Source organism: Arenibacterium sp. CAU 1754 (genome assembly GCF_054482635.1).
Genome location: NZ_JBTLRG010000004.1, coordinates 115343 through 173013, shown reverse-complemented (window position 1 = coordinate 173013; position 57671 = coordinate 115343). Strand labels below are relative to the sequence as shown.

Sequence of the window (57671 nt, the reverse complement as noted above, 5' to 3'; positions counted from 1 at the left end):
TAATCGCGTAACAGCATGACGCGGTGAATACGTTCCCGGGCCTTGTACACACCGCCCGTCACACCATGGGAGTTGGGTTCACCCGAAGGCCGTGCGCCAACCTTTCGAGGGGGCAGCGGACCACGGTGAGCTCAGCGACTGGGGTGAAGTCGTAACAAGGTAGCCGTAGGGGAACCTGCGGCTGGATCACCTCCTTTCTAAGGATGTTTCTAGTAAGTTGGACTTGTCCAGCCTCGTGAAACACTTAGCAGAAGATCAGCAAACAAAGCTGATCAAACATCGGACCAGGCCGTCCTCATATCTCTTCAGTAGAAATCACAGACCTACCGGTCTGTCTGGGTCGGTAGCTCAGGTGGTTAGAGCGCACGCCTGATAAGCGTGAGGTCGGAGGTTCAAGTCCTCCTCGACCCACCACCAAATTGGCGTGATTGCCTTATGGGGCCTTAGCTCAGCTGGGAGAGCGCCTGATTTGCATTCAGGAGGTCAGGAGTTCGATCCTCCTAGGCTCCACCATTTCACGATTTGATCATCAAGCACTTCAATCAAGTGTTTGATCATCCAATCGGATGACTTTTACATCGTATAGAGAGATACAATATCAACACTGTTTGATCGCCCTAAGTAAGGGGATGATCTCAGTTTGGTGCCGATCCCTTCGGGGTGACGCGAGCGTATGACATGGTTGTTTCCTCGACCATCCATGCGTCTGCCGGATTGAAACGAACAGAGTTGTCCAAGTCAAGTACACTAACCCGCGTGACGTAAGTCACGCATTGTCCTTCCTAAACGACATCAGGAAGGGCGGGAAAGTATGCTTTTGGTTCAGAATAAGGGAACGGTTTCTTACCAGCTTCCGTTCTGTGATGGGTGCAAGCCTGTCTTTTTCTGGATCAAATCAAGCGCGAGAAGGGCGTTTGGTGAATGCCTTGGCAGTAAGAGGCGATGAAAGACGTGATACTCTGCGATAAGCCATGGGGAGCTGAGAATAAGCTTTGATCCATGGATTTCTGAATGGGGCAACCCACCTGATACTTTGTTATTGTTGGCCTTCGGGCCACTCAATAATGAGGTAAACCAGGTATTTATAACCTGAATACATAGGGTTATAAAGGCAAACCCGGGGAACTGAAACATCTAAGTACCCGGAGGAAAGGAAATCAATTGATACTCCCCTAGTAGCGGCGAGCGAACGGGGACCAGCCGAGCCTTGAATGTGATTAGAATGGTCTGGAATGGCCAACCATAGTGGGTGACAGTCCCGTATAAGAAGCACGATAGGACGTATTAAGTAGGGCGGAACACGTGAAATTCTGTCTGAAGATCGGAGGACCACCTTCGAAGGCTAAGTACTCCTTACTGACCGATAGTGAACCAGTACCGTGAGGGAAAGGTGAAAAGCACCCCGACGAGGGGAGTGAAACAGTACCTGAAACCGAACGCCTACAATCAGTTGGAGGGCCCTTGCGGCCTGACAGCGTACCTTTTGTATAATGGGTCATCGACTTGGTCTATCTAGCAAGCTTAAGCCGTTAGGTGTAGGCGCAGCGAAAGCGAGTCTTAATAGGGCGAATGAGTTAGGTGGATCAGACCCGAAACCGAGTGATCTAGGCATGGCCAGGTTGAAGGTAAGGTAACACTTACTGGAGGACCGAACCCACATCTGTTGAAAAAGATCGGGATGAGCTGTGCCTAGGGGTGAAAGGCCAATCAAACTCGGAGATAGCTGGTTCTCTGCGAAATCTATTTAGGTAGAGCGTCATCCGAATACCCCGGGGGGTAGAGCACTGGATGGGTAATGGGGCCCCACAGGCTTACTGATCCTAACCAAACTCCGAATACCCGGGAGTACTAGATGGCAGACACACTGCGGATGCTAACGTCCGTAGTGGAGAGGGAAACAACCCTGACCTACAGCTAAGGCCCCCAATTCATGGCTAAGTGGGAAAGCAGGTGGGACGACCAAAACAACCAGGAGGTTGGCTTAGAAGCAGCCATCCTTTAAAGATAGCGTAACAGCTCACTGGTCTAATTAAGTTATCCTGCGGCGAAGATGTAACGGGGCTCAAGCCATGAGCCGAAGCTTAGGATGCCGTAAGGCATGGTAGCAGAGCGTAGTGTGACATAATCTCATTCCTCCTTAGCGGGTTCGCCCGCATTGGAGGAGAGAGGTTTTCAGTGAAGCCGGCGCGTGAGCGATCCGGTGGAGAGATCACTAGTGAGAATGATGACATGAGTAGCGACAAAGAGTGTGAGAGACACTCTCGCCGAAAGTCCAAGGGTTCCTGCTTAAAGCTAATCTGAGCAGGGTAAGCCGACCCCTAAGGCGAGGCCGAAAGGCGTAGTCGATGGGAACCAGGTTAATATTCCTGGGCCAGAAGGATGTGACGGATTGCGAAGGTTGTTTGCCCTTAACGGATTGGGCAGGCCGCTTAGCAGTTCCTGGAAATAGCCCTTCATTAGATCGTACCCTAAACCGACACAGGTGGACTGGTAGAGAATACCAAGGCGCTTGAGAGAACTATGTTGAAGGAACTCGGCAAAATACCTCCGTAAGTTCGCGAGAAGGAGGCCCAGTTTCTACGCAAGTATTGGCTGGGGGCACAAACCAGGGGGTGGCGACTGTTTACTAAAAACACAGGGCTCTGCGAAGTCGCAAGACGACGTATAGGGTCTGACGCCTGCCCGGTGCCTGAAGGTTAAAAGGAGGGGTGAGAGCTCTGAATTGAAGCCCAGGTAAACGGCGGCCGTAACTATAACGGTCCTAAGGTAGCGAAATTCCTTGTCGGGTAAGTTCCGACCTGCACGAATGGCGTAACGACTTCCCCGCTGTCTCCAACATAGACTCAGCGAAATTGAATTACCTGTCAAGATGCAGGTTTCCCGCGGTTAGACGGAAAGACCCCGTGCACCTTTACTACAGCTTCGCACTGGCATCAGGATTGTGATGTGCAGGATAGGTGGTAGGCTTTGAAGCAGGAACGCTAGTTTCTGTGGAGCCTCCCTTGAGATACCACCCTTCGCACTCTTGATGTCTAACCGCGGTCCGTTATCCGGATCCGGGACCCTGCGTGGCGGGTAGTTTGACTGGGGCGGTCGCCTCCTAAAGCGTAACGGAGGCGCGCGAAGGTTGGCTCAGAGCGGTCGGAAATCGCTCGTTGAGTGCAATGGCAGAAGCCAGCCTGACTGCGAGACTGACAAGTCGAGCAGAGTCGAAAGACGGCCATAGTGATCCGGTGGTCCCAAGTGGGAGGGCCATCGCTCAACGGATAAAAGGTACGCCGGGGATAACAGGCTGATACTGCCCAAGAGTCCATATCGACGGCAGTGTTTGGCACCTCGATGTCGGCTCATCTCATCCTGGGGCTGGAGCAGGTCCCAAGGGTACGGCTGTTCGCCGTTTAAAGAGGTACGTGAGCTGGGTTTAGAACGTCGTGAGACAGTTCGGTCCCTATCTGCCGTGGGTGTAGGATACTTGAGAGGAGTTGCCCCTAGTACGAGAGGACCGGGGTGAACGATCCACTGGTGGACCTGTTGTTGCGCCAGCAGCAGTGCAGGGTAGCTATGATCGGACAGGATAACCGCTGAAGGCATCTAAGCGGGAAGCCCCCCTCAAAACAAGGTATCCCTGAGGGCCGTGGTAGACCACCACGTCGATAGGCCAGAGATGTAAGTGCAGCAATGCATTCAGTTGACTGGTACTAATTGCCCGATAGGCTTGATTTGATCCAGTAAAAGCCAGACTTTTACCAGATAAATCAAAAGCATACACTTATACAGTCGTACGAGACTTGGAATTCAGAGGATTTTTTCGGTTTGGTGGTCATAGCGCAAGTGAAACACCCGGTCCCATCCCGAACCCGGCAGTTAAGCACTGTAGCGCCGATGGTACTGCGTCTTAAGACGTGGGAGAGTAGGTCACTGCCAAACCTAAAAAATCCTGTGAATGTATCTCTCTTCGATGTGCCCCATACAATTCATTGCCTGGGGCAGCGCAATTGGCGCGGGATGGAGCAGCCCGGTAGCTCGTCAGGCTCATAACCTGAAGGTCGTAGGTTCAAATCCTACTCCCGCAACCAAATTTTACACAACAACTACAATCTACTAACGTCCCACGGGGCGTTTTTTGCGTTCGGATTCCCTGTCACGGTGTTGCACAGGTGCCTTATTTCCAGTGTCGACCCGGGAGGCCAATTTCAACCGAACCGTCTTTCGGTGATCTGACAATTTTTGTCTTAAGATATCGAATATAAACTTTTTTGATCGACAGTTCTGGGATCGCCGCGTTGATACATTCTTCTGGGGCATTGCACGACGTTCAGATGCTGAAAAATGTGTGCGGATGGTGAGCGTTTCAGCGGCCTTCGACCCGATTGGCGAGTTTTGCGTTCCAAGAAGATCAGTTATTTGTTACATTGTTTAGCATTAGTTCCTATCCGGCCCTTTTGTTGGCCGAGAAAATTTTACGAAACTACTATTGCTGGGAGTACCGTTTTGAGTTTGTCCAATGAGCAACTGTTTGAATTTCTGGAATATGATCTGGGGATCGACACATCCGATATTGACACGGAAACGCCACTCTTCAGCGGCGGCATCATCGACAGCTTTGCGCTCGTCAATCTTATGACCTTCATCGAGACCCAGGCAAAGATCCGGATCGCCCCGATGGATGTGACGTTGGAAAACCTTGATACCGTGCAGCGCGTTCTGAACTACGTGGATCGCGCGCACTGTATGTCATGAGGTCAGATGCACAATTGATCGAAGCGTCCCGTCAGTTTGGGACGCCATTGTACGTATACGACTTGGACGGTCTCAATCAGCGTTACGATACTCTGGAACGCGCTTTCGAGGGGCGGTTTTGCGTGAGCTTTGCTGTCAAATCCAACCCCAACGTTGCGCTTCTGACGGCGATGAAACATCGTGTGGTGACTTTCGACGTCAGTTCACTGGCCGAAGCCGAGCGCGCCCTGAAAGCTGGTGCTGATCCGCGAAAGATCACTTTTTCCGGACCGGTCAAAAGAACGATCGAGATTGAAACAGCCATATCTTTGCGCATCGGCGAATTGGTCGTCGAATCCGTTGAGGAGGCGAAACATGCATCGCGGATTGCGCGTGACCTGGGCGTCGTTCAGGATGTTCTTTTGCGCATCAACCCAATTAACACACCCCGGGGTTTCGGGGTCAACATGGCCGGAAAACCCAGTCAATTTGGGATAGACGAAGAAGACTTGGCGCCGGCAATTGATGCCGTTTCAAAATGTGACGGGCTGCGCATCAAAGGGTTTCACATCTATTCCGGGACCAACAGTCTCAGCGCCCGAGCAATAGCCGAAAACTTTGAGATTTTCATATCGGTTTTCCGCAAGGCGACGGACCTCTTGGGGGCTGCTCCTGAGAAGTTGATCTTTGGCTCTGGTTTTGGGCTGCCGTATCTGCCCGACGATGTGCCGCTGGACGTTGAATTGCTCGCTTCGTTGGTAAACCCGATCATTGACGCGTTTCAAACCGATCCGGACTTTGCAAAAGCCGAATTGGTTCTGGAAATGGGGCGGTGGTTGATCGGCCCCGTGGGGTGGTTGTTGTCCTCGGTGGTGGCCGAAAAATCCAGCCGGGGCACAAACTTGCGCCTTTGTGATGCTGGGTTCAATAATCATCTGGCGGCTTGCGGGATGATGGGCAGCGTCATTCGCCGCAATTGGCGCCTTTACAACATTTCCAACCCCGATGGCCCAGTGGAAACTTTCACGCTCACCGGTCCGCTGTGTACAACAATTGACGTTCTGGCGACCAACATCGAAATGCCCGCGCTCGGCGTTGGTGACATAATTGCGATCGAGAATTCCGGTGCATACGGTCTGACGGCCAGCCCTACAAGGTTTATCAGTCACCCGGAACCACGTGAAGTCATTGTCGAAAATGGTGTCTTTCGTGATGTTACCGAAAGCCTGTTGAATCATTGGGGCAGTTTAGGTCAGGGATCAGATGCTTCTACGGCCCCAGCGAGCACGCCTGTAGGGAAGTCATCTGACCTTTTGGATGCCAATAGTGTCTAGAAATCCGATGATGGCCGATGTTTGGTCCCGTTTTCGGGCGGTCGCGCGGCAATGGCCAGACCATCCCGCGGTTCTCAAAGGTGATGCCGGTCTGACCTTTGCCGAACTTGGCGCGCGTGCGGCACAGTTTTCGCTCCAATTGCGAAACCGTGGATTGCCCTATGGCGGTCGTTGCATCGTCTGGGCAAAAAACTCGCCGGAAATGGCCATTGCGATTTTAGGTGTGTTGGCCGCACGGATGATCCCCACGATCGTCAACGCACAGTCCCCAACAGCTCATATTTCACATGCTGCGGAACGCACCAAAGCCTGTGCATTGATCACAGATCAGGACCATGCATCGCGGCTGACATTTGACGGTGTTGTATTCGATCTGGAACAGTTGGGTCTCGGTGGTCCGGATGCTGTTTCAGGCACGGATGCACTGCCGGTCCTGTTTCATGATCCGGCATCCGTTCTTTTCACATCAGGATCCACCGGTCTACCCAAAGGGGCGGCGCAGTCGCACGCCAACCTGATCTGGGGAGCGGATGCGGTTGGTCGCGCATTGGGCTTGTCGCATAACGACAGGCTTCTGGGCACGGTGCCTTGGGCGTTTGACTATGGTTGGGGGCAACTTCTTTCGACCTTTCTGCTGGGGGTGACCCAAGTCCTTCCCGATGTGCCTGGGCCGATTGGCCTGTGTGCCGCCATCGAACGGCACAAACCAACCGTTCTGCCCGGGGTTCCGTCGCTATATGCGGAATTGATCCGTGGGATCTCCCCGATCAGGGATACCGATTTGGCGTCGCTGCGATTGATCACCAATACCGGGTCCAAGATTTCAAAGTCTCTTTTCGCAGATACCCTTGACCTGTTTCCGGATGTTGAAATTTCTCTGAACTATGGCCTGACGGAAACGTATCGGTCGGCGACACTGTCGCCGGACCTTGCGCGATCAAAACCCGGTTCAGTTGGGCGCGCACTGCCCGGGGCCGGGATTGCGGTAATCACCGAAGACGGAGGGATCGCCAAGCCCGGAGAACTGGGCGAAATTGTTCATCGCGGCGCTGGTGTGTTTTTGGGGTACTGGGGCGATCCGATCAAAACGGCCCAGGTTCGCCGGCCCGATCCGTTGCATTGCGAAACGGACCTGCCTGCGGCGCCTGCGGTCTATACTGGTGACATTGGCTGGATCGACGACGAAGGGCATCTGTTTGTCCAGGGGCGTCGGGATCGACAGATCAAATCGATGGGCGTTCGTGTCAGCCCGGATGAGGTCGAGGGCCTGATCGAAGCCACCGGGCTGGTTGACGAAGTCGCGATAATTGGCGTGCCTCATGAAATCGTGGGGCAACAGGTTGTGGCGGTTGTTGTGATCCGTGGGGATCCCAAATTGTCGCTCAGGGAACTGAAAAAATTGGCCCGTCAAAGCATGAGCCCGTTTATGCAGCCCATGGTTTGGCATGTTGTTGACGCATTGCCGAGGACCTCAAACGGAAAGATCGATTATCCGACGATCACTGCGACCTATGCTGGCCCATCCGGGGAAACAATGGTGCAGGCATGACACAGAAAACCTCAACACGCTGGGGGCGGGCAATGGAAATTTGGCAAGCATTTGTCGCCGGATTTGTCGAGAGTTCGCGAGCCGCCTTTGTCGCGATGCTGATCGGGTTCCTTGCGATTGCCAGCATTGCGCTATGGTACTTTAGTTATGCGACGCTTGGCTCACCTGTCGGGGTTTATCTAATGCGTTCGGAATTGGACGTGGACGGGTATGCAACATATCGTTCGCTCCATGCGGCGCAAACCCCGAATGACAGCCCTCTCGCTCTGATATTGGGGAGTTCTGTGATGGCCAGCGCGTTTGCTTTTGAAGAGCTGACCGCGCAGGAGATTTCTGAAAAAACCGGAGAGCAATGGCACGTCGCGATGCTGACAACAGCAAAGCAAAGCCCTTTGGACCAATTCGCACTTCTTGAGACCGTTTTGCAGTCAGCGGAAAGCAGAAAAAACCAGCGCATTGTTGTTGTTCTGGGCGTCGACGTCACCTTGAACGCGTGGACACCTGAAAAGATGCTGGAGATTGACCGGTTCGGCAGGCTTGGTATCCGATCGGACTGGGCCGACCAGGAAGTTTTGCGACTGGGCGGAACACCACGCCCAAGGTATTCATTTTACATCGCAGATAACTGGAATTTTTTTCGTCTGAACGGGGGCAAAACCCTGATGCGTCTCCTTGCCCGCACCCCTGCGCAGCCGCGTTTGGATATTTTTGCACCAAAAGTTAGCTGGCCCGAAGAAAAAAGGAACGGCCCGGCGATCGCAGCACAAATCCGCAGTTCTTTTGATCCGGAAAATCAATCTCTTCTGCACACTCTAAGGGAACTGGCCCAAAGATTGAGTGATTACGAAAATCTGGACCTCGTTCTCTTCCACGAAACGCCCAGCCCGGATTTTGTGGAAGCAAGACGACTGACCGAAATCGTTGCCGCCGAAAGCGCGCGCTATCGGGAGTTTTCCCGTGAAATCGGGGCACATTTCTGGTCGCCGATCATTGAAGCGGGCGTTTCTGCCGAGGCGTATCACGATCATTACCACATCGGAAAATCTGACACACAGGCGCGATTAAGATCAGCGCTTGCTGAAAAAATCTCTGAGTTGGAAGCAAAATGATCAACATGCAAAAACACGCACAAACGAACGACGACCCGGCGTTGCTCAGGGCGCGTCGTGCAGGGCAAATTTTAAAGGGTCTGATTGTCGGGTTTCTGTTCGGTGTCGCGATTATTGAATTGCTGGGTCAGATCGGAAACCTGAGCGCATTTCAGTACCAGGGGTTCTGAGGTGATTACGACTCCGCTCTGGTGGGCCTTTCTGGTTGTTTCGCCGATCTTTTATTGGCTCCTGCCCAAAGCCGTGCGAACGGCCGCATTGGCATTCATGAGCTTTGGCTTGTTGACGTACTTTGCACCGTTTGACATCGCGTCCCTTGCGGTGTTGGCGGCGATAGTTTTTTTTGCGCACAACGCCCCCGAAACTGGCGGCCCGGTTTCCAGGATGTTTTCAAAAGTCGGCCGTTCACGTTGGCCATTGGTGATCATTCTGGTCTATTTTTTCTGGACCAAGTATTTACCGTCGATCATGTTGGCGCTTGGCCATCAGGTAAGTTTTCTTGACCTCGCGATCCCGATTGGGATCAGCTATTTCACGTTCAAAATTCTGCATTATTCAATTGAAAGGGGGCGTGGCACGTTGCCCGCGCACGGGTTCTCGGATTTTGCGGCATTCATGTTTCTGGCACCAATTTTCACCGCCGGTCCGATTGAACGGTTTGATCATTTTCTTGCAAACAAGGCCGAGGATTTTCAGTGGGATTTCGTGTTTGAAGGTCTGTTGAGAATCGCACAGGGGCTGGTCAAGAAATTCGTTCTTGCGGTTGTTGCTCTTGAGCTTCTTGAACGCAGTACCGGGGGGGATTTCGGAACACTGGTTGAAAACCTTGAAAACGTGTCCGTGGTTCAGGTTTGGGCCTGCCTGTTCTTGGCGCTACTGTTTTCGTATCTGGATTTTTCCGCCTATTCCGACATTGCCATTGGATCGAGCCGGCTGTTTGGGCTGACCATTATGGAAAACTTCAACTTGCCGTTCCTGTCGCACAGTCTGCGCAATTTTTGGCAGCGTTGGCACATGACGTTGGCGTCATGGGTGTTGACCTATATTTACATGCCGCTGGTGGGGCACACGCGTAACCCATACCTGTCTATCATCATATGTTTTGGGGTTGTCGGTCTATGGCATGTGGCCTGGCCGCCGCATTGGCTTTTCTGGGGGCTATGGCACGGGTTTGGATTGGCGGCGCTGATCTGGTGGACACAGTTGTTTCAAAAACGCCGAAGCAAATTTCTCAGGCGCGGGTGGGTCCGGGTTGCCGGGTGGGCCATCACGATGTTTTATGTTGCCCTAAGCGAGGCATTTCCAACACTGTACGGGGTCGCACCGCTGTCTGATGCGTTCCGCATAGTCTTTGCCGCATTTGGGATTACATGACCTGACAACCTTGGGGCGCCACAAACTGTGGTAGCAACTCAACTGTTGCGGAGTGTTCGTTGGCGAAAACAAAACTACCTGTTGATACCAGCGAAAAGACAAGCCACTACTTTCGGCACCTTGGAAGCGTGTGATTTGTGGTCGATATCTTGAAAAGTTTCCCCCAGTTTTTGCCCGATACCCCCTTGGGGGTTCATCAGATTGTCGAATTTTATGGCGCGCGTGAATTGTTTGATGCGTCTGGCATTGCGCCCGTTCTGACTCGGGCGGCCAAGGCTGCAAATGCGCAGGTTCTCAAGATTGAGGCACATGATTTCGGCGATCGGGCAGGGTTTACGGCCGTGGCTCTTTTGGCGGAAAGCCATATTTCTCTGCACACCTGGCCCGAATATGACTATGCGGCGATCGACATTTTCATGTGCGGCGACGCAAAGCCCGAACGCGCGGTGGCGGTTCTGGAAGAATTCTTTGCCCCCGAAACCGTCCTCCAGCAAACCATCCAGCGCGGGTTGCCGGAACGGATGCAGACACGTTCCAAAATGACCGGGACGTGACGATAGTTGGACCGGTGGCCAATCACCACGTCTGTTCTATGCCTGGCCTGCATCGCTGTTTACGTGATCGAGGGGCGCTGGGTTTATAATCCTCATCCATCCTTGATCGAGGCCCTGACCATCGGGCCTTTTCGTCATGGCGGATCGACCCATTTGGGGATGAACCTTCTGTTGCTGTTCTGGGGCGGATCCATCGTCGAGCCCAAGATAGGGTGGCGCGGGCTGCTGACTTTGGCATTGGCCTGTATTCTGTTCGGGGGATTGGCGCAGGCCCTGCTAGTCGGGCCGAATTTCATCGGAATTTCGGGCGTGGTTCTGGGGATCGGCGGATATGCCATTGTCGATTCAATGCCGGATGAAAAGAAGTGGATGTTCTTTCTTCTGGGATTGGGTGGTTTCGGGCTCGAAGCGGTGTTGCCGGCGACCAATATTGCGGTATGGGTTCACGGAGTTTCATTTCTGATTGGCGGAGCAAGCGCGATGTTCTCAAAATTGTTCAATGCCGGGGGCAGTGGTCCCCAATTGAAACCCATGCAGCTGAACCATCTGAGTTCGGTTGTGAATATCATCAATCAAGTCGACGAAGATGATGCGCTGGACGCGGAAAACACCATTCTGGAGCGCGGCTGTGACGGCATGTTCGTACTTATGGAGCGGGGCACCGTTCTGGGCGTGACGGGCTTTTATCTTGAGCCGGACGATGTGGCGGAAAACGTCGCCTGGCTCAGTTGGACCTACCTGGATGAAAACCGGCGCGACGAGGGACTGGGCGGCCAGATGCTGAATGACCTACTGGGCAAGCTGAACCAGATCGGCATTCGCAAGATTTTCATGGCAACCTCCGATTATGCCGAAGACGGCGTTCCGATCTATGCCGATGCACACCGGATGTACGAAGATTTCGGGGCCAAGGTCGAACTGGTCGTGCCCGATTATCACGCGCCGGGCGAGGCCAAAATCGTCTATGGTCTGGACAATCCCGAGTACCAGCACCAACCCGAGCCCGACCGGCCAGAGATGGACGGTCTGCGCATCCTGGGCGCTGAAATGGCGCCCGAGGCGGACGGTACTCTGGCGCTTGTTTGGGAAGAGGGCGGAGCCGGGATTGCCGGGCTGGAGCAAGCCACCCAGAACGCGAAAGGGGCCCGCATGGCTGTTGTCGCGCTGCCCAGTGACATTTCAACAAATCTGAATCAGGAAATTGTTGCGGCCGGGTATACATCAGTCGGAAAATTGGCTGATTTTTACAGTTCTGGGTTGCATCAGGTTTGGTGGTGTCGCCAATTGACGTCGTAGAGATACGGGCAGGTATGCCCATTTTCGGTATGGAGAAAGTTATGTTGAGGAAAATTCAGGGATTGGTCGTGCTCGCGGTTATCGGATACGTCATCTACGGCGTAGTGTTGGGTGACCGTGGTGAGCAGACCGCCGATCTGGGTCAGGTTCTGGACCGCACGGAATACGCGCTGGTCAATTATCAGGGCTTCCTGAGCGAAAATGAAGTGACGGCCCCTTCAGACGATCAGATCAAGGAATTTACGCTGTTTTACACCGCTGTTCTGAACGCGGACCCCAAGTTTTATGACAAGCCGCTGGGCCTGAACGTGCAGCAGGACGCGTCCTTCCTGGGCTATGCCGACACCAACGGTAACGGCACGCAGGACAACGACGAAGGCAAGGTGTTCACCGTCGAAATCGACGAAGAGAACAACCGCCTGATCGCCACGGACGTGGCGGGCAATTCGACCGGCCTGCGGTTCTCTGGCACCGGCTTCCTTGCCGGCGCCTTGCTGGGCCACTTCATCGGCAAACAGCGCGCCGCTGGCGTTTCGCGTGGCTCATTCGCCAACCGCAACGTGACCAGCCGCTCGGCATACAAAGCACCGTCCAGTGCACGTTCGCGTGCCCGCTCGGGCGGTATTCGCGCGGGCAAATAAGCCAGCCTGAATTCGAAAAGCCCCGCGCCAGCCACGGCGGCGGGGCTTTTTTTGTGACCCAGACCAAGGAAAACCCATGTCCACCGGTACCCGCGACGACGATTATCGCGACCTGCCCCGGCATCAGTCGCTGATCCTTCTTGCCTCGATCCTGATCGTCGCCCTGTGCGGCATTGTTTACGAACTGATCATCGGCACCGTGTCCAGCTATCTGATGGGCAACTCTGTCTATCAGTTTTCGCTGACGATCGGGTTTTTCATGTTCGCCATGGGTATCGGGTCCTATGTATCGCGGTTCATCATGGGCCGCCTTATTCAGGCGTTCATCTACGTCGAACTGTTGCTGGGGCTGATCGGGGGTGTGTGTTCCATATCCCTGTTCATGCTGTTTCCGGCGGCCCCCTGGCTGTACCTAGTGGGTCAGTTCTTTTTCATCTGCACGATCGGGTTCTTGGTCGGGCTTGAAATCCCGCTGCTGACCCGCGTTCTGGCGGAACGGTCGACCACGCGCGAAAGCATCGCCGATGTTCTGAGCCTCGATTATGTTGGGGCGCTGTTGGGGTCGGTGGCCTTTCCGATATTCCTGCTGCCGTCCCTTGGCCTGATCGCATCGTCCTTTGCCATCGGGTTGATCAACATGTCGGTCGCGATGCTAAACGTGATCTATCTGCGCGATCACCTTACCCATCCAAGGCGCACCCTGGTCCTGGTTGGCAGCATGGTTGCGGCCCTGTTCGCGCTGACCCTGTTGGCCAGTCGCATTACCGCCTATGCGCAGGACCATCTCTATTTCGATCAGGTGATCTGGAAGGCCCAGTCGCCGTACCAGTCGCTGACCGTCACCAACAATTGGCGCAAGAACGACATCCGTCTCTATATCGACGGCCATCTGCAATTTTCGGAAACGGACGAGTACCGCTATCACGAAGCGCTGGTGCATCCGGTGATGAGCCACTCTAACATACCGCAGAGCATTCTGATCCTTGGCGGCGGTGATGGATTGGCGGTGCGTGAGGTCCTGCGCCACGACGCCGTGCAGCACATCGACATCGTCGATCTGGACCCGGAAATGACCAAGCTGGGCCAGACCTTTGCCCCGGTCGTACGGTTGAACAATGGGGCGATGAACGATCCGCGGGTCAACGTGATAAATGCGGATGCCTTTAATTTCATCCGCAATCCGCCGCGCCGGTATGACCGTGTCATCATCGATTTCCCCGATCCCCACAACGAGGCACTGGCCAAGCTGTATTCGGTCGAATTCTACACCGGCGTGCGCAATATCATGACCGAGAACGGGGCGCTGGTCACCCAAAGCTCCTCGCCGTTCTTTGCGCCGCGCACCTATTGGACGGTGGCCGAAACGCTGGACACGGTGTTCGATCACGCCACCAGTTATCAGATCGCCATCCCCAGTTTTGGCCTCTGGGGCTTTCACATCGCGGCCCTGGAACCGCTTGATTTTCGCGCCTTGCCGGGTGATCTGAAATCATTCGACGAGGAAGTGTTCGCCGCGTCGCGGATTTTCCCCAAGGATATTAGCCGCCCAAGCGGTCTGACGCCGAATTCGATTTTCGATCCCAATATCTATCGCCTCTATGCACTGGATCTGAAGGGCGGCTAACCGCCCCTGTTTCAGTCCAGCGGCATCCCGTGAATGCCGCGCAAAAGGGCGCGCGCCTCGGCCTTGCGGCCATGCATCATCATCTGACCCGCCTTGGCCATGGCATACCCGTAAGCAACAGGAAGCATCCACCACCGGTGCCGGCGCATGAACATCATGCGCGCGCGGTATAGATAGTAGGTCGAAAAGGCCGATCCGCTGCGCTCCAGCGTGGGAGAGCCGATGGAACTTCCGGCGCGGTGATAGACAATCCCTTCGGAGCAATACCCCAGAGGCAGATCGCCCCGGCGCATGCACCAATCGACCTCTTCGTAATACAGAAAGAAATCTTCGTGCATCGGGCCTGCGGTTTCATAAAACTGGCGCGACGCAACCAGATTGGCCCCTGCGATGAACCCGATGTCGGACAGGTCGGGGGGACGCGTTGTTGCCACAGGGGCCCCAAGGTGAATATTGCCGGTGACGCCGGTTGTCATGTTCACGCGGCCGCCATCGCTTTGGATTTGATCCGGGGTTTCCAGATAGATGATCCGCCCACCCAAAAGGGAAAACCCGCCTTCGGGGGCTGGCCAGTTGGCAAAGGCGGCAGGGGCATCGGGCGTCACCACGCAATCCGGGTTCAGAACCCAGAACCGGTCAACCTCGGGGATTTCCGAAAGATGCGCCAACCCGACGTTGACGCCTGCGGCAAACCCTCCGTTGCGGCCTGACCGGATCAGGGTCAGGCCGGGGCCGGTTTGATTGAGCGGTATGGGTTTCGCGATGCTGCCGGTCGCAATCGGAATATCGGGGGCAGGGGTGTATTCGACATTGCCGGCTGCCCAGCGTTCGATGAACCCGGCCGTTCCATCGGGGGAGTCGTTGTCGACCACCACGACATAGAGATCAGTGCCTGTCGTGCTGAGCAGACTTTCCAGGCAATCAAGGATCACATCCGTTGAGTTGTAGGTCACAATCACAACGCCAAGCGTTTTCATCTGCGGGTTCATTTCCTGGGTCTTGAGCCTGTCTTTTTACCCGCGCCGGGGTTGGACGATTTGCGCGACGCCCGTGTTCTGGCCGGTGCAAACCGGGAAAACCGCACGGTTTCTTCGGTCTGGCCCGCATCATCATGCGCCACCGGTTGCTCTTGCGTGGAATGTGGCGTGTGATCCCGCGCCATCGCTGACGTGGTCTGACGGCTGTATCCGATATTCCGCGGGTTTGGCGCCGTTGTCTCAGGCGTGTCCTCCGTGTCTCCCGGCAGGTCGGACGTAAACAACCAGACACCAGCCCCGAACAGGAAGAACACAAAGGAATAAACCGACGACCACACATGCACCGTACACAGGGTGAATGTCAGACTGATGAATGTGATGACCCAGGCCAGCCGCAGCCGCGCCAGCATGATGTTGTGTTCCAGGTTGACGCGCATGACCTGGAACATGACCAGCGCATAACCGACCGCCAGCATCAGAAAGCCCGGAATGCCATTTCGCACCGCAATGACGAGCCAGAAATTATCCATGCTGCCGGAGTACATGTACCAGGGGCGTACCCAGTCATTCAGCCCCAGACCCACCCACGGGTTGGCCCAGACGTTTTTCATACCCCATTCAAAGATAATGCTGCGCCAATAGGCATTGTGGGCCGAAAACGTGGCATAGGTGAAAAACACCTTGAGAGGTGTCCGGTTCGACGCCAGGTCAATGGCCACATAGACCACGGCCACGATGCTGAGAAGGATGATCCACCGGCTGCGCAGGTTGCGGAAAATCCAGTACCACATCACCAGAAAGAACTGCATGAACACCGGCAACAGCGCGCCGCTGGACAGCGACAGAAACACCCCTGTCCCGATGATCAGGGCAAAAACCCAGCGCCCCATGTCGCTGATGATATCCTTGAGCCCGACAAGCGTGAGAGAAAAAGCCACCGAACAGAAAAGCCCATAGTGGATGGGCGTGCCAAAGGCGACCTGCGCGCGTTCAAGGCCCAGGCGGCCGTCGATGGTGACGATCTTTTCGGTCACAAAGAACGGCATTCTCCACAGCGCCTCGATCATTGCGGGTCTGCCGGTCAGGGATTCGTGCAGTGCCATGGGCACCGAGATACACACCAGGAACAGGAAGAATTTCGCCATTGCGATGAAATCCTCTGCCGTCCTGATATAGGCCCGTGCAAGGAAGTACCCGCCAATGAACTCCAACCCGACAGACCCGATCTGGCTGACCAGCAAGTCGCGGTTGTTGACCGACAGCGATACGGCCATCCACCCGATGTGAATGACGAACAGTATGTCGGTTGGGATCACGCGTCCGAACTTACCCTGAAACAGTTTGATCAGGATCGGAATCAGCGACAGCAACAGCACAAACCGGACGCTGGTCAGTAAAAGCCCGCCCGCATAGAAATGGGCCGGGATGATTACAGCGATCAGAAACAGGGCAACCGGCAGGGCAACACGACGTTTGCCAAGCACGTACTTGGCGCTGGGCACGTTGAACTTGCCGCTCACTGGTCTGGATATCTGTTCGCTTACTGCCAAGAATGTGTTCCGAAAAAAATGGGTTTGGGCCGAGATCAACTTATGTCGAAATGCCCGCCATGCGAAGCAACTTGTATCCAAATAGTCAATCGTAAGAGGGTCTTTATCCGCAAAATGTGACTGTATCGCGGCGAGTTTATACCATCCTTTAAACATGTGGTACGCAAAAGCCGGATGGCCGATGGACCGGACAGGGACGATGGATTATCTCTGAGGGTGAATTTCAGGGCGACAAAGGCCACCAGTATTATGACAAGCAATTCTCAAGGACATACCAAGGCCAAGGCCCGTGGGTTGAACCGCCTGTCGGGGCTGCGCAACCTGTTGGTCAATACGCGCCGCTGGATCGACACGCGTCTGTGGGGCATGGATATCCATCCCACCGTGCAATACTCCCTTTCGGCAAAGCTGGACCGGACCTTTCCGATCGGCGTTCACATCGGTGCGCACAGTTACATCGCGTTTGAGGCCCGTATCCTGACCCACGACAGGACCCGGGGCCTCTATGTGCATACACGGGTCGGCAAGAACTGTTTCATCGGCGGGCGCAGCATGATCCTCCCGGGGGTCGAGGTGGGCGACAATTGCGTTGTCGGTGCGGGATCGGTTGTGACCAAGTCGGTGCCGCCCAGATCGCTGGTGGCGGGCAATCCGGCCAAGGTGATCCGTTCGGATATCGATGTCATAGAATATGGCCGTTTTGTCGATGCCGATGAAACCGAACGCGCACTGGCCAGTCAGGGCCTGACTTGAGGGCGGGTGCCATTCTTCTTGCCCTGTTCGCAGGTGTTTTCTGCCTGTTGGTCGCGCGTGCCTATTGGGGTGTCCGCCCTGATATAAAGACCGTCGATATTCCTGTGCCGTCGATCCCGGCGGGCACCGGACCCATCAAAGTCGTTGTTCTGGGCACCAGTCTGACCGCAAATTACGATTGGGCGGATCAACTGGGCGACATGTTTGCAAATTGCCCGTCGCGCGACGTCGCGGTTTCGGTCGTCGCCCGGCCCGGCGCCACGTCGCATTGGGGGCTTGAGCAAGTGGACAAGGTGGTGGCGCTCGCCCCGGAAATCGTCCTGATCGAATTCGCGGTCAATGACGCAAACATTCGCCGCGGTATTCTGCCCGGGAGCAGCCGGACAAATCACCAGTCCATGCTGAATGCGCTAGCCGAAAAACGCCCCGAGGCCCGGATTGTCCTGATGACGATGAACCCGGTCAGCAGTGCGCGCGGTGTCCTGCGGCCCATGATCGGCCGGTATTACGCTCTCTATCCCGACCTTGCCGCACGCAATGCGGTCGGGTTTGTCAACTTGACACGACACTGGGCGGACCGCCCATCGCCAAGGGCCGATCTGCCCGACGGGTTGCATCCCGGGAAAGACGCGGCACGCGAGGTGATCCCAAAGGCGTTGCGGGGGTATTTCGCGACAACCTCTTGCGAGGACGTTTGAGGCATCAATAAACCCATGCGTTGCCTCATCCGGGTTGCGTGGCTAAGACTTTGACCATCACGAATTTCATGTGGCTAGATTTTTTGAATGAATTACAGACCGGAAATTGATGGGCTCAGGGCGGTTGCCGTCGTGCCAGTCATCCTTTTTCATGCCGGGTTTTCCACCTTTGCGGGCGGGTTCGTGGGCGTTGACGTTTTTTTCGTCATCAGCGGCTACCTGATCACAAGCATCATTCTGGGCGACTTGGCCAAGGGGCGGTTTTCCATCGTCACCTTTTACGAACGCCGCGCCCGGCGGATTTTGCCCGCCTTGTTCACCGTGATGCTGGCCTGCGTTCCGTTTGCGCTGATGTGGATGTCGCCCGCGCGGCTTGAGGACTTCGGCAAAAGCCTGGTGGCCGTCACCCTGTTCGTGTCCAACGTCCTGTTCTGGAAGCAGGATGATTACTTTGCCCCCGCTGCCGAACAGATACCCTTGCTGCATACCTGGAGCCTGGCGGTCGAAGAGCAATACTATCTTCTGTTCCCGCTTTTCCTGGCAGCACTCTGGCGGTTCGGGCGGGCGCCTGCGTTTTATGGCGTGCTTGTGATCGCGGTTCTCAGCCTTGCACTGAATGAATGGGCCTTGCGCGATACCCGGATTTCGTCCTCGGCAGTCTTCTATCTGTCCCCGACCCGCGCGTGGGAATTGATGATCGGATCGATCTGCGCGTTCTGGGGGGCGCAGAAAGCGCGCCCGACCCATGATCTGTTGGCCGCCCTTGGCGCAGGCCTGATCGTGATATCGGTTTTCGCCTATGATAAGACCATCCCGTTTCCGTCCGTTTACGCGCTGGCGCCGGTTCTGGGGACCGCCCTGATCGTGCTGTTCGCGACGTCCGGAACCCTGACCGCCCGGTTTCTGGCCAACCGCGTGTTCGTGGGCATCGGTCTGATCAGTTTCAGCGCTTATCTCTGGCATCAGCCGCTGTTTGCCTTTGCCCGCATTCGTACATTGGGCGAACCGTCCACAGGGCTGATGTTGTCGCTTGCGGCGCTGTCCATTGGCCTTGCTGTTCTTTCGTGGCGGTTCATCGAACAGCCGTTTCGCACGTCACCCGTGCCGCTGCTGCCGACGCGTCCACGGTTGTTCGGGGCCAGCGCGCTGGGCGGGTTGGTCTTTGTCGCGCTGGGCGCGGTTGCGATTTCTGGAAATGGGCTGCCCGGTCGGCTGACCCCGGCGCAGGCCAGTTACATCGCCAGCACGACGGCAAGCCCGATGCGCGCCAAATGCCATACCAGCGGACACAGCTATTTGCACCCGGACAAGGCCTGTTCATATCTGTCCGGTCCGGCCCGTGTTGCCGTGTTTGGCGACAGCCACGCGGTGGAACTGGCCTATGCCCTGGCCGAAGATTTGCAGAACGATGGCATCGCCGTCCGACACCTCAGCTTTTCGCTCTGCAGCCCGCAATATGAGAGCGAGCGGTTCTCGACCCCCTGTGCCGCCTGGACCCAGGACGCACTGACCTCGCTGGCTGAAGATGCGGACGTGACCCATGTCGTCGTGACCCACCGGATCACGAAATACCTGCGGGATGCGGATGCGAAGGGGCACGCCGACCTGGCCGATGGTCTGCGCCGGATTCTGGAACAGCTAAGCAAGACGAAGACCGTGGCCTATGTCGTTCAGGCGCCGGAATTGCCCGCGTCATTTGAAAACATCGCAATGAAGACCGCAGCGATACCTGATGCCGATCTCTCAGGTCCTGATCTGGTTGAGTGGTCCGAAATGCGCGCCGTTTTCGACCGATTGTTTCTGCCCGTCCTTGCCCCATATGCGGTAATCGACGCGGCCGATGCATTTTGTGTGGAGGACACCTGTGTGGCCGGGGCCGGTGGGGTGGCATATTATTTCGACCAGAACCATCCCAGCATGGCTGGCGCCGATCTGATCGCGCGTCTGGTTCTGGATCACCCGGCCTTTGCGAACCTGGCGCGCGACTGACCATGAGAAAACGGCGCCCAAGTGAGCGCCGTTAACGGATCATCAGGCTGCGGATCGGTTTACCAGAAGGTGTCCGTCTGCCCAGAAATGTTGATGTAGAGATAGTCGCGTTCCTTGCCATTGCTCTTCATCGCATTCACGCCGTGATACGAGTTGTTGCAGCAGGGAAAGAAGACGCCCATGTTTTCCTTGGGCGACAACGTGGCAATCACGGGGGCGTCCTCGGGCTTGGGGTGGCGTTCGTAATCCTGCGGGGCTTTCTTCTCGCGGTGTTTGTGCAGGGTCAGTGTGCCGCCTTCGATGCCTTCCTTTTCGGAATCCACGAAATACACAATCAGCGAACACAACCGGTTCGCGCGGTCACAATGCACGGCCTTGTTATACCCCTTGAGAGCCTTGTGGATATCAAGCCGCGTGAACAGATCGACCGCGCCCAGATTTCCCCGTTTCGGAATAAAGGAATCGCGCACGTTGCTCAGACGCTCGCGCAGGGTCGGTTTGGCCGTCATGCCCGAGCGGCCTTCGATCAGGCCGTGGTCGTAGCGATCCGGCAGGATCTCGGCGCGGCATCCGATATCTTCCAGGTGCGGCCCGAACAGTTCGAGAAATTTCTCGACGAAGGCGGGCGAGTTGACCCAGTTGTCGAACTCGGCCCAGGCTTCGGACCGGGCGATCAGGCTGTCGTAACTGGTGTCGCCGCGATAGATGTCAAACCCCTGACCGGTTCGGCTCCCGGTTACGCCGGTTTCGCTTTTCTGGTCTTCAAAGATGCTTGAATCGGGATAGTCGGCCCGCAGCGCGGCGTACATGGACGGATCCAGTATCTGGTCGGAAATCACATGAGGGAAAGGGTCGGCGACGACGTCTGAGGCGGAAATATTGAGCAATTCTGATACTCCAAAAAAATTGGTTCTTTCCAAAGAGTATTGGGGCACCTTTTTCAACGCAACAGATAACTGACAAGCCCGCGCAGTGGCCCTGAGGTTGGCCAGGACCGTTGATGAAATGATGATAATCGCGCCAAAACCGGCTGAATTGATCGCTGCCGACGTTGCATTTCTGCTGCGGTGCAACATGCAGGGAAATCTTTGGTAGCTGTGTGAATTGCGATCAAGTAAAGCATAAACAACGTCCCAGGATAAGAATTAACCCCAGGGGTCAGTTGGTTTGAATGATTTGAACGAAGCCGCGATCGAGCGCCGCACCCCGGTCAGCATCGCCGCCGAAGCGTTGGTATTGTGTGCCCTGGCGTTCGGCATTTCATGGTTCGGGTTTCGGGCCCTGCCGGCGGCGCTGACCGATTGGCAGTTCGTCGATGTGTGGTTCGACAGCGACCTGCCCCGCGTCGTGCAAAACCTGAGCGTCCGGGAGCACGGGCACGAGGGGCTGTTCAAGCACCCGATTTTTTCGATCCTGCTGTGGCCCCCGACGGTACTTCTGATCAAGATCACCGGCGACGTTTTGACCGCCGTCGCCCTTTTGCTGGCGTTGAATGCAAGCATCGGCACCTTTGCCTTCTGGGCCTTGCTGCGCCGGGGCGGTCTGGTGTTTCCGGACCGGGTCCTTGGCACCCTTCTCATGCTCAGCTCGGCGGGGTTCGTGTTCTGGATGACGGTGCCGTCGACCTATCCGTTTTCGATGACGACGATCCTTGTTGCCCTGCACATGGTCTATTGGATCGACATTCGTGACCCCCTGCGCCGCACCATTGCGATGATCTTTGGCGGCATCGCGGCCCTGTCGATCACGACCACGAATTTCCTGATCGCCGTATCCGGTGCCCTTGCGGCGACCGGGGTGCTCGATGCATTGCGCCCGGCGGCGATCTGGGCCGCGTTCCGACGCAACTTTGCCCGCGGTGTTTTGTATCTTGGCGGCGCCTTCGTTCTGACTGCGGTCATTGCCGTCATTCAGGACCGCATTTTCGGGGATGCGGGTCTGTTCTTTAACGTCCTGTCGCTGATGAATGAAAAACAGTTCATCGGCCAGGCGCAGGCCAACCCGATCCAGTGGCGCCCGGCCCTTGTGCTGATTGCCCCGGCCATCGCGCCAGTGCATGAAATCGTTGAATCGCTCAGCACGCCGGGAAAATTTGTTTTGCGGATGTATAACTATGGCTTTGGCGGCACGCTTCATATTGCGGCTGCCCTGAGTTGGGTCGCGCTTTTGGCAGCGGGGCTGATCCAGATTGTCCGCAGTTATGCAAATGGCCCCCTGACCCCGACATGGGAACGCAGCCTTGCTTGGCAGCGGCTGCAGGTATCGGCACTGGTTTCCCTGATCCTGTTCCTGGTGTTCTACCTTGTCTATGGCGCCGAGGTGTTTCTCTATGCGGCGCAGATCGGCCCGGTGCTGCTAGTGATCGCGGCAAACCCGCTGGCCCGGCGTGGGGCAACATTTGCAAGGCTTCTTGTGTGTACGGTGATCGTTCTGGCGGGCGCGCATAACGCGATGGAGTTCGCCCGTGCGATTCAATCCGTGGATACAATCGTGGCGCGCGGACAGTGACATGGTGCCAGAAATGCCAGATATTGGCCTTGAAGCTGAACAATTTGCATTGTGTATTTCGGTCACGCATTCGGCCTGTCGTAAAGGGGCGGGGAAATGATCGCCTCAGCCTTTGACCCAGTTGTTAGATGCATGGCCGAAAGGCGTGCGGAGAAATTTGATTAAATGACCATTGAACGCCCGGACACCGAACAAAACCGGCTGACGTTTGTCGACATCGATGGAACGCTGATCCGCTCGGACCTGTTTGTCGAATCCTCACTGCGCCTGATCAAAAAGAACCCTCTGGCCGTTTTCCGGTTGATGGGCTGGCTGATGAAGGGGCGCGCGCATGCCAAGCGGCGCGTGGCCGAAACCTGCGATCTTAAGGTCGAGGCCCTGCCTTATGAACGCGAGGTGGTGGAGTATCTGCGCGAAAGACACGCAAGCGGCGACCGGCTGGTTCTGGCCTCGGCAGCCAGCGAAACCCACGCTCGCCGGATTGCCGATCACCTTGAGATTTTTGATGATGAGATTCTGGCCAGTTCGGACTCGGTGAACATGAAGGCGTCCAGCAAGCGCGATCATATGAGCCGTTTTGCGGGCGAAGAGCCGTTTACCTATGTCGGGGACAGCAAGGCCGACGTTCCCATCTGGGAGCGCGCCACTGCCGCCGTCACGGTCAACGCCCCGTCCCGGCATGTCGAAGACCTGCGCAAGCAGGGCAAACTGGAAAAGGAATTTCAGACGCGGGGCAGCACATCTAAGGCGCTGCTGAGGGGGATGCGCCCCCAGCAATACGTCAAGAACGTGCTGGTGTTTGTCCCCCTTCTGATGAGCCACCAATATGGCGACCTGTCCAAGGTGCTGCTGGCGCTGCTGGCATTCTGTGCCTTCTCGGTCGTGGCGTCGGGTGCCTATTTCCTGAATGATCTTCTCGATCTCGAGGCGGACCGCCTGCACGACAAGAAACGGTTCCGCCCGCTGGCCTCGGGGGAACTGCCACTCAAGCTGGGTGTGGTCGGGGCGCTGGCCCTGCCGATGCTGGGGTTTGTCATCGCCGCCCTTGTGTCGCTGAAATTCAGCTTTGTCTTGCTGGTCTATTTCGTAGCGACGAACCTCTATTCCTTTTTCCTCAAGCGGTATCAGACGGTCGATGTGATGACCCTGGCCTTGCTCTATACCTTGCGGCTGTTTGCCGGGGCGGCCGCGATCAGCGTCGCCATTTCGCCCTGGCTGGCCGGGTTTTCGATCTTCTTCTTTGTCAGCCTGGCCTATCTCAAACGCTATACGGAACTGGCCAATCTCAAGGGCGACGGCGCCGTTGCCGCGGGGCGCGGATATGTGGCGTCGGACGTTGAAAGCATGTTCACGTTCGGTGTGTCAGCCTTTACCGCGTCGATCGTCGTCTTTGCCCTGTTCGTGAACGACACCCAGGTTACCGGAATCTACAAGACGCCCGATCTGCTTTGGGCGGTAAGTTTCGTTCTGCTCTACTGGGGCAACCGCATCTGGGTGCGCGCGCGGCGCGGAAAGATGAGCCATGATCCGGTGGAGTTTGCCGTCAAGGACAAGATCAGCCGCTATGTCGGGGTGACGGTCGTCTTGCTTGTCATCGCGGCCAAAACGCTGGAGTTGCCGCTGTGATGGGCCTTGCATCCCCCATCTCAAACGACGGGCCGTTTTGCGGGCCGCACATCGAAATCAGATATCAGGACCGTTAAAATGGGAACTTACGTCATCGCCTGGATGTTCATCGGACTTGCCATTTCGTGCAACGTCGGCGCGAACATCCTGTTCCGCAAGGCGATCCACAGCGTCGATGTCAGTTCGGGGTCGGTTGCACTGATCGCCCGGGGGATACTGTTGTCGCCTTGGTTCTGGATGGGCATGGTCTCAAGCGTCGTTTTGCTGGGGTCCTATCTTTTGGCCATCCGGTGGCTGCCGCTGGCAACCAGCTATGCCATCGTGACGGCCTCGGTGACGGCCTGCCTTTTCTACTATGGAATCGCGTCCGGAACGGAAGCGTTCAACGCCAAGGCCGCGGTGGGCCTGATTGCCATTCTGGGGGGCGTGTTTCTGATTGTCACCGCCTCCAAAACCTGAGGCGGATCATCATTCCATTCCTTTGGAGCATTTTTGATCAATGACGTTACCCGCAATGGACGCCTGGCAATACAGGCTGACGACAAACCCCGAACCCGGCGCGGTTGCTGCCGCGGGGTATCACCTGACGGTGGGTCCGGACATGGAGTGTGTGCCGGTCACTGATCAGACGGGGCAGTCTGTCGGCTGGTTGATCGGTTTTCCCATTGATCTGGCGGGCAACCGGATGATCGCTGCACCCCACCGCTTTGGGTTTGCATATAACAATGACCCGGATCGCTTTGCCCAAGCCGTCATAACCTCGCTTGCGGGGCGGTTCCTGTGGATTGCGGACCTGGGTGGCATTGGGCGCATCTATCCCGATTGCTCTGCGCTGGTGCCATGCGTGTTTGACGCCGCGGCGAAACGGGCGGGATGCAGTGCGAATTCAATCCTGAGCGATGCCGCGTATGAGGATCGGTTTCAGCACGCGCTCAGCAATGCCCTTGGTGTCGACAAAAGCGGCTGGTTCCCCGGTGGGCTGACCGCGCACCGGGGTGTCGATCGGTTGCTGCCCAATCATTACCTCGACCTGCAGACATGGACCGCTGTCCGATACTGGCCGACCTCTGATATTCCCGAGGCCAGCGACCCGCGCGAGAGCATTCAGGAAATCGTGCAATTGGTGCGCCAGCAATACGGCATTCTGACAAGCAGCGAAAAGAAGGTCGCCATTTCCCTGACCGGCGGGCGGGACACGCGGATGCTTCTGGCCTGTGCGCGGCCGTTTCTGGATCAGGCCAGCTTTGTCACCGTGACCGGCGCGGATGGTCATTCGATGGACACCGTCATGGCCCGGATGATCGCGCGGGGAGAGGGCCTTCACCATATGGAGTTGCCCCGACAGGTCGCATCCGATCAGCAGCGCGACCATTATCTGCGGTTGGGGGGGCACTGTGTGGCGGACGGTAATTCCTGGTACTATCCCAGTGTTGCGCCTTTGCGCGCCGAGCATGTTCTGCTGGGCGGCGCTGGCGGGGAGGTGAGCCGCGCGTTTTTCTGGCAGCCCTCGGACACCCCGGAGACGGCTGTGTCCGGCGCTACGCTGACCGGGCGCATGGGGTTCCGCAAGGAAGACGAGGTGGTTGCCCGTTTGTCCGACTGGATGGCGGCGGCACCGTTCGAAAACACCCTGCACAATCTGGATCTCGCCTATGTCGAGCAACGCATGGGGCCGTGGGGCGCGGCACAGTTCCCGTGTGATCCCACATTGGTGCGTTACGCACCTCTGGTGACACGCAGGGTGATCGAGCTGATGATCGGCTTGCCGGCTGAGTGGAAACGCAATGGCCGTGCCGCCGAGGAAACCGTGCGGCAGGCCTGGCCCGAGCTTGAAACCTATCGCTACAACAGTCTGGGTCCGGTACGTGACACGCTTTTGAAAATTCGCAGGGTGGCGTCTGACCCGGCATTGGTTGTCAAAAGACTTAGGAAGATGTCAAACCGGTAAGTCGCAATATGTCGCCAATGTGTCAGCAACTTTCGGCTGAGTGCATGATGCTGACACAATTTGAACCAGAAAAATTCCGAATCCATGTGTATTCACCTCCTAATCGGCAACGGTTTTGGTCTTGCTCGACCGTTTGTCGCGAAAACGAGGAGAGAATGAATGGCAATAGTTACAGTTGGCTCAACAGCTGAACTCTATACTGCTTTGGAAAACGCCACTGGGGGCGACCGGATCAAACTCGCCGCTGGGGATTACGGCGATCTGAACCTGTCCAACTATTCGTTTGACGCCGAAGTGACGATCATTTCCGCCGCACCATCCGACCCGGCCGTTATTGGTTCCTTGAATGTCTATCAGTGTGACAACCTGACTTTCGACAACCTGATTGTCGATTTCGTTCCAGATGAACAGACCCTGGAATGGAGCAGTGCGATCAAGATCAACCATTCGTCGTCGATCAAGGTCAAGAATTCGGTTCTGGAAGGCGGGGTCAGCATCGCAGGCGTTCCCGCAGACTCCGAACCAGGTACTCAGACCGAATATGGGATCATGGGCGAGCCTATCGGGCGAGGCATCACCGCCGAAAATTCCACCGACCTCGTATTTGCGAACAACGATATCTCGCAATTCACGCGCGGGATCGTTCTTGGGGCCAACGACGGTGTCGTTGTTCTTGGAAACGAAATTCACGATCTGCGGACGTCGCCGCTGGTGGGTGGTGACAACAGCAACGTGACCGTTGTCGAAAATCACTTCTACAATTTCAACCCGTGGAAACTGGGCGGGTTGGGCGACCATGGTGACATGATCCACTTCTGGACCACAACTTCGCAGACTGGGGCCAGCGGGAATTTCGTCATTCGCGACAACCTCTTCGAAGAAGGCGATGGGCAGTCTCTGCTGGGCATCTATTTCGAGGATAACTTCAGCAAAACATTCAAGAATGTCCAGATTGAAGATAACGTGATTCACTTGGGCGACTCGCAGGCGGTGCGCTTGGAAGGTGTGGTCAGCGGTTCGCTGTCGAACAACTCTCTTGTGCAAAGCAGTGGTGGCGTGACCGATCAGCCCATGATCAACCTGGCCAATGGCACACGTAACCTCGTGGTAGAAAACAATCTTTCGGCGGGTATCTATGGCAACGCGTATGACATTGCCGCGGCCAGCGGTATCCAGATGATCGGCAACCTGACGGTGAACTATGACGATCCGCAGGCCGTTAATTATGTCGGCAACCTGTTTGTCGAGGGTGTTCCCGCCACGGACGGCAGTACAAGTCTGTTGGTGACACCGGACAGCGCAGCCGACGGCGTTGGCGCAGCGATGACGCAGTTCGACGTTACGCCATCTTCGGTTCAGGCGGTTTTCCAGGTTACATCGCGTCAGAACAATGACAGTTCGGTGGTGTTCGATGCGAGCTTGTCGGCTGGCCCGGCAGGTTTGCTGGATCCAGCTGAGACCCAATACTTCTGGACCTTCGGCGACGGAACGTCATCAACCGGTCCGCTCGTACAGCGCACTTTTGACCAGCCCGGCAACTACAATGTCGCGCTCAAGGTCGTGGCCGCAGATGGGTCGGTGTCGACATCTTCATACGTTGTCGGCGTAGCCGGAGAACTGCTGGTTTCCTTTGATGGTGCCAGCGGATCGTTCATCAGCCACGGCTATGGTCTGGAAGAGGCCAACAATACGCCTGATCTGGATCTGAAGTCTGCAAACGGCGAAAAAAGTATCGTTTTGGGCGCCACCGGCGTTCAGGCGGAAATCGCCGCGACGGAACTGGATGCGTTGTTCGGAACTGACAAATTCGACCTGTCGATGACCCTCAAGTCAACTGGCGGTGCGGGAAACTGGGGAGAAATTTTCCGTATCCATGGCAGCATGATCGCCTCGGTCGACAAGTCGGGCAACTTCGTGTTCGACATGTTTGCGGACGATGGCAGCCGGATTACCGCAGTGACCAGCGGCGTGTCGATGACGGATGGTGCCAAGCATGACATTTCGATCGTGTTTGACAGCGCCAGCAATTCGCTGAAGATTCTTGTCGACGGTTCGGTGCGCGCCTCTGAGGCAGTTGCTGGCGATCTGAACGATTTCCCGCGTTCCCTGACCTTGGGCAACCCCTGGAACGAGACGAATTTCGCGGGTGAATTGAGCGATTTCTCACTGAGTAGTTCGCAGCCTGAATATACGCTGTTCGACGGGGCCGGATCGGCAATCAACAAGGTTGTCTCCGAAGACGACTCCGGATTGCCTCCTGCAGGCGGCGGAACTGGTGACACCGGCGATACGGCTGACACTGGCGGAACTGGTGACACCGGCGATACGGCTGACACTGGCGGAACTGGTGACACCGGCGATACGGCTGACACTGGCGGAACTGGTGGCACAGGCGATACGGCTGACACTGGCGGAACCGGTGGCACAGGCGATACGGCTGACACGGGTGGAACCGGTGGTACAGGTGATACAGCGGACTCTGGTGGTTCGTCGGGTGATCCTGGAGGAACACCTGTGACCGGTGTCGGTGAAATCGTGCTGGATATTGCGAGCCTGGACGGAAAGAAAAAGATCCTCAAAGACGATGCTCAGGTCCTGCAAACCAGCGATGGTGCCGTGCTTGATTTCGACGGCAACCGGGACTTTGCAAGGATCGGTCGTCAAGAAGAGTTCGAGGATTCTGACCGGCTTTCGGTTTCTGTCGATTTCTCCCGCGACGTAGCCGATGGGAGTGCATCCAAGATTTTCTGGAATGGCAAGAAACTCATGATGAAGGTCGTGGATGATGGTTTTGTCATCCGTGCGGCGACGGTGGACGAAGGGTTCAAGGCTTTCAAAATCAATGACATCGGCCTGAATGACACGGACATTCACAATGCATTCGTGCTGATCGACGATGTTGAAGACCGGATGCAGGTTATGATCGACGGTGTGCTTGTCCTTGATGAAAGCTCTACCGATTTCGAGATCAGCGGGGCCAGCGACTGGAAGCTGAGCGGAGGCGGAAAAAGTTCGCTGGACGGTCAGATCTCTGATTTCCGTCTGGACGACACGGATGTTTTCGTTTCGGAGGATGTGTCTCGCGCAGAAAGTTCGCTGCTCGTGTAACGGAACTCTGCCGACAATAATGAAAAGCGCCCGGCAGTCTAGCCGGGCGTTTTTCGTTTGTGGCACCCCGATACATTTTAAGCCATGGTCTGGCGATCAGTGTGACAGGCGGTGTTCGCCGTGGCGCGAATGCGCTATGACTGGTCCAACCGCTTGCAAGGCGGTGTCATTCCAAAGGATGCAGACATGGAAATTATCGCCGCCGGGTCCCGCGAAACGCTTAGGGCATCGTCAGATTATTTCACCGGAACGGTATGGCAGGACACGATTGCCAATGCCCCGGAACCGGCTCGAGTCCGGGCCTTGCGCGTTACATTTGAACCGGGGGCGCGGACCGCGTGGCACACCCACCCGCTGGGCCAGACATTGCACGTTCTGTCCGGTGTCGGCCTAGTCGCGCTGCGGAACGAAGCGCCGCGTATCATCCGGCCGGGGGATACGGTGTGGATTCCGCCGGGTGAAGAACACTGGCACGGCGCCACAGCCACGACGGGAATGGTGCATCTGGCGATACAAGAGGCTGTGGATGGGGCCACCGCCAATTGGCTGGATCATGTCTCGGATGAGGATTATTCGATACCGCCTGCATGAGCAGCGCCATTGGCGCGCTCGCTCATAGGGAGGGCGCGCCATGTGGGTGTTCATCCGCGCTATTGCAGAACGGACAAGGCGGTCGGAACGATGCGCTGCACCTGAATGGTTTCGCGGTTGATCAGTTCGCCCACTTTGGGTTGCAGGGTGGTTTTCCAGACGTCCGATCCATAGAACGCCTCGTTTGCCGTTCCCTTTGCTCTTCGCTCTCAAACCGGCGCAGCCAGACGTAAACACTGTCATCTTCTCCGCCCCGAAAGCTGCCGGCGATGATCATGCCGAGCGCAACCTGCCGCGGTATGATTTCTTCTTCCATCAGTTTCAGCCAGTCCGCCATGCATCCCGGCCGGATTTCGTATTGGCGCAGTTCGCAAAAAGCCATTTGGCCCTCCTTTGATCAGGGTTTCGCGCGCGCGGCCTGGATGCTTGGCTCGCGCTTGTCGAGCCACCAGCCATAGGGCTCGGGCCAGTCGGAATAGGCGTTGACGCCCATGTCATAGGCCTGATGGCGGGGCCAGAACGGATCAAACAGGGCTTGCCGCCCAATCGCGATCAGATCGGCCTGACCCGCCTGCAATGCTGCCTCGGCCTGTGCGCCGTCGAGGATCATGCCGACCGCCTGGGTCGCGATACCGGCCTTGGCGCGCACTTCGGCGGCATAGCCCAGCTGATAACCGGGCGGAACCGTGCGCCCGGCGCTGACCTTGGTGCGGCCCTGGTTGCCGCCCGAGGAACAGTCGATCACATCGACGCCCAGCAGTTTCAATTCGCGCGCCAGCGCCACGCTGTCGTCCAGTTGCCACCCGCCTTCAAAACCATCGACCGATGAAATCCTGACAAAAAGCGGTTTGCCGTCCGGCCAAACCGCGCGCACTGCTTCGGTAATTTCCAGCGGCAGCCGCATGCGCCCGGCCAGATCACCGCCATACCTGTCGCTCCGCAAGTTCGTGGCGGGGGAGAGGAACGTTTGCAACAGATACCCATGTGCGGCATGGATTTCGACAAAGGCACACCCCAGCGCATCGGCGCGACGTGCGGCGGCGACAAAGGCATCCGTCAGTTCGGAAATGTCGGCTTGGGTCATTTCCTGCGGCATCAGCCAGGTGTCATCAACGGGCAAGGCGCTGGGACCTTTGATCGGCCAGGGCGTGTCACCCAGTTCAAAATCGGTTTCAGTCAACGGTCCGTTCCCGCGCCACGGGCGCTGCATCGAGGCCTTGCGCCCGGCATGTGCCAGTTGGATCCCCGGAAGGGCCCCGGCTTTCGCCACGAAGTCGATCACCGGTTTCAGCGCCTGCGCATGGTCATCCGACCACAGCCCCAGGTCGCCATGGGTGATGCGGCCCTCGGGCAAAACGGCGGTTGCCTCGGTCATCACGGCACCAAATCCGCCATTGGCAAACCCGCCCAGATGGACAAGGTGCCAGGAATTGGCAAATCCGTCCGTGGCGGAATACTGGCACATCGGGGCCAGCGTGATGCGATTGGGAAAGGTCACATCGCGCAGCGTGAGCGGGGAAAAAAGCACCGGATCGGACATTGAAAGGGCTCCGTTTGGAATTTTCCCGACGCTGACAACTTGCCGCCCGATTGGCAAGTGGCCCCGCTCGATCAAGATTGCGCTCCATTTCTGAATTCCGCCCTACTGGGACGGCAGAGCCGGATGTGGCACGGCAGGATTGCATCGCCCCAAGGCATTTGGCAGGGTTCGCCCTACCGTCCATCCTGACTGCCGGAGCCCACGATGAAAACCGACCAAGAACCTGTGCGGATCGGTGGCGCGAGCGGGTTCTGGGGGGATGCGGCGCATGCAACCCGGCAATTGCTGGACGCGGGTAATCTGGACTTTGTCGTTTATGATTACCTTGCAGAAATCACCATGGCGATCCTTGCGCGCATGCGTGCCGGCGATGAAAGCCTGGGCTATGCGACCGACTTTGTTACCGGGGCGATGGCCCGCAACCTTGGGGAAATTGCCCGTCAGGGTGTGCGTATCGTTTCAAATGCCGGGGGCGTGAACCCGTTGGGATGTGCGGCCGCTCTCAGGGGAGAAATCGCGCGGCAAAGGCTGGATCTGCGGGTCGCCGTTGTGCGGGGCGATGACCTGATGGTGCAACGCGATGACATCGCCGCAAGGGCGCCAAGCGACATGTTTACCGGCGCGTCCTTTCCGGCGCCCGGCACGATCCAAAGCATCAATGCCTATCTTGGGGCTTTCCCCATCGCCCAAGCGCTGGATACCGGGGCGGACATCGTCATCACCGGTCGCTGCGTGGACAGTGCCGTGACACTGGGCGCCTGCATCCATGCGTTCGGCTGGGGCGCGGACCAACTGGATCAACTGGCCGGAGGCAGCCTTGCCGGGCATATCCTAGAATGCGGGCCGCAGGCCACGGGCGGCAATTTCACCGATTGGAAGGCCGTTCCGGGTGGCATGGCCGATATCGGGTATCCCATTGCCGAGATCAGCGCTGATGGCAGTTTCGAGGTTTCCAAGCCCGCCGAAACCGGTGGGTTGGTGTCGCCCGCGACGGTGGGTGAACAGATGCTCTATGAAATCGGCGACCCGCAATCCTATGTCCTGCCTGATGTTGTCTGCGATTTTTCCGACGTCACGCTGGTCCAAACCGCTGAGCACCGCGTCCGGGTTTGCGGGGCCAAGGGGCGGGGCGCGCCCGACAGCTACAAGACCTGCCTGATCTGGCAGAACGGATACCGTGGCGGCCACCTGTTCAGTTTTTACGGGATCGAAGCCGAGGAAAAAGCACGCGCCTTTGCCGAGGCGGCCATCAGCCGGGCGCGCAAAACCCTGCACCGCTGGAACGCACCGGATTTTTCCGAGGTGGACGTGGAATTGATTGGCGCGGAAACCCAGTTCGGCGCGCTGCGCCAAAGCGGCCCGGCACGCGAGGTTGCCGCCAAGATCGCCGTCAAACACCCCGATGCGCGCGCGGTTGCCCTGTTCCTGAAAGAGGCCACCGGACTGGGCCTTGCCACGCCGCCCGGGCTCAGCGGGTTTGCAGGGGCGCGGCCCAGGCCGTCGCCGGTGATGGCGCTGTTTTCCTTTCCAACGCCTAAGTCGGATGTCGAGATCGTCATCGAAGACGCGACCGGCGCGCGGCGGGCGTCCGTTGAAATCGCCGCTGCTCCGTCAAAGCCACCGCATCGGCCCGATCCACCGGCCCAGCCGGACCTGAGCGGTGAGGTGCTCGACGTTCCCCTCATCGACCTTGCCTGGGCGCGCAGCGGCGACAAGGGGGACATCGCCAATATCGGCGTGATTGCGCGGCATGAAACCCTGATGCCCTTCATCTGGCACGCCTTGTGCGATGACCATCTGCGCCGGGTGTTCGGTCATTTTCTGAAAGGGCGGATCGAACGGTTCTATTTACCCGGGAGCCTGTCCATGAACATTCTGTTGCATGATGCGCTGGGCGGGGGCGGCACCAGGTCGCTCAGGAACGACCCGCAGGCCAAGGGCTATGCCCAATTGCTGCTGGCCGCGCCGATCCCGGTGGACCGGCAGATATGGAAAGGGCTGAGATGAGCGTTTTTGAAAGCAAGGTCGATCCCGAATCCGACAGCTTTGCCCGGAACCGATCGGACATGTTGGCGCTGGTCGACAAGATGCGCGGGCTGGAGGCGCGCGCAACCGCCAAATCCGAACAACGCCGTGCCGTGTTCGACAAGCGTGGTCAGCTCAGCCCGCGTGAAAGGCTGGCCGCACTGCTGGACCCGGGGTTGCCGTTTCTTGAACTCTATAACATGGCGTCCTGCCTCGTGGATGACCCGGACCCGGAAACGACAATCCCCGGCGCAAGCGTCATCATGGGGATCGGGTATATCTCGGGCGTGCGCTGCCTTGTCTATATCGATGATGCCGGGATCAATGCCGGGGCGTCGACCACAAAGACGGTGGAAAAGGCGCTGGGCGGGCTGGATATCGCACTGAAACAGAAACTGCCGTTTGTGCATTGCGTGGAAAGCGCGGGCGCGAACCTGATGTCCTACACGGTCGAACTCTGGGCGCATGGCGGCGGGTTGTTTTCCGGACTGGCGTGCCTGTCGGCCGCGGGCATTCCGGTGGTGACCATCTTGCACGGGGCCTCGACCGCGGGCGGGGCGTATCAGCCGGGTTTGTCGGATTACGTGATCGGTGTGAAAGACAACGGGATGGCGATGCTGGCCGGGGCCGCCCTGTTGCAGGCGGCGACAGGCGAGATCGCCGATGATCAGGACCTTGGCGGCGCGGCGATGCACGCCCAGACCACGGGCCTCGTGGAATATCTGGCCGAAAATGATGCCCATGGTATCGAAATCGCGCGTGACGTGATTGCTGATCTCAACTGGAACGATGCGCTTTCCGGCGAAGATCAAGGGTTCGACGAACCGCGCCATGACCCGGACGAACTGGCCGGGGTGGTGCCGGTGGACTATCGCAAACCCTATGAGATGCGCGAGGTGGCCGCGCGGCTGGTGGACGGGTCCGACCTGCGTGAGTTCAAGCCGGAGTATGGTCCGGCGACTGTCTGTCTTCAGGCGCGTGTCTTTGGGCATCCCGTCGGCCTCATCGGCAACAACGGCCCGCTTGATCCGGATGGGGCCACCAAGGCGGTGCATTTCTTTCAGCTTCTCGATCAGTCCGGCACGCCTATCATCTTTCTCAACAACACCACCGGGTTCATGGTCGGGACGGAATACGAACAGGCCGGCATGATCAAACACGGCTCCAAGATGATTCAAGCGGTGACCAACATGCGGGTTCCCAAACTGTCGTTCTATATCGGGGCCAGCTTTGGCGCCGGAAATTACGGCATGTGCGGCTATGCCTTCGATCCTGATTTCCTGCTGACCTGGCCCAACGCCATGACGGGGGTCATGGGGGGCGAACAGGCCGCCACGACAATGGAACAGGTTGCCCGCCGCACGGCCGCGCGCAAGGGAGCCCCGGTGGATGAGGTGCAACTGGCCAGGCAACGCGCCCGCATAACCGCGCATTTCGATCAGCAATCGGATGCCTTTCACACCTCGGGCCGCATGCTGGATCACGGCATGATCGACCCGCGCGAGACGCGCAAGGTGATCGGGTTCTGCCTGCAAACCTGCCGCGAGGGGCGCGCGCGTGCCTTGCGCCCCAACACCTTCGGGGTCGCACGCCCATGAGTGAATTTACATCCCTTCTGGTTGCCAACCGGGGCGAGATCGCGTTGCGGATCATGAAGACCGCCCGCGACATGGGGATGCGGTGCATCGCGGTCTATACCGATGCTGACGCAGGCGCCCCCCACGTGGCCTTCGCCGATGAGGCCATCAATATCGGTCCCGGTCCGGTTTCTGACAGTTACCTGTGCGCAGATCGCATTCTGGAGGCGGCCCAAGCCTCGGGCGCACAGGCGATCCATCCAGGGTACGGGTTCCTGTCCGAAGATGCGTCCTTTGCCCGGGCCTGTGGGGCTGCGGGATTGGTCTTTGTCGGCCCGTTGCCCGTTGCGATTGACGTCATGGGAAACAAGGCGGCCGCAAAACGCCTGATGATCAAGGCCGGTGTCCCGGTTATCCCGGGGTACGAGGACCCGGATCAATCGGATGCGACCCTGATCGCGGCAGCAGACAAGATCGGCTATCCGGTGATGATCAAGGCCGCGGCAGGTGGGGGCGGGCGCGGCATGCGTCTGGTGCACCGGGCGCAGGAGTTTCCAGGCGCATTGGGGCTGGCCCGCGCCGAGGCGAAATCGGCCTTTGGCTCGGACGAGATCATCCTTGAAAAAGCCTTGACCAATGCCCGTCATATCGAGGTGCAGATCTTTGCCGACCGGCAGGGCACCACGGTGCATCTGGGCGAGCGGGATTGCTCGCTCCAACGGCGGCATCAGAAGGTGATCGAGGAATGCCCCGCGCCCGGTGTGTCACCCGATCTGCGGGATCGAATAGGGGCCGCCGCGGTCAATGCAGCGCGCGCCATCGGATATGAAGGGGCCGGTACGGTCGAATTTCTGATGTCCGGAAATGGCGATTTCCATTTTCTCGAAATGAACACCCGCCTTCAGGTCGAACATCCCGTGACCGAACTTGTCACCGGGCGTGACCTTGTGGCGCTGCAACTGGCCGTTGCGCAGGGCGCGCCGCTGGGTTTCGCCCAATCGGACGTGTCGCTGAACGGACACGCGATCGAGGCGCGTATATATGCCGAGGATCCGGCAAACGGGTTCCTGCCGGACACCGGCACGATCGCGCGGTGGCAGCCGCCGCAGGGCGACGGGGTACGCGTCGATGCCGGGGTTGTACAGGGAATGGCCGTTTCCCCCTTTTACGACCCGATGCTGGCCAAGATCATCGCCCATGGCGCGGATCGCGGGCAGGCGCGCAGGCGATTGATCGCGGCACTGGAGGACACCATCCTGTTGGGGGTCACGCAGAACCGCGTTTTCCTGCGCGCCCTTCTGACCCATGCCACCTTTGCCAGGGGGGAGGCGACAACCGGCTTCATCGACGACACCCTGGGCGATGATTTTGCCGCGCAGGAGGCCGTGCCGCCCGAGGACCTGGCGCTGGCGGCGGCGCTGATCTATCGCGCGCAGCAGGCCCGCCACGTCGCGCAAGCCAAACATATCCCCGCGCCGCTTTTGGGGTGGTCCAGCGCCGGGGGACTGTCCCGGCCGATGCTGGTGCGCCATACCGGGCAGGACCTGCATGTGACAGTCCACGACCGCGCTGCGGCCGGCCTTGTCGTCGGGTGGGAAGGCCACGAGTTCGAGGTTTCAGGCTCTGTGCCGGACCTGCGGATCAACGGCAGGCGGATCGACCTGCGCGGCCATCATTTTGATGGCAGGAACATTCATATCGCAACCGCCACCCGGACGTTCCTGGTGGGGCTGGTCGGTGCCTCGGCCAAGCGGGATGAACGGACCGGCGAAGGGCGGATCACCGCGCCGATGCACGGTCAGCTCTTGTCAGTTGACGTGGCGGTGGGCGACGCGGTCACGCCGGGCACCCGGTTGGCCGTTCTCGAGGCGATGAAGCTGCAGCATGAGATCACCGCAGACGTGTCCGGCACCATCCGCGCCATACCGGTTGCATCCGGCACGCAGGTCCGGCTGGGCGAGGTGCTGGTGGAAATCGATACCGAAAGCGCAGGCTAATCGCACCTAGCGTCAAAGCGTTCGAACGTTCTTTCGCAGCTGCCGCATCACACGCAGAAAAGCTTCGAGATCATCGGGATCGACGCCCTGGATCAGCTTTGCCTCACGTTCGAGGGCAGTGGCCAGTATGCGATCGTGCAGGGCATTGCCCTCGGCGTTCAGGGACAGCGATTTTCGCCGGGGATCGGTGGCTGACACATCGACGTCCAGAATGCCCATTTCGTCCAGTTTGACGATGGCGCGGCTGACCGCGCTTTTGTCCAGCGCGATGACATCGCAAATGCGTGCCGCAGGGATGCCGGGTTCGGCCGCCAGCATCGACAGCACGCGCCATTCGGTTACCCCTACGCCGAAATCGCCGAGATAACGCGCCGAGGCCCCGCGCGACAGGGCGTTGTTCACCGCCGCGAGGAAATAGGGAATATAGGTGTTTGTGTCGATCACCTGTCGGCCTTGCGCATTTTTGCAGGTGGGATGCGACAGGCGTCCTTCGGGGCAGGCGGGCAATTGGGTCTTTCGGTGCTGGTTCATTTCGGGACCAGACGGATGGGAAACCGGTCGAGCGCGTGAATGGCGTGGTTCGCCCGCCACACCGGCGTGCCGACAGGTTCGATGGCCGATACCTGCTCGGCCAGGGCGCGCAGAACGGCCTGCCCCTCGGCGCGGGCGATGTTCTGGCCGACGCACATATGCACTCCGACCCCCAGCGCCAGATGGCCAGCGGTCTTGCGCGTGATGTCGAACCTCTCGGCGTCGGGCCACTGGTCCGGGTCGAGGTTGGCAGCGCCTAGAACGCACAGGATTTTGCTGCCTTCTTCGATGGCAATGCTGGCCACTTCGGTGTCGCAACCGGCGGTGCGGCAGAAGGCCTGAACCGGTGACGTAAAGCGCAGCGTTTCTTCGAAGGCGGCCATGGCCAGCGACGGATCATCACGCAGCAACGCGAATTGATCCGGGTATTGGGCAAGGCACCACAACGCGTTGCCAATGCCGGTCACGGTCGTGTCCACCCCCGCCGACAGGAGCGACCGCACAAGCATTCCGGCCTCGTCCTCGGTAATGTCGCCTGCGTCGGCGCTGGCATAGATCGCCGCGCCGATGCCATCGCCGGTCAACTGGTCGCGTTGGCAGTGTTCGTTGATCCACGGCACGATTTCGGGGCCCATACCCATGATCTTTTGGCGCAGCGCATTGTCTGGCCCGATCGCATTGAACACCATCGCCCCATAATCGATGAGCTTGCGCGCATCCGGCGCCTTGATCCCAACCGCCTTGGGGAAAACAGATGTTGGAAAAGCCTCAGCCAAATCCGTCACGGCGTCGATCTCGCCCTTGCCGACCAGTTCACTGACCAGCCGGTCAGCCTCGGCCGCAAAGGCATCGCGCAGATCGGCCACCACCTTGGGCGACAGCGCGCGCGTCAGGACACGCCGCGTGCGGGTATGCGCCGGAGGGTCCACCTCAAGCACGATGGACGGGGGGCGCCAGGGTTCTTCCAGCAGGAAATCGGAAACGCCGATCCCGCGCGAGGACAAAAACCGCGTGTGGTCGGAAAAAACCTCTTTCGTCACCTCGTACCCACCGCAGGCAAGCATCTTGTACTGGCTGAGATAGGCAAAGGCCCCCTTGCCGCGCAGATCGGCGAAAAACCCGGTCGGGTCGGTCAGAACCTTGGGGTCATATGGATCAACATCCCATTCGGGCACGCCGGATGGCGCCGTGATGGGTTTATGTCCGTGTGCCAATTCCATGATTGCCCTCCCGCATGCGACCGGGTCAGTATGGCAGACCAACGTAGTTGCGCGCCAGTGTCGCCTGAGCGTCGTCGTTTTCGATCAGAAAGGCCAGTTCGGCCTGTTGCATCCTGAGGTCGAATTCGGACTGTCCCGGGAACCGGTGCAACAGCGATGTCATCCACCAGCTGAACCGCTCGACTTTCCAGACACGGGCCAGCGCCTTTTCCGAATACTGGTCGATGCCAGCGGAATCGCCCTCCTGAAAATGCTGCACCAGACCCCGATGCAGATAGAAAACATCCGATGCGGCCGAGTTCAGCCCCTTGGCGCCGGTTGGTGGCACGATATGCGCAGCGTCTCCGCACAGGAACAACCGGCCCCAGCGCATCGGTTCCGTCACGAACGACCGCAGCGGTGCGATCGACTTTTCGATCGACGGCCCCGTGACCATCGTTTCGGCAACGTCCTGGGGAATGCGGCGGCGCAGCTCATCCCAGAAGGCATCGTCAGACCATTTTTCGACCTTATCGCTCAGATCGCACTGGATGTAATAGCGGCTGAGGTTTTCGTTCCGCATCGAGCAGAGCGCAAACCCGCGCCCTGAGTTGGCATAAATCAATTCCCCGTGCGCGGGTGGGGTTTCAGACAGCACACCCAGCCAGCCAAAGGGGTACACCTTTTCGAACTCTTTGCGCACGGTGTCGGGAATGGTCTTGCGGCTGACGCCGTGGAACCCGTCACACCCGGCCACGAAGTCGCAATCAATGCGCTTGTCCTCTCCGTTGTGGCGGAATGTGACGTAAGGCGCGTCGGATTTCAGGTCGTGCAGTTCGACATTTTCGACCTGAAACAGGGTTTCGCCGCCTGTAGCCTCGCGGGCCTCATAAAGGTCGCGGGTCACTTCGGTCTGGCCATATACCGTCACCGGACGGCCCGCGTATTTGGTGAAATCGATTCTGACGCGGTCGTTGTCGTAGGACAGTACCGTGCCGTCATGCAGGATGCCTTCGCGATCCATTCGCTCGGCGACGCCCGCCTTGCGCATCAGATCGACAAAACCCATTTCAAGAACCCCGGCACGAATTCGGCTCAGAACGTGGTCTTTGGTCTGGCGTTCCAGGATGATGGCGTCGATACCATCCTTCATTAGCAACTGCGCCAGCAAAAGGCCCGATGGCCCACCGCCGATAATCGCGACCTGTGTTCGCATGAACTTGTCCCTCCCGTATGGGCCACTGCCGTGGCTGGTGTCATCGGGAAAATCTAGGGTGTGAGTTGAGTTGTCAACTCATATCGCGCAAGATTGCAGGGATGCTGACACATCGCGAAACGAAAAACGCCCTTACCGATGCCAATGAATGGCGGCGGTAAAGGCGCTTAAGGGACACCCGTGGCCACGCAGATTTCGCATCGCCCGTGATGTGCCGTTTGTGCGGGAAATCCCGCACCTGGTTCAGATGTACAGTCTGCCAGCAAAAATGCGGTGCAGAACCTGTTGGCGCGTCAGACCGCGTGCGGCCAGTTCGTCGTCGCTCATCGCGTTCAAGGCGTCGACCTGGCGCATGATCGTGCTGTTTTCGCCGATGCGGACAAGACCGTCCCACATTGCGGTCAGAAAACGCTTGAAAACGCCCGGCTCGATTGCCGCGCCGGCTGTGTGTGTTGCTGTGTAAGCCATTTGGAAACCATCCTAAACTTTCGTGGTCTCCTCCCTTGGCAACAAGGTAGGTCACTCTGACCTAAAGCAACAGCCCCCAGAGCGGTATATCCGCCTTGCGTTCGGCGCAATGCTGTCGAAGGGCTGCCCGCCCGTACGCACGCGGTGCTAGTGGGTGAGCCTTGCCGGTAACAGTCTTTTGCGTATCCCGGACATACGGGGGCGCGGGCTCATGCCGTTTCTTGCTTTTCCGGCGCTGAAACCACAGGATGTGCGCCAACACAGTCAAGATGAGGGACGCGGTAGTGCCCACCAAAACGACAGCAAAATCCAAGACGGCGAGCCGTAGGAAATCTTCGGCCTCATCGGCCAAATCCGCGCCGAAGACGCCCGCCAAAAAAGCGGTGGACCCCGCTGCGGTCTGTCTGGGCGTCAAGGTGCCCCCGTCCAAATTCCTGCACGAAGGCCGCATCGCGCGGATCAACGCGGCTGAATACGAAGGTCAGGAAATCGAGGGCGCGCTGCATGTTGTAACACCAGAGGATGTCGTTCTGGAAATCGGTGCTGGTATCGGCCTTGTCGGCGCGGTCATTGCAAAAAACGCAAAGCCAAAGTCGGTCCACAGTTTCGAAGCCAACCCCGAACTGATTCCGGCCATCGAGGAGCTGTACAGGGAAAACGACCTGGAAAAGAAAATTCAGGTCCGCAACACGGTTCTCATCAGCGCACCGGATCGTCCAAAGACCATCCCGTTTCATCTGCACAACAGTTATCTCGGATCGTCCCTGATTGACGAGGGGCGCGCACGCAAGACCGTTGACGTGGACACGGCCGATTTCGCCGCCACCTGCGCCGAGATCAAACCGACCGTTCTGGTGATGGACATCGAAGGGGGTGAACTTGACCTTTTGCGCCACGCCGACCTGAGCGGGTTCCGCGCCGTTGTGCTGGAATTTCATCCCAAGGCCTACGGTGTGCCGGGGATGCGGGAATGTAAAACCATCCTGCGTGACGCCGGTTTCGCGCGGGTCGAGGAAAAATCGACCCGAACGGTTTGGGCCTGCGTGCGTCGCTGAACGACCGGCCGGATTATCCGGCCCTAATCATCCAATATGGCAACCGCCCTTGTGAAACCGGCCGAGGCCGCTTTTATCTTGAACGGAAAACACGACACCATGAACCCGCTGGCGGGCAACTGGTCCAGATTGGCCATCTTTTCGATCTGGCAGTATCCCTGCACCATCCCGGCGCGGTGCCCTTCCCAGATGATGTCCGCGTCTCCGGTTTCGGCGTATTTTTCCGCCGTATAGGCAAAGGGCGCGTCCCAGCTCCAGGCGTCGGTGCCGACGACCCGGACGCCGCGTTCGGTCAGGTACAACGTCGCCTCGCGCCCCATGCCGCAGCCTTTCAGCAGGAAATCGTCCTGCCCATAGCGCGCCCCGGCGGAGGTGTTCACGACGACGATGTCCAGCGGGCTGAGACTGTGGCCGATTCTGTCCAGCTCGGCCTCGATCTCGGCGGCGCTGACCACATGGCCGTCTTCGAAATTGCGAAAGTCCAATTTGACTCCGGGGTTGAAGCACCATTCAAGCGGAACCTCGTCGATCGTTATCGCCCGTTTCCCGCCATCCATTGTCGAGTGGTAGTGATAGGGCGCATCCATATGGGTGCCGTTGTGGGTGGAAATCTGCAGGGTTTCGACTGCCCAGCCTTCTCCGCCCGGAAGGTCCTCACCTGTCAGGCCGGGGAAATATGCGGTCATCAGGTCGACCGACTCGGCATGGTTTACATAGTTGATCTGCGGCAACATCTGCGGCGGGTCCGAGGCGATACCCATTTCCAGCGGGACAGACAGATCGACGTAACGTCGGGTCATTTTCGGCTCCTCTGAGCAGTTCATGCGACATCGCGCTCAGCATGCCGCAAACTGCCAGTTGTGGGAGAATTATTTTTGTGGAATACAATTCCGCATATCGGAACACTTGTCGCCGTCGGGATTCTTGCTTAGACCGAATTCGAGGGTATGGTCTGGCAGGTCTCAGGCCAAGCGAATTTGCGCGACGGCGCGCCGGGGGAGGTGCCAGAAGCACCGGACGGAACGACCGCAGGGCCAGGGGGCTGGCACTGCGGCAAGAAGACTGTAAGCGGAGGTAGGGATGTCACAGGCCATAGCATACGAACGGGTTGGCAATATTGCCGTGTTCAAGGCGCAGAACCCACCGGTCAATGCGCTGGGCCATAGTGTTCGGACCGGACTGATGGAGGCCATTGAAAAAGCCGAACAGGACGATGGCGTTCAGGCGGTTCTGATCTATGGCGACGGCAGCACCTATTTTGCCGGGGCCGATATCCGCGAATTCGGCAAGCCGCCGAAAGAGCCGTATCTGCCCGATGTCTGCAAACGTATTGAATCCTCGCCGCTGCTGGTCGTGTCGTCCATCCACGGCACCGCGCTTGGCGGCGGGCTTGAGGTGGCGCTGGCCACCCATTACCGCATCGCCGTGCCGTCGGCCCGCGTCGGCCTGCCCGAGGTTCTGCTCGGTGTTCTGCCCGGCGCCGGTGGGACCCAGCGCCTGCCACGTCTGGCCGGCCTTGATGCGGCGCTGGATATCATCACCACGGGTCGTCACGTCCGCGCCGCCGAGGCGCTGGACCTGGGAATCCTTGACCGTGTCACCGAAGGCGACCCGCGCGAAATCGGGATCGCCTATACGCAGGAATTGCTGGACAGCGCCGCGACGCGCCGCCCGGTCAGCGAAATGGCCCCGCCCGCACCGGTCGATTTCGAAGCGATCTATGACTCCGTGCTCAAACGGGGCCGGGGGCAAATTTCACCCGCCGTTGCCGTGCGCGCCATTCAGGCTGCGACGGAAAAACCCTTTGACGAAGGGATGAAGTACGAACGCCAGTTATTCCTCGAACTTATGGAAACGGATCAGCGCCAAGGCCTGATCCACGCGTTTTTCTCGGAACGTGCGGTCAGCAAGCTTCCAGAACTCAAGGGCATTGCGCCGCGCGACGTGTCCGCCATCGCCGTGATTGGCGGCGGCACGATGGGGGCGGGCATCGCCACCTCGGCCCTTTTGGCCGGCCTGTCGGTGGTCCTGCTGGAAATGACACCCGAGGCCGCCGACGCCGCGCGCAATCGGATCGAAGGCAACCTTGGCGGTGCGCTCAAACGCGGCAAGATCACCCAGGAAAAATTCGCGGCCATGACCGAAAAAGCCCTGACCCTGACCACCGAATACGACGATCTGAAAGACGTCGATCTGGTGATCGAGGCCGTGTTCGAGGACATGGATGTCAAGAAACAGGTCTTTGGCAAACTCGACGCCGTGTGCAAGCCCGGAGCAATCCTGGCCACCAACACATCATATTTGGATATCGACGAAATTGCCGCGTCGATTTCGCGCCCCGAGGACGTGATCGGGCTGCATTTCTTTTCGCCTGCGCATGTGATGAAACTGCTTGAGGTCGTCGTGGCCGACAAGACCGCCCTGGACGTGGTCGCAACCAGCTTTGCGCTGGGTCAGAAGATGGGCAAGATCGCCGTGCGCGCGGGTGTGTGTGACGGGTTCATCGGCAACCGCATTCTGAAGACTTATCGCACGGCCGCCGAACACATGATCCTGGACGGTGCCAGCCCCTATCAGATCGACAAGGCGCTGACCGATTTCGGCTTTGCCATGGGGCCTTATGCGGTTGCGGACCTGTCCGGCCTTGATATCGGCTGGATGACCCGCAAACGTCTTGCCCCCACGCGCGATCCGCGTGAACGGGTGCCGACCTATGCCGACAAACTCTGCGAATCCGGGCAGTTGGGCCAGAAAACCGGCGCCGGGTATTACATTTATGAGGCTGGTAAACGCGCAGGCGTTCCCAATCCCAAGGTGATGGAGCTGATCGAGGCCGAGCGCGCCGAACTGTGCATCACGCCGCGCGACTTTACGGACGAGGAAATCATACGACGGTATATGGCCGCCATGGTGAACGAGGCCGCAAAGGTCGTCGGCGAAGGCATCGCGCGCCGCCCTCTGGACGTCGATATGACCTTTCTCTTTGGCTATGGATTTCCGCGCTACTTTGGCGGGCCGCTCAAGTGGGCCGATATTCAGGGGCTTCCAGAGTTGCTGAACGACATCAAGACATACGCCAGAGAAGATGACTTTTTCTGGCAGCCTGCGCCGCTGCTGGAAAAGCTGGTTGCCGAAGGGCGCACATTTGACGACCTCAACAAAGAGGCCATTTGATGCTGCAAGGAAAACGTTGCAGCACCTGATCGGGTGCTGTGGCCAAGTTTACCGGCGGCGGCAAAGGGGTCGCTGGCCGGGTTAAAAATCACTGATCGGAGAAAGCTATGGATCTGAACTATACAGCCGAAGAGATTGCTTTTCGCGACGAAGTCCGGGCGTTTCTGGCCGAAAAACTGCCAAAGGAATTGTCTGACAAAGTCCGCAAACGGCAGGATTTGGGCAAGGAAGGGCATGACCAGTGGCACGCAATCCTGAATGAAAAGGGCTGGCTTGCCCCCAATTGGCCCAAGGAGTTCGGCGGTGCCGAATGGAACGCCGTGCAAAAGCACATCTTCGAAGAAGAATGCGCCCGTGCCGCTGCGCCGCGCATCGTTCCATTTGGTCTGGCGATGCTGGCGCCTGTGCTTCAGAAATTCGGTTCCAAGGAACAGCAGGATTACTACCTGCCGCGCATCCTGTCGGGCGAAGACTGGTGGTGTCAGGGCTATTCCGAGCCGGGTGCCGGGTCTGACCTTGCGTCGCTGAAAACCCGCGCGGTGCGCGAAGGGGACCATTACATCGTGAATGGTCAGAAAACCTGGACCACGCTGGGTCAGTACGCCAACTGGATTTTCTGCCTGGTGCGCACGGATACAGAGGTCAAACAGCAGGAAGGCATCTCTTTCCTGCTGATCGACATGAACACCCCCGGAATCGAGGTGCGGCCCATCGTTCTTCTGGACGGGACACCCGAGGTGAACGAGGTCTGGTTCACCGATGTGAAAGTGCCGGTTGAAAACCTGGTGGGCGAGGAAAACAAAGGCTGGACCTATGCCAAGTATCTGCTGACCCACGAACGCACCAACATTGCCGGTGTCGGGTTCAGCCAGGCGGGTCTGGATGCGGTCAAGCGTATCGCCCGGGCCGAGATGGCCAATGGCAAGCCGCTGATCGAAAACCCGCATTTTGCCGCCCGCATTGCCAAGACGGAAATCGACCTGATGGCGATGTCGACCAGCAATATGCGCATCATTTCCAAGGCCGCCGCCGGACAGGCGCCCGGCGTGGAAAGCTCGATGCTCAAGGTCAAGGGCACGATCATCCGGCAAGAGATCAACGACATGGCGCGCCGGGCGGTTGGCCCATACGCGATGCCGTTCGCATCCGAAGCGGTCGAAGGCGACAATGATCCGATCGGACCCGATTACGCGGCTCCGGTGGCCGCGTCGTATTTCAACAACCGTAAACTGTCGATCTTTGGCGGCTCGAACGAGATTCAGCGCGGGATCATCGCCAAAGTGAAAATGGGGGGCTGAGCAGATGAATTTTGACCTGACCGAAGAACGGCAAATGCTGCAGGATACCCTGCGTCGCTATCTGTCCGACCGCTATACCACGACCCAGCGCAACGCCATCATCGACAGTGACGAAGGTATGAGCGCGGAAATCTGGGCCGAACTGGCCGAACTGGGCGTCATTGGCGCTTTGTTCACCGAGGACCAGGGCGGTTTTGGCGGTGCTGGTTTCGACATCACCACCGTGTTCGAGGAACTGGGGCGTGCCGGCGTGGTCGAACCTTTCCTCGACACGGCCATCCTGGGCGGCGGGTTGATCGCCGCGCTGGGCAATGACAGCCAGAAAGAGCTGATCGAAGAGGTGATCGCCGGTGCACAGCATATGGCGCTGGCGCATGGCGAACCCGTCAGCCGCTTTGACCTCAGCCGCGTTGAAACCACGGCCAAGGCCAGTGGGGACACTGTTGTCCTGAACGGGCGCAAGGCGGTTGTCATCAATGCCGAGGCGGCGGGCAACCTGATCGTTTCCGCACGTGAATCCGGCGGCATCATGGATGAGGACGGCATTTCGCTGTTCCTCGTACCGGCCGACACCGCGGGCATCACCATGCGCGGCTATCCAATGCTGGCCGGTGGCCGCGCCGCCGAAGTAACCCTCGACGACGTCAGCCTTCCCGCTTCTGCTCGCCTGGGCGACGCTGGAAAAGGGTTCGCCGCGCTCAAGGATGTCGTGGCAACCGCCAACGTCGCCCTGGCGGCCGAAGCGCTGGGTGCGATGGAGGCGGCAACCGAACTGACCCGCGACTACCTGACGACCCGCAAGCAGTTCGGTCGCCCAATCGGCACGTTCCAGGCGCTGGCGCATCGCTATTCCGACCTGTTGATCGAACTGGAACAGGCGCGGTCGGCGGTGATCAATGCGGCAGGCTACATGGATGCAGACCCGGCAACGCGCGATCTGCACATCGCCAGCACGCGCAACCTGATTGGCCGTGTCGGTCGTCTCGTCGCCGAGGAAGCGATCCAGATGCATGGCGGCATCGCCATGACGCAGGAATATGAACTGGCCCATATCGCCAAGCGGATCGTGATGACTGATCATCGCTTTGGCGATACCGATTATCACATGGAGCGGTTTATTGAACTCAGCGCAGCCTGAGGAAACGCCCGGTCTCATCGTAGGTGAGACCGGGGCACAGCGCCTTGTCGGGTGGGTGACCGATGTCAGCCACGCGGACCGGCGTGCGCGCCTCTATCTTGACGTTGGTCCGCAACATACCAATCGCCATGGCGTGTTGCACGGCGGTATCATCGCCATGCTGCTCGACAGCGCCTGCGGCCTGACCGGTTCGCTCAAGGCGGATCCGGAAACGCTGCCGCCGATGCTCAGCCTGTCGTTCAACACGCAATTCCTGGCCCCGGCGAAATCGGGGCACGTTACCGCCATCGCGCAGGTAACTGGCGGCGGGCGGCGGACGCTGTTCATCTCGGGCGAATTGCATGACCAAGACGGCACGTTGGTGGCCACCAGCGCGGGCGTCTACAAACCCGTTCCACAGGAGAAACGCAGATGACCCTTGCGCGTGTCGATGACCGGGGCGACCGTCTGGTTGTCGTGAACATGAACGCCGCCCAGCGTGGCGCCCTTTCGCCCGAATTCTACGATGCCGTGCACAGCGCCGTCGGGCAGGCCCGGGACCCGCGCATCCGCGCCATCATTTTGACGGCCGAGGGCGGTTTTTTCTGTGCCGGGGGTAACCTGAACACCCTCATTGAACGCAGCAAGCTGAGCGAGCCGGAACGCCGCGAAAAGATCGAAGGGTTGCATGGCGTGATCCGCGCCATCCGGTCCTCGCCGGTCCCGGTGATCGCGGCAGTGGAAGGGGGGGCTGCCGGGGCAGGGGCATCGATTGCGCTGGCCTGCGATCTGATCGTCGCCGCCGAAGATGCCAAGTTCACCGCCTCATACGTCAAGGCCGGGCTGGTGCCCGATGGTGGGCTAACCTCGGCCCTGTCGCGGATGCTGCCGCGCCCGCTCGCGATGGAAATGTGCCTGCTGGCCCGCCCGGTCGCTGCCGGGCGCATGGCTGAACTGGGGGCCGTCAACGCGGTTGTTCCCGCCGGTCAGGCCGACGCCGAGGCGAACGCGCTGGCCGATGCACTGGCCAAGGGCCCGCGCGATGCGCAAAGCACGATCCGCAGCTTGGTCGCAACCGCTTACGAGACGCGCGAGGCCGAGCAACTGGATCTGGAACGCGACGCCATGGCCCGTGCTCAGGGCGGGGCCGAAGCCGCCGAGGGAATTTCGGCCTTCCTGCAAAAACGCAAACCGGATTTCAACGCATGACTGGACGCTGGCACGACTATCTGGGCACGCAGATCGCAACCCGCCCGACCGCTAAGGCGGTCAGCGACTCCGGCGGTGCGTCGTGGGATTATGCCACGCTTGATGCGGCTTGCAGCGACATCACCACACTGCTCGGCGATGCAGGCGTGCGCGCCGGGGATCGCGTGCTGCTGTTGGCCGAAAACTGCGCCGCGGCCATGGCAGCGCTCTTTGCCTGTTCACGTCTCGGGGCGATTGTCGCCCCGGTCAACGCCCGCCAGACCGCGGCGGAAATCGACCGCATCCTGAACCATGCCAAACCGGCGGCGGTCCTGTTCACCTCCGCAGCCTCGCCCGATGCCGTTGCGCATGCCGATAGGATGCAGGCTCGCCCGGTTTCCGGAACATTCGGCCAAATGCATCTGGCCACCCCGTTTGACAGTGCCCCTGACGATCTGCCGGATGTGGCGGTGCTGCTTTACACGACGGGCACCACAGGCACGCCCAAGGGCGTTATGCTGACCCATGGCAACATGCTGTTCGGGGGGGAGACCTCGGCCAAGCTGCGCGGCATGACGCGCGATGACCTGATCTATGGCGTTCTGCCGATCACCCATGTGTTCGGCCTGACTTCGGTCACCACGGCAGCGACCTACGTGGGCGCGCATATCCATTTCGAGGCGCGGTTCACGGCGGCCAAACTCTATCAGGCCTTGAACGATGGTATTACCCTGCTGTCCGCGGTCCCGCAAATGCACGCCCTGCTGATGCAATTCGCCAAGGAACAGGGCCACGAAACGCTGCGCGACAACAAACTGCGCTATGTCTCGTCCGGGGCGGCGCCGCTTGACCCGGCCTGGAAACGCAAGGCTGAGTCGTTTTACGGCGTTGCCCTGCAAAACGGGTACGGCATGACCGAAACCACCGCGGGGACCTGCGTCACCAACAATGAAATCGGCGATCCGGATATCTCGGTGGGGCCGCCCCTGCCGGGGATCGAAGTGATGATCGACGAAACCGTCGAAGGCGGTGGCGATGGTCAGGGCGAGGTTTTGACCCGCGGTCCCAACGTGATGAAGGGCTATTACAAGAACCCCGAAGAAACCGCCAAGGCGCTGGATGGCGACGGCTGGCTGCATACCGGCGATCTGGGCATGATCGACGACCGGGGGTTCCTGCACATTCTTGGCCGCTCAAAGGAACTGATCATTCACGGTGGGTTCAACGTCTACCCGCCCGAGGTCGAGGCCGCGCTGAACGACCATCCGCAAGTGATCCAATGCGCGGTTATCGGACGCTCGGTCCGGGGGGATGAACAGGTGCTGGCCTTTGTGCAGGCCGCGCCGGACGATATGCCCGACCCGGCCGAGTTGCGCGCCTTTGCCGCCGAACGTCTGGCGGGATACAAACGCCCCAGCCAGATCATCGTGGCGACCGATCTGCCCGCAGCGCCAACCGGCAAAATCCTCAAGCACAAACTGCTCGAAGCCTTTGCCGACCAGCTGAAATAAGGCGGGTCGTTCGCCGTCAGCGCACTCTGTTCAGCCGCGACTGACGGGCCGGTTTGGGGGTCAGACGTAAACGCCTTCGGCGGCCGCACGAATGGATTTGATGTTATCGCCATAAACGTTCGCGTTACTCACCGATCCGCCCCGGAACACGGCCGAGCCCGCAACCAGAACATCGGCCCCGGCCTGCGCAACACGCGGGGCGGTCGTGGGGTCTACGCCGCCGTCGATCTCGATATGGATGGGGCGGTCACCGATCATGGCGCGCAGCTCCTTGATCTTGGCGGTCATGTCGATGAATTTCTGGCCGCCAAATCCGGGGTTCACGGTCATCACGCAGACCAGATCAATCATGTCCATCAGTTCGGCCACGGCGCTGGCCGGGGTGCCCGGGTTCAGCGCGACGCCAGCCTTGGCGCCAGCCCCGCGGATGGCCTGAACGGTGCGGTGGATATGCGGACCCGCCTCGACATGGGCGGTGATGACATCGGCCCCGGCCTTGGCAAACGCCTCGATATAGGGATCAACAGGTGCGATCATCAGATGGACATCCATGACCCCCTTGATATGCGGCCGGATCGCGGCGCAGGTGCTCGGGCCAAAGGTGATGTTGGGCACGAAATGTCCGTCCATCACATCCACATGGACCCAATCGGCGCCCTGCGCCTCGATGGCTTCGCACTCGGCGCCGAAATTTGCGAAATCGGCCGACAGGATGGATGGGGCGATCTTGATTTTGCGGTCAAAGGACATGGGGCACCTCATTGGGTCAGAGTCGCGCCGCATATACGCGCTCGGACCGGGCAATGGTAGGGCCGGCATTGTTTTTCCGCCGCCCGTTGTCCGGCAGGGAAACGCGGCCCTATCCGCTCAATGCAAACCTGCGGATCAGGTGGAAATGGCCTGTGTCATCCTCGCCCACGAGGGCGATGTCATCCACCGCGAAGGGCGATGGAAGTTGCGGCACCAAAAGGTCGCTCAATACCGTTTCAACCTCGTCCAGAACAGGTTTGGGCAACCTGCCGCTCAGCGTGATGTGAAACCGGAATTGCTCCATCACGTAGGGATAGCCCCAGCGCATAAGGTTCCGGTCCTGTTCTGGACTCAGCTTCGCCTGACGACGGCGCGCGACCTCTTTGGGCGGCGCCGGGGCGCGAAAGCGGTCCAGATCGCGCACACAGGCCGCCGCCAGATTTCCCATCGCGGTCTCATCTCCAACGGGGCGCAGTGCCAGAAACCGCCCCATCCGGGCAAGGTCCAGACCGGTCATGTCGACCCGTGCCAGCCCCGCCGCCAGGTCCGCGCAGGCCTGTTCCAGCGCGTTGCGATCGAAACCGGGCGCGAGTCGAAACGGCGGTTTCAGCGTGCCATGCAGACCATATTTGCGTGGCGTGTCCGTGATGTCCTCCAGCGGAACGGGCAACGCGGGTAGGGAGGGCGGTTGCGCCGATTGCCCGGTTTCCATGTCCCAGCCCAGCCAGCCGATACAGAACCGCGCCCACGCGGCATCGGCCGGGGGCGCATAGTAGAGGGCATAGCGGTTGAAGGTCACGGCTGTCTCTCAGGCCCGGTAAAACAGATATCGGTCCGGTGCGATCGTTTCGGGTCCGGTGATCTGTTCAAACCCGACCAGCGGTTGGCCGGACACAAGGATGCCGTCGGGCACCATCACGCGCGCCACCAGAGAGCTAAGCCGGGCGGCCTCGGACACGTCCTTTTCTTTGACGCCAAAGCCGAAATCGTAATGAGCCAGCGCAATCCGCGCGCCACGATCGGCCAGCAGGTTCAGCATCGGCTCGGCCTCGCCTTCGAGAAAGTCCTGTTCGGGCGGGATGCAGGACGGGTGGCATTGCAACACGCGGTCAATGACCCAAATCCGCCGCTCGGGCAGGATTTCGCGCAGGTGATCATATGTGCGCCCGTTGCCAAGCCCCATGTCCAATACATCTCCCTCCAATCCGGCGATCAGCCCGGCGGCCCAATTCAGGCCATCCCGTTGCGCCGCCAGCCGGCGCAGCATCGAATCCAGTCGGCTCATGGGGTGGTCTCCTTGTCTTGGGTGAAATCCAGTGCGTTCCAGCGCGTCACCGGTCCGTCCATCAGACGCAAAATCAATTGCTCGGTGAACTCCCAGATTGCAGCGTCATGCACAAGGTGATGGGTCAGAATGCCATAGGGTTCGTCGTTGTCCGCCTTGCCCAGCCGGCGCGCGGCCAACTGGTCACACAGCTGCGCGATCAGGACATCCGGCGCCACAAGGGATCGCGTCCCTTTCCAGTTGATCGGGTCCAGATGGGTGTTGATCTGCGCCAGCCCCGGCGCCGCAAAGGCGGCTGTGCGCGGGGTGAACGTGGACACTGCGCGGTACCCGATCCCGGCCAGTTCCGTGACGAGGTCCGGCGCGATGCGGTTCCAGGGAGGAACAAAAACGGGCGCCAAATCCGGACCGAACAGGGTGCGCATGTGCGTCAATCCGCGTTCGGCGTCGTCACGGCGCTGCTGCAAGGGGCGCAGGGCGCCAAATTCGCATTTCTTTGCGCCGTCCGGGGCGTGGTTTTCATGTGCCCAGCCATGGACCAGGGCGATCAGGTTTGCCTCATCGCGCACCACACCCGCAAGTTCCCGGGTCGCATGGGCCGGGATCACGGCCAGATGCACGGGCAGATCGCAGGTGTGCGACAACCGGGCCAGCCGGTCGAGCGCAGGGGTTGGTGCAACGGCATCGTCATCGCGCCACCACAGGGGCAAGGTCAGGCCATCGCGCGCCCAGTTCTTCAGTTCCTCGCCCAGGGGTGTCCAATCCGTCAACATGCGCGTGCCTCGACCATTCGGGTGGCAATTCGCACGCTTTCGTCCGCGCCGTCAAACCGCAGGTCATCCGTTGCGCGGGGGCCCAGCGCCATGACCTTGATCAGGGCCTGCTCGATCGTCTGTGGCGTCAGGGTCGCGCTGGGCACGATTTCGACCGCCTGCAACCGGGCCAGCCCCTTGGCGCGCAAGCTCTGCTCGACCTCGCCGCCCGCGTCGAACGGCACCACAACCGCGGGAACCCCGGTTTGAAGCAGGTCCAGCGCGGTGTTATACCCGCACATGCTGAGCGAGGCCGCAGCCCCGGTCAGCAACGCACGAAAATCGCGGCGGGCGGGTTCTACCGTTACCCGGCTGCCTTGGGCCAGCGTCTTGAGTCGGGCAATCTCGGACGTTGCATCCGCGCCCCCGATCAGAATGCGCCACGGCACATCGGGCATCAGCCGTGCGGCATCGATCGCGGCGCGAAACAGCGCGGCGCCGACGCTGCCGCCGCCAGCGCTGACCAAAACCTCGCCGGTCGGCGCCAACTGGACCTTGGGGGCGGGTGGGGCGACATACCCAGTGTAATGCACCCTGCTGTCCAGCGTGGACGAGACCGGCCAGCTCAGCTCAAGCGGGGCAACCCTCGGGTCGGAATGAACCAGCACGCCGTCATAATAACGCGCGATGATCTCGTCCGTGCGGGTCACGCGTGCGGGTTTGGACGGCGGGGCCAGGATGTCCCGGATCGACGCCAGAACGATGGGCGGACGCGCCCGCCTGCGGGCCGCATCCAGAAGGGACAGGAACTCATCGCTCAGAACCCGGCGGCCAAATGGAAAAAGCTCGGTAATGACGACATCGGGGGGATCGTCGTTCAGCGCCGCGGCCAGAGCCGCCCTGCGCGCAGCCAGAACATCGGGCCCTGCCGGGGTGCCAGCGGCATCCAGAAGATCGGTGAAATTCGTCCCGTCCGACCGCAAGGGCGGCAGTTGGCGCACCTCAACGCCGGTGTGGTCCAACTGCGGCGCAGGCATCCCGCCCGACAAGACCTCTACGTCATGCCCCGCGCCGGAAAAGGCCCGCCCCAACGTCAAAACGCGGCTCAGATGCCCCGTGCCCAACAGGTGCGTGACAACGATCATGACCCTCATGGCGTGTCTCCTGACTGGATCAGGCGCATCGGTTCGGGCAGCGGGCGCATGCATTCTTGGTCCAGCTCAATCACGAACAGGCGGTTGCGTTTGATGCGGAACGGCGCAGGCCCGTCAAAATCCCACCCATGCGCCTGTGCCAGCAGCACCCGCATCACCCCGATATGGCACACGGCAACCGTGTCCCGCGTCAACCTGCTCAGCCAGGGCTGCAAGCGGGCGCGCACATCTGCGGGGCTTTCGCCGCCCGGCGGGCGATATTGCCAGCCCCAGTCTTCGATGTGGCGAAACCCGCTGGTTTTATCGGCGGCCAGGTCGGCGCCATGCGCCCCCTCCCATTCGCCCCAGAACATCTCGGTCAGTGCCGGATCGGTGCGCGGGTCCTGTCCCGTCACGGTGCGCGCGGTCTGCACCGCACGTTGCAGGGGGCTGGCCCACAGATCGGCCCGGTCCCATGGGGCGGGCAGGGACAGTGCGGCCAGATCCTTTTGCGCCTCGGGGTCCAGGGGAATATCGCTGCGCCCCTGAATGCGGCCTGCGCGGTTCCACGCCGTCGGGCCGTGGCGCAAAAGAGCCAGCCGGATCATGATCCGCGCCCTATCAGCGGGCCCAGGGCCGACCACAGCGTTTCAGTCGCCGCGCCCCGCAGATGAAATTGCGCGACATGGGCGCGGGCGGCGTCGCCGCGCGCCCGCCGCACCTCGGGCGCCCCGAGCAACCGGTCGAGCTCCTTCGCCAGCGCGGCTGGCCCTGCCTCGGGGGCGGGGTAGTCCCCGGGCGCCAGAACATCCCGAACGCCCGGACGGTCCTGAGCGAGAACAGGCAGCCCGGCGGCCTGTGCCTCAAGATAGACCATGCCAAAGGCTTCGTTGACGCCGGGCCACAAGAACAGACCCGCATCCAGATAGGCCGCGGCCATGCCATCCTTGTCCAGCACTCCGAGAAAGCGCACCTTGTCGCCGAACGGGGTCATCATCGCCTCGACCTCGGACCGGGCGGCCCCGTCTCCGGCGATATCCAGATGCCAATCCGGGGTCTCGAGCCGGGCCAGCGTGTCGGCGATGATCCGGTAGGAGGCCAGTTTGTCCCCCGGGCGCATCATGCCCGCGCTGAGTATCCGTGACGCGTCCCGGCGCGCGACCGGGGGCAGGGTGTCCCGGGGAAGGAAGGGGGGCAGGTGCACCAGGCGCTGTCCATCGGTCCGGTCTCTTTCAAGCGTGATCCGGTCAAGGTCGGTCATGTAAAAGATCACGTCAGCCGCATCGCTGGCCGCCTCGGCCGCTGCGGCATAGCCGGCCCAATCGCCGGTCAACCGCCGCCGGGCCCGTGTTGATTCAATCTGGACGTAAGGGACCCCCAGGGCCGCGCAGACGGCCGGGCCGATCAGGTCCGGGGCTTTGTAATAGTTGTGATAAGTGACCCACAACGCGATGGGCCGTTCGAGAAAGACAGCGATCAGCCGGGCAACCTCCCCCTCTGCATCCCGGGCCATGCGGGCCTGCACCGCGGCATCGCCCCTGCCGTCAAAAACCCTCAGACGCGAGGCCAGCTCCACCACCGCGCCCCCTGCGCCGATGACATCCATCAGGTTGCGCGCCATTTCCCTGTCGCCCGAGGGGGTCGGGTGATCGGGCGGTTTCATCGGGGCATAAAATGCAACCCTGCGCACGCTCAGCCCTCCGCCAACATCCGGCTCAAGCGGTCCGAAAGCCGGGAAATGCCCGGATCCATGCCAAAATCGCGGCGCAACCGGTCAAGCGCGGCATCGGCCATTTCGATGGCTTTTGCCGGGTTGTCGGCCAGGGTCGTGATCGCCGCGGCCAAGGCCTCGGGCGTGTCTTTGGACAACACCCCATGCACGCCGTTTTCAATGAATTCAGGGATCGCCGATACCGCCGTCGACAGGATCGGCAACCGTTGCGAGGCGGCCTCCATCAACACATTGGGCAGCCCGTCACGGTCGCCGTCCGAGGCGATACGGCTGGGCAGAACAAACAGATCCGCCGCGCGCATCGCTTCGATCACTTCGGGCTGGTCACAGGCCCCGCGCCACGTGATACGCGCGCCGATGCCGGCCGCAGCGGCCTGAGCGGCCAGTTCCGATTTCAAACCGCCCCCGCCGATATGGGTCCAGTGCCAGTCAAGCGTGGCGGGCAATTGCGCCAACCCGGCGATCAGCCGGTCGAACCCCTTTTTCTCGACCAGACGCCCGACAGACAAAAGGTGCATCGGCGCATCCGGCCTGCGCATTGCACGATCCGGCGGGGCGGGAAAACGGCTCAGATCCAGCCCGTGATAGATAAGGTCGATCCGTCCGGGATCGCCGGACAATTCCCGCAGATGTGCCGCGCCATAGGCCGTGCAGGTCGCGCCGAACGTCGCGCCGAACCTGTCGGCCGCCAGCTTTTCGCGCAGCTCCCACTCGGGCGAGGTCCAGATATCCTTGGCATGGGCCGAAAAGCCCCACGGCAGCCCCCGCATGATGGCCGCATATCTGGCGACCGAAGACGGCGTATGCAGGAAATGGGCGTAAAGCCCGCGCACATCCTGCGGCATTTCCACAGCCATGACGCAGGCCTGGCCAAACCGTCGAATCCGGTTGCGGGTGCTGTCGCGCCGATAATCATCACGCCAGATGCGCATGGCATCGTCAAAACCGGGCAGGTGCCGTGCCTTCAGAAAGGCCTGCCAGGAGCGTTCCGGTTCGTGATGCAGGTATTCCGGCAAATAACGCACATTGGCCTTGATCCGGTCGTGCAGGGGATGGGTCTTGGTGTCCGTGGGAAAGCGCAGGGACCAGATGTCAAACCGATGCCCCGCCTCTTCAAGAGCGACCAGTTCCTGTGCGATGAAGGTTTCCGACAGGCGTGGCCAGCCCTTGACCACAACGGCAAGCGGCGTGGCGGCTGTGGTCATTCGGCGGCCTGTTCGGCACGCTCGCCCAGCAGGGCGGCAATGCGCCCGGTCACGTATTCCAGACCATCCAGCAGACCGTCGGAAATCGCCTCGCTCGGCAGGGATTGGGACGGCAGGTTGCGGATCGCGGCGATCATGGACTGAACCGACAGGCCATCGCGGTTTTCGTCCAGCATTTTGACCAGACCCAGTTCTTCGGCGCGGCTGGCCCGGATGTACTGTTCCAGACGGGGCACCGTGCGGGGCACGATCACAGCGCGTTTGTCAAAGGACAGGACCTCGCAGAACGTGTTGTATCCGCCCATGCACACCACACCCTGAGCACCGGCAAAAAGGGTTTCGATCTGCGATTCAAACCCGACGGCGGTGACCCGGCCGCCCAATGCATCGACCCGCGCTTCGAACTCGGCCCGGATGTCGCCCGACAGGAAGGGGCCGTAGACGAGGATGGCGCGCGGAGAAAGGGTGGGGTCCTGCTCATAAGCGGACAAAACCAGGTTCACCATGGTCTGACCATCGCCGCCGCCACCGGGTGTGATCAGGATATAGGGCTGTTCCGGCGGTTCTGCGGATTTATGCACCTTGCGCCGCAGATAGCCGGTCCAATGCATCCGCGCACGGGTTTCGTCGTTCAGGGTCAGACCTGCGGTCGGGTCATAGATTGACCGCAGCCCGTAGATCCAGATTTCGTCATAAAAACGTTCGGTGGCCTCGATCGCGTTCTTGCGGTCCCACTCGGCGGCCAGAACCTCGGGGTCGTCCAGAACGTCGCGCAGCCCCAGAACCAGCCGCGTGTGCCCCTGGGCCTTCAACTGCTCAAGCGTCGGCAGCAATTCCCCCCGGAACCCGGCAGGTTCCTTGTCGACGATCAGCACGTCGGGTTCGTATTGCTCGGCCGTTGAGCGGATCAATCCGGCGCGCAGTTCGGTTGTCTGTTCGATGTCCATGCCCAGGGTTTGGGAAACATAGC

General features: G+C 59.4%; 48 protein-coding genes, 3 tRNA genes and 3 rRNA genes (2 of these 54 running past the window's edge). 35 read left to right on the top strand and 19 right to left on the bottom strand.

All coding sequences use genetic code 11. The annotated features are described in order from the left end of the window. The 16 genes from ACXYMO_RS15455 to ACXYMO_RS15380 form a co-directional block, all read left to right on the top strand. Positions 1-197, top strand: a 16S ribosomal RNA gene (locus ACXYMO_RS15455); it begins 1265 nt to the left of the window's first position. Between the two features lie 140 nt (positions 198-337). Further along, positions 338-414, top strand: a tRNA-Ile gene (locus ACXYMO_RS15450). A 23-nt stretch (positions 415-437) separates the two neighbouring features. Next, a tRNA-Ala gene (locus ACXYMO_RS15445) sits at positions 438-513 on the top strand. A gap of 380 nt (positions 514-893) precedes the next feature. Beyond that, a 23S ribosomal RNA gene (locus ACXYMO_RS15440) occupies positions 894-3723 on the top strand. Between the two features lie 89 nt (positions 3724-3812). Continuing rightward, positions 3813-3927 (top strand): 5S ribosomal RNA (gene rrf / locus ACXYMO_RS15435). The 16S, 23S and 5S rRNA genes sit together here with 3 tRNA genes alongside, the layout of an rRNA operon. A 72-nt stretch (positions 3928-3999) precedes the next feature. Next, a tRNA-Met gene (locus ACXYMO_RS15430) sits at positions 4000-4076 on the top strand. 415 nt (positions 4077-4491) lie between these two features. Further along, on the top strand, positions 4492-4740 hold the full coding sequence (locus ACXYMO_RS15425) for an acyl carrier protein (RefSeq protein WP_458879627.1): 249 nt from the start codon (positions 4492-4494) through the stop codon (positions 4738-4740). Further along, positions 4737-6053, top strand: coding sequence for an alanine racemase (locus ACXYMO_RS15420; protein WP_458879626.1), 1317 nt, complete (start codon positions 4737-4739; stop codon positions 6051-6053). The genes ACXYMO_RS15425 and ACXYMO_RS15420 overlap by 4 nt, the downstream gene beginning before the upstream one ends. Before the next feature lie 7 nt (positions 6054-6060). After that, positions 6061-7602, top strand: coding sequence for a class I adenylate-forming enzyme family protein (locus ACXYMO_RS15415; RefSeq protein WP_458879625.1), 1542 nt, complete (start codon positions 6061-6063; stop codon positions 7600-7602). Beyond that, on the top strand, positions 7599-8711 hold the full coding sequence (locus tag ACXYMO_RS15410) for a hypothetical protein (protein ID WP_458879624.1): 1113 nt from the start codon (positions 7599-7601) through the stop codon (positions 8709-8711). The genes ACXYMO_RS15415 and ACXYMO_RS15410 overlap by 4 nt, the downstream gene beginning before the upstream one ends. A 5-nt stretch (positions 8712-8716) precedes the next feature. After that, positions 8717-8881, top strand: coding sequence for a hypothetical protein (locus ACXYMO_RS15405; RefSeq protein WP_458879623.1), 165 nt, complete (start codon positions 8717-8719; stop codon positions 8879-8881). 250 nt (positions 8882-9131) lie between these two features. Further along, a complete protein-coding gene (locus ACXYMO_RS15400; RefSeq protein WP_458879622.1) occupies positions 9132-10085 on the top strand; it encodes an MBOAT family O-acyltransferase in 954 nt (317 codons plus the stop codon). Between the two features lie 185 nt (positions 10086-10270). Next, positions 10271-10639 (top strand): adenosylmethionine decarboxylase, encoded by a 369-nt coding sequence (speD, locus tag ACXYMO_RS15395; protein ID WP_458879621.1) that lies wholly within the window; start codon positions 10271-10273, stop codon positions 10637-10639. A gap of 6 nt (positions 10640-10645) precedes the next feature. After that, entirely contained in the window at positions 10646-11935 is a 1290-nt protein-coding gene (locus tag ACXYMO_RS15390) for a rhomboid family intramembrane serine protease (RefSeq protein ID WP_458879620.1), read from the top strand. A gap of 41 nt (positions 11936-11976) precedes the next feature. Next, entirely contained in the window at positions 11977-12576 is a 600-nt protein-coding gene (locus ACXYMO_RS15385; RefSeq protein ID WP_458879619.1) for a hypothetical protein, read from the top strand. 76 nt (positions 12577-12652) lie between these two features. After that, positions 12653-14200, top strand: coding sequence for a polyamine aminopropyltransferase (locus ACXYMO_RS15380; RefSeq protein WP_458879618.1), 1548 nt, complete (start codon positions 12653-12655; stop codon positions 14198-14200). Positions 14201-14211: 11 nt separating this feature from the next. Here ACXYMO_RS15380 and ACXYMO_RS15375 read toward each other — a convergent pair whose 3' ends face one another. Both ACXYMO_RS15375 and ACXYMO_RS15370 read right to left on the bottom strand, forming a co-directional pair. Beyond that, the gene (locus ACXYMO_RS15375) at positions 14212-15177 is read right to left on the bottom strand and encodes a glycosyltransferase family 2 protein (protein ID WP_458879617.1); all 966 of its coding nucleotides are present in this window, start codon (positions 15175-15177) and stop codon (positions 14212-14214) included. Positions 15178-15185: 8 nt separating this feature from the next. Beyond that, a complete protein-coding gene (locus ACXYMO_RS15370) occupies positions 15186-16697 on the bottom strand; it encodes an O-antigen ligase family protein (RefSeq protein ID WP_458879616.1) in 1512 nt (503 codons plus the stop codon). A gap of 279 nt (positions 16698-16976) precedes the next feature. Between ACXYMO_RS15370 and ACXYMO_RS15365 the strand changes: the two genes are divergently transcribed. The 3 genes from ACXYMO_RS15365 to ACXYMO_RS15355 all read left to right on the top strand — a co-directional run bounded on the left by ACXYMO_RS15365 (position 16977) and on the right by ACXYMO_RS15355 (position 20167). Further along, complete coding sequence (locus tag ACXYMO_RS15365; RefSeq protein ID WP_458879615.1) at positions 16977-17480, top strand: acyltransferase; 504 nt, start codon at positions 16977-16979, stop codon at positions 17478-17480. Next, a complete protein-coding gene (locus tag ACXYMO_RS15360; protein ID WP_458879614.1) occupies positions 17477-18178 on the top strand; it encodes an SGNH/GDSL hydrolase family protein in 702 nt (233 codons plus the stop codon). The genes ACXYMO_RS15365 and ACXYMO_RS15360 overlap by 4 nt, the downstream gene beginning before the upstream one ends. A gap of 87 nt (positions 18179-18265) precedes the next feature. After that, complete coding sequence (locus ACXYMO_RS15355; protein WP_458879613.1) at positions 18266-20167, top strand: acyltransferase family protein; 1902 nt, start codon at positions 18266-18268, stop codon at positions 20165-20167. Between the two features lie 59 nt (positions 20168-20226). On the opposite strand, the gene ACXYMO_RS15350 is transcribed toward ACXYMO_RS15355, so the two are convergent. Beyond that, a complete protein-coding gene (locus ACXYMO_RS15350) occupies positions 20227-21054 on the bottom strand; it encodes a 2OG-Fe(II) oxygenase family protein (protein ID WP_458879612.1) in 828 nt (275 codons plus the stop codon). A 280-nt stretch (positions 21055-21334) separates the two neighbouring features. Between ACXYMO_RS15350 and ACXYMO_RS15345 the strand changes: the two genes are divergently transcribed. The 6 genes from ACXYMO_RS15345 (at position 21335) to ACXYMO_RS15320 (ending at position 29948) form a co-directional block, all read left to right on the top strand. After that, a complete protein-coding gene (locus ACXYMO_RS15345) occupies positions 21335-22675 on the top strand; it encodes a hypothetical protein (protein WP_458879611.1) in 1341 nt (446 codons plus the stop codon). Between the two features lie 165 nt (positions 22676-22840). Further along, on the top strand, positions 22841-24301 hold the full coding sequence (locus ACXYMO_RS15340; protein WP_458879610.1) for a UbiA family prenyltransferase: 1461 nt from the start codon (positions 22841-22843) through the stop codon (positions 24299-24301). Positions 24302-24379: 78 nt separating this feature from the next. Next, positions 24380-24760 carry a hypothetical protein gene (locus ACXYMO_RS15335; RefSeq protein ID WP_458879609.1) on the top strand — a complete coding sequence of 127 codons (381 nt, stop codon included), beginning with the start codon at positions 24380-24382 and terminating at the stop codon, positions 24758-24760. A gap of 40 nt (positions 24761-24800) precedes the next feature. Beyond that, a complete protein-coding gene (locus ACXYMO_RS15330; RefSeq protein ID WP_458879608.1) occupies positions 24801-26249 on the top strand; it encodes an asparagine synthetase B family protein in 1449 nt (482 codons plus the stop codon). A gap of 159 nt (positions 26250-26408) precedes the next feature. Beyond that, positions 26409-29357 carry a right-handed parallel beta-helix repeat-containing protein gene (locus ACXYMO_RS15325; RefSeq protein ID WP_458879607.1) on the top strand — a complete coding sequence of 983 codons (2949 nt, stop codon included), beginning with the start codon at positions 26409-26411 and terminating at the stop codon, positions 29355-29357. Positions 29358-29543: 186 nt separating this feature from the next. Then, complete coding sequence (locus ACXYMO_RS15320) at positions 29544-29948, top strand: (R)-mandelonitrile lyase (protein WP_458879606.1); 405 nt, start codon at positions 29544-29546, stop codon at positions 29946-29948. A gap of 121 nt (positions 29949-30069) precedes the next feature. On the opposite strand, the gene ACXYMO_RS15315 is transcribed toward ACXYMO_RS15320, so the two are convergent. Further along, positions 30070-30330: an NIPSNAP family protein gene (locus ACXYMO_RS15315; RefSeq protein WP_458879605.1), complete on the bottom strand. Its 261-nt coding sequence runs from the start codon at positions 30328-30330 to the stop codon at positions 30070-30072. Positions 30331-30345: 15 nt separating this feature from the next. Then, complete coding sequence (locus ACXYMO_RS15310; RefSeq protein ID WP_458879604.1) at positions 30346-31488, bottom strand: NADH:flavin oxidoreductase/NADH oxidase; 1143 nt, start codon at positions 31486-31488, stop codon at positions 30346-30348. Positions 31489-31692: 204 nt separating this feature from the next. Between ACXYMO_RS15310 and ACXYMO_RS15305 the strand changes: the two genes are divergently transcribed. Genes ACXYMO_RS15305 through ACXYMO_RS15295 form a run of 3 tightly spaced genes read left to right on the top strand, consistent with a single transcriptional unit; the run spans position 31693 to position 37087 of the window. Next, on the top strand, positions 31693-33495 hold the full coding sequence (locus ACXYMO_RS15305) for an acyclic terpene utilization AtuA family protein (RefSeq protein ID WP_458879603.1): 1803 nt from the start codon (positions 31693-31695) through the stop codon (positions 33493-33495). Next, the gene (locus tag ACXYMO_RS15300; protein ID WP_458879602.1) at positions 33492-35111 is read left to right on the top strand and encodes an acyl-CoA carboxylase subunit beta; all 1620 of its coding nucleotides are present in this window, start codon (positions 33492-33494) and stop codon (positions 35109-35111) included. Before ACXYMO_RS15305 ends, ACXYMO_RS15300 begins: the two co-directional genes overlap by 4 nt. Further along, the gene (locus ACXYMO_RS15295) at positions 35108-37087 is read left to right on the top strand and encodes an acetyl/propionyl/methylcrotonyl-CoA carboxylase subunit alpha (RefSeq protein WP_458879601.1); all 1980 of its coding nucleotides are present in this window, start codon (positions 35108-35110) and stop codon (positions 37085-37087) included. The genes ACXYMO_RS15300 and ACXYMO_RS15295 overlap by 4 nt, the downstream gene beginning before the upstream one ends. Before the next feature lie 12 nt (positions 37088-37099). On the opposite strand, the gene ACXYMO_RS15290 is transcribed toward ACXYMO_RS15295, so the two are convergent. From ACXYMO_RS15290 to ACXYMO_RS15275, 4 genes are all read right to left on the bottom strand, one after another. After that, positions 37100-37618, bottom strand: coding sequence for a MarR family winged helix-turn-helix transcriptional regulator (locus tag ACXYMO_RS15290; protein WP_458879600.1), 519 nt, complete (start codon positions 37616-37618; stop codon positions 37100-37102). After that, positions 37615-38838 carry a cytochrome P450 gene (locus ACXYMO_RS15285; protein ID WP_458879599.1) on the bottom strand — a complete coding sequence of 408 codons (1224 nt, stop codon included), beginning with the start codon at positions 38836-38838 and terminating at the stop codon, positions 37615-37617. Before ACXYMO_RS15285 ends, ACXYMO_RS15290 begins: the two co-directional genes overlap by 4 nt. Before the next feature lie 25 nt (positions 38839-38863). Continuing rightward, on the bottom strand, positions 38864-40033 hold the full coding sequence (gene pobA, locus ACXYMO_RS15280; protein WP_458879598.1) for a 4-hydroxybenzoate 3-monooxygenase: 1170 nt from the start codon (positions 40031-40033) through the stop codon (positions 38864-38866). A gap of 243 nt (positions 40034-40276) precedes the next feature. Continuing rightward, on the bottom strand, positions 40277-40501 hold the full coding sequence (locus ACXYMO_RS15275; RefSeq protein ID WP_458879597.1) for a hypothetical protein: 225 nt from the start codon (positions 40499-40501) through the stop codon (positions 40277-40279). Positions 40502-40770: 269 nt separating this feature from the next. Between ACXYMO_RS15275 and ACXYMO_RS15270 the strand changes: the two genes are divergently transcribed. Next, a complete protein-coding gene (locus tag ACXYMO_RS15270) occupies positions 40771-41556 on the top strand; it encodes an FkbM family methyltransferase (RefSeq protein WP_458879596.1) in 786 nt (261 codons plus the stop codon). Between the two features lie 23 nt (positions 41557-41579). On the opposite strand, the gene ACXYMO_RS15265 is transcribed toward ACXYMO_RS15270, so the two are convergent. Continuing rightward, on the bottom strand, positions 41580-42356 hold the full coding sequence (locus ACXYMO_RS15265) for a cyclase family protein (RefSeq protein WP_458879595.1): 777 nt from the start codon (positions 42354-42356) through the stop codon (positions 41580-41582). A gap of 280 nt (positions 42357-42636) precedes the next feature. On the opposite strand from ACXYMO_RS15265, the gene ACXYMO_RS15260 reads away from it, so the two are divergent. The 6 genes from ACXYMO_RS15260 (at position 42637) to ACXYMO_RS15235 (ending at position 49844) form a co-directional block, all read left to right on the top strand. Continuing rightward, entirely contained in the window at positions 42637-44730 is a 2094-nt protein-coding gene (locus tag ACXYMO_RS15260; protein ID WP_458879594.1) for a 3-hydroxyacyl-CoA dehydrogenase NAD-binding domain-containing protein, read from the top strand. A 107-nt stretch (positions 44731-44837) separates the two neighbouring features. After that, positions 44838-46028, top strand: coding sequence for an acyl-CoA dehydrogenase family protein (locus ACXYMO_RS15255; protein WP_458879593.1), 1191 nt, complete (start codon positions 44838-44840; stop codon positions 46026-46028). A 4-nt stretch (positions 46029-46032) separates the two neighbouring features. Further along, entirely contained in the window at positions 46033-47166 is a 1134-nt protein-coding gene (locus tag ACXYMO_RS15250) for an acyl-CoA dehydrogenase family protein (RefSeq protein ID WP_458879592.1), read from the top strand. After that, positions 47147-47581 carry a PaaI family thioesterase gene (locus ACXYMO_RS15245; RefSeq protein WP_458879591.1) on the top strand — a complete coding sequence of 145 codons (435 nt, stop codon included), beginning with the start codon at positions 47147-47149 and terminating at the stop codon, positions 47579-47581. Before ACXYMO_RS15250 ends, ACXYMO_RS15245 begins: the two co-directional genes overlap by 20 nt. Continuing rightward, positions 47578-48354: an oxepin-CoA hydrolase, alternative type gene (locus tag ACXYMO_RS15240; protein ID WP_458879590.1), complete on the top strand. Its 777-nt coding sequence runs from the start codon at positions 47578-47580 to the stop codon at positions 48352-48354. The genes ACXYMO_RS15245 and ACXYMO_RS15240 overlap by 4 nt, the downstream gene beginning before the upstream one ends. Beyond that, the gene (locus tag ACXYMO_RS15235; RefSeq protein ID WP_458879589.1) at positions 48351-49844 is read left to right on the top strand and encodes a class I adenylate-forming enzyme family protein; all 1494 of its coding nucleotides are present in this window, start codon (positions 48351-48353) and stop codon (positions 49842-49844) included. Before ACXYMO_RS15240 ends, ACXYMO_RS15235 begins: the two co-directional genes overlap by 4 nt. Before the next feature lie 60 nt (positions 49845-49904). Here the strand turns inward: ACXYMO_RS15235 and rpe are convergent, their stop codons facing one another. The 9 genes from rpe to ACXYMO_RS15190 all read right to left on the bottom strand — a co-directional run. Next, positions 49905-50594 (bottom strand): ribulose-phosphate 3-epimerase, encoded by a 690-nt coding sequence (gene rpe / locus ACXYMO_RS15230; RefSeq protein ID WP_458879588.1) that lies wholly within the window; start codon positions 50592-50594, stop codon positions 49905-49907. A gap of 109 nt (positions 50595-50703) precedes the next feature. Continuing rightward, positions 50704-51393 carry a DUF1045 domain-containing protein gene (locus ACXYMO_RS15225; RefSeq protein ID WP_458879587.1) on the bottom strand — a complete coding sequence of 230 codons (690 nt, stop codon included), beginning with the start codon at positions 51391-51393 and terminating at the stop codon, positions 50704-50706. 9 nt (positions 51394-51402) lie between these two features. After that, the gene (locus ACXYMO_RS15220) at positions 51403-51879 is read right to left on the bottom strand and encodes a class I SAM-dependent methyltransferase (protein ID WP_458879586.1); all 477 of its coding nucleotides are present in this window, start codon (positions 51877-51879) and stop codon (positions 51403-51405) included. Further along, positions 51876-52652, bottom strand: coding sequence for a polysaccharide deacetylase family protein (locus tag ACXYMO_RS15215; protein WP_458879585.1), 777 nt, complete (start codon positions 52650-52652; stop codon positions 51876-51878). The genes ACXYMO_RS15220 and ACXYMO_RS15215 overlap by 4 nt, the downstream gene beginning before the upstream one ends. Continuing rightward, complete coding sequence (locus ACXYMO_RS15210; RefSeq protein WP_458879584.1) at positions 52646-53785, bottom strand: glycosyltransferase family protein; 1140 nt, start codon at positions 53783-53785, stop codon at positions 52646-52648. The genes ACXYMO_RS15215 and ACXYMO_RS15210 overlap by 7 nt, the downstream gene beginning before the upstream one ends. Next, a complete protein-coding gene (locus ACXYMO_RS15205; RefSeq protein WP_458879583.1) occupies positions 53782-54372 on the bottom strand; it encodes a histidine phosphatase family protein in 591 nt (196 codons plus the stop codon). Before ACXYMO_RS15205 ends, ACXYMO_RS15210 begins: the two co-directional genes overlap by 4 nt. After that, a complete protein-coding gene (locus ACXYMO_RS15200) occupies positions 54369-55454 on the bottom strand; it encodes a glycosyltransferase family 4 protein (RefSeq protein ID WP_458879582.1) in 1086 nt (361 codons plus the stop codon). Before ACXYMO_RS15200 ends, ACXYMO_RS15205 begins: the two co-directional genes overlap by 4 nt. 2 nt (positions 55455-55456) lie before the next feature. Beyond that, positions 55457-56701 carry a glycosyltransferase family 4 protein gene (locus ACXYMO_RS15195; protein WP_458879581.1) on the bottom strand — a complete coding sequence of 415 codons (1245 nt, stop codon included), beginning with the start codon at positions 56699-56701 and terminating at the stop codon, positions 55457-55459. Further along, positions 56698-57671 carry the 3' portion of a glycosyltransferase family protein gene (locus ACXYMO_RS15190; protein WP_458879580.1) on the bottom strand. It continues 238 nt past the right edge of the window, so 974 of the gene's 1212 nt are visible here — the last part of the coding sequence; its start codon lies beyond the right edge, outside the window — the gene reads right to left on this strand; the stop codon is at positions 56698-56700. The genes ACXYMO_RS15195 and ACXYMO_RS15190 overlap by 4 nt, the downstream gene beginning before the upstream one ends.

Excerpts from the sequence above, each read along its gene's own strand:
- ACXYMO_RS15420 (WP_458879626.1), top strand. The coding sequence starts at position 4,737 with ATGAGGTCAGATGCACAATTGATCGAAGCGTCCCGTCAGTTTGGGACG.
- ACXYMO_RS15415 (WP_458879625.1), top strand. The coding sequence starts at position 6,061 with ATGATGGCCGATGTTTGGTCCCGTTTTCGGGCGGTCGCGCGGCAATGG.
- ACXYMO_RS15410 (WP_458879624.1), top strand. The coding sequence starts at position 7,599 with ATGACACAGAAAACCTCAACACGCTGGGGGCGGGCAATGGAAATTTGG.
- ACXYMO_RS15405 (WP_458879623.1), top strand. The coding sequence starts at position 8,717 with ATGCAAAAACACGCACAAACGAACGACGACCCGGCGTTGCTCAGGGCG.
- ACXYMO_RS15385 (WP_458879619.1), top strand. The coding sequence starts at position 11,977 with ATGTTGAGGAAAATTCAGGGATTGGTCGTGCTCGCGGTTATCGGATAC.
- ACXYMO_RS15380 (WP_458879618.1), top strand. The coding sequence starts at position 12,653 with ATGTCCACCGGTACCCGCGACGACGATTATCGCGACCTGCCCCGGCAT.
- ACXYMO_RS15375 (WP_458879617.1), bottom strand. The coding sequence starts at position 15,177 with ATGAAAACGCTTGGCGTTGTGATTGTGACCTACAACTCAACGGATGTG.
- ACXYMO_RS15365 (WP_458879615.1), top strand. The coding sequence starts at position 16,977 with ATGACAAGCAATTCTCAAGGACATACCAAGGCCAAGGCCCGTGGGTTG.
- ACXYMO_RS15355 (WP_458879613.1), top strand. The coding sequence starts at position 18,266 with ATGAATTACAGACCGGAAATTGATGGGCTCAGGGCGGTTGCCGTCGTG.
- ACXYMO_RS15340 (WP_458879610.1), top strand. The coding sequence starts at position 22,841 with ATGACCATTGAACGCCCGGACACCGAACAAAACCGGCTGACGTTTGTC.
- ACXYMO_RS15335 (WP_458879609.1), top strand. The coding sequence starts at position 24,380 with ATGGGAACTTACGTCATCGCCTGGATGTTCATCGGACTTGCCATTTCG.
- ACXYMO_RS15330 (WP_458879608.1), top strand. The coding sequence starts at position 24,801 with ATGACGTTACCCGCAATGGACGCCTGGCAATACAGGCTGACGACAAAC.
- ACXYMO_RS15325 (WP_458879607.1), top strand. The coding sequence starts at position 26,409 with ATGGCAATAGTTACAGTTGGCTCAACAGCTGAACTCTATACTGCTTTG.
- ACXYMO_RS15320 (WP_458879606.1), top strand. The coding sequence starts at position 29,544 with ATGGAAATTATCGCCGCCGGGTCCCGCGAAACGCTTAGGGCATCGTCA.
- ACXYMO_RS15315 (WP_458879605.1), bottom strand. The coding sequence starts at position 30,330 with ATGGCTTTTTGCGAACTGCGCCAATACGAAATCCGGCCGGGATGCATG.
- ACXYMO_RS15310 (WP_458879604.1), bottom strand. The coding sequence starts at position 31,488 with ATGTCCGATCCGGTGCTTTTTTCCCCGCTCACGCTGCGCGATGTGACC.
- ACXYMO_RS15305 (WP_458879603.1), top strand. The coding sequence starts at position 31,693 with ATGAAAACCGACCAAGAACCTGTGCGGATCGGTGGCGCGAGCGGGTTC.
- ACXYMO_RS15300 (WP_458879602.1), top strand. The coding sequence starts at position 33,492 with ATGAGCGTTTTTGAAAGCAAGGTCGATCCCGAATCCGACAGCTTTGCC.
- ACXYMO_RS15295 (WP_458879601.1), top strand. The coding sequence starts at position 35,108 with ATGAGTGAATTTACATCCCTTCTGGTTGCCAACCGGGGCGAGATCGCG.
- ACXYMO_RS15290 (WP_458879600.1), bottom strand. The coding sequence starts at position 37,618 with ATGAACCAGCACCGAAAGACCCAATTGCCCGCCTGCCCCGAAGGACGC.
- ACXYMO_RS15285 (WP_458879599.1), bottom strand. The coding sequence starts at position 38,838 with ATGGAATTGGCACACGGACATAAACCCATCACGGCGCCATCCGGCGTG.
- pobA (WP_458879598.1), bottom strand. The coding sequence starts at position 40,033 with ATGCGAACACAGGTCGCGATTATCGGCGGTGGGCCATCGGGCCTTTTG.
- ACXYMO_RS15275 (WP_458879597.1), bottom strand. The coding sequence starts at position 40,501 with ATGGCTTACACAGCAACACACACAGCCGGCGCGGCAATCGAGCCGGGC.
- ACXYMO_RS15270 (WP_458879596.1), top strand. The coding sequence starts at position 40,771 with ATGAGGGACGCGGTAGTGCCCACCAAAACGACAGCAAAATCCAAGACG.
- ACXYMO_RS15265 (WP_458879595.1), bottom strand. The coding sequence starts at position 42,356 with ATGACCCGACGTTACGTCGATCTGTCTGTCCCGCTGGAAATGGGTATC.
- ACXYMO_RS15260 (WP_458879594.1), top strand. The coding sequence starts at position 42,637 with ATGTCACAGGCCATAGCATACGAACGGGTTGGCAATATTGCCGTGTTC.
- ACXYMO_RS15255 (WP_458879593.1), top strand. The coding sequence starts at position 44,838 with ATGGATCTGAACTATACAGCCGAAGAGATTGCTTTTCGCGACGAAGTC.
- ACXYMO_RS15250 (WP_458879592.1), top strand. The coding sequence starts at position 46,033 with ATGAATTTTGACCTGACCGAAGAACGGCAAATGCTGCAGGATACCCTG.
- ACXYMO_RS15240 (WP_458879590.1), top strand. The coding sequence starts at position 47,578 with ATGACCCTTGCGCGTGTCGATGACCGGGGCGACCGTCTGGTTGTCGTG.
- ACXYMO_RS15235 (WP_458879589.1), top strand. The coding sequence starts at position 48,351 with ATGACTGGACGCTGGCACGACTATCTGGGCACGCAGATCGCAACCCGC.
- rpe (WP_458879588.1), bottom strand. The coding sequence starts at position 50,594 with ATGTCCTTTGACCGCAAAATCAAGATCGCCCCATCCATCCTGTCGGCC.
- ACXYMO_RS15220 (WP_458879586.1), bottom strand. The coding sequence starts at position 51,879 with ATGAGCCGACTGGATTCGATGCTGCGCCGGCTGGCGGCGCAACGGGAT.
- ACXYMO_RS15215 (WP_458879585.1), bottom strand. The coding sequence starts at position 52,652 with ATGTTGACGGATTGGACACCCCTGGGCGAGGAACTGAAGAACTGGGCG.
- ACXYMO_RS15210 (WP_458879584.1), bottom strand. The coding sequence starts at position 53,785 with ATGAGGGTCATGATCGTTGTCACGCACCTGTTGGGCACGGGGCATCTG.
- ACXYMO_RS15205 (WP_458879583.1), bottom strand. The coding sequence starts at position 54,372 with ATGATCCGGCTGGCTCTTTTGCGCCACGGCCCGACGGCGTGGAACCGC.
- ACXYMO_RS15195 (WP_458879581.1), bottom strand. The coding sequence starts at position 56,701 with ATGACCACAGCCGCCACGCCGCTTGCCGTTGTGGTCAAGGGCTGGCCA.